We start from the raw sequence: 56,550 nt of genomic DNA, 5'->3' as shown, positions 1-56,550 counted from the left end.
CGGCAGGCGGACCACGCGCAGGAAGGCGGGCAGCAGCCACGGCCGGGGGCCGCCGATGACGATCTTGCGTGTCAGCGCGGAACGCGCCTTGCCGACCCGGTGGAACAACATCAGGTTCAGCGACGCCGGATCGAACGAGATCCGCGCGTCGACCGGGCCGCCGGGCTCCTCGACGGTGACCCGGCCGCGGTGCAGCACCAGCACGACCGGAGCCGTGTACGCCGACCGGAAGGCCACCGCGATACGCCGTTCCCGTGGCGGCTCGTCGGTGTCGAGCAGCCGCCCGATGTCCTGGCTCAGCACGCCCACCAGGAAGAGGTCGAAGAACAAGGCCGCGTCGGCAGGCGGGATGGTCCACGGCAGCTTGAGCGCCCGCGCGATGTCCCAGCCGTGGATGTGCAGTTCGTTGACCAGATGCGCGAGGACACCCGCCAGCGGCACCTTCGAGTCGCCGAGCCAGGGCAGCGGGGTCGCCGGGTCGGCGTCCTCGGTCACTCGCAGCACTTCCTCGATGTCAGCGAGCAACCCTGACACCAGTACGCCGAGGTCGCGTTCGGGAAAATCCTTCAGCACCATGGCGTTCAGCACGGAAACCGTGTCCACAGTGGTCTTCGCGACCTGCCCCTGTCCGCGGGCGTCCAGCAGGTGGGCCTCGTCCGGCCGCGCCAGCGACACGTACATCTTCGCGATCAACGCGACGTGGGCGACGGTGTCGGCCACGGTCCACTCCGCGGTGACCTTCGCGTCCGGATCCGGAACGCCGCTCACCATTTCGGCGAAACGCGCTCCCGTCACCCGATAGGCTCGCCGCACCGCTCGCCATCGATCCGCCGTGATCTCAGTGGTCACAGCCCGATTTTATCTTGGTACGACGGGAAATCCGTTCCTCTCCCGTGCGGACCGGCCGTCCGCCCGGCGCGAAGTGGCCGTACTCACTACGGAAATCGACGTGACACGCACCGACCGGCACAGGCAGACTGAACCCACATCAGTCTCGCCTTCGCTGTCACCGTTGACGGCGCCGAAGGCGGCCCAACGCGGACCGCGGCCTCCAGGAGCCCCACACAGATGACCGAAACCCTGCCCGAAACCTCCCACGACCAGGAAAGGGCACCGGCGCGCGCCGGGCTCCTGATCGGGGTGCTGGTCCTTTCCGCGTTCGTGATGATCCTGAACGAGACCATCCTCAGCGTCGCGCTGCGCGACCTGACCGTCGACCTCAAGGTCCCGACCACCACCGTGCAGTGGCTGACCAGCGGCTTCCTGCTCACCATGGCGGTCGTCATCCCGACCACCGGGTTCCTGCTCGAACGGTTCACCCCGCGTCAGGTCTTCCTCGCCTCGCTGACCCTGTTCAGCACCGGCACCCTGGTCAGCGCGCTCGCGCCGGGCTTCGCGCTCCTGCTGACCGGCCGGGTCATCCAGGCGTGCGGTACCGCGGTGATGCTGCCGCTGCTGATGACCACGGTGATGCGCCTGGTGCCGGTGGAGAAACGCGGCGCCACGATGGGCACGATCACCATCGTCATCGCGGTCGCCCCGGCCATCGGCCCGACCATCGGCGGCGCCGTGCTCTCCTCGCTCGGCTGGCGCTGGATGTTCTGGATCGTGCTGCCGCTCGCGCTCGCCGCCCTGGTGGTCGGCATGCTGCAGCTGCGGTTGGACAGCGACACCCGCAAGGTGCCGCTGGACGTGCTTTCGGTGATCCTTTCCGCCCTCGGTTTCGGCGGCGTGTTGTACGGCCTGTCGGTGTCCGGCGAGTCCGCGGGCGGGCATCAGCCGGTGCCGCCGTGGGCGCCGATCGCGGTCGGTGTCGTGGCACTCGCGGTGTTCACCTGGCGGCAGTTGCGCCTCCAGAAGGAAGATCGCGCGCTGCTGGACCTGCGCCCGTTCACCCACCGCAGTTTCGTCGTCTCGCTGGTACTGACGGCGCTGCTGTTCATGTGCCTGCTCGGCGCCGCGGCGATCCTGCTTCCGCTGTACCTGCAGACCGTCCTGCACACCAGCACCTTCGTCAGCGGGCTCGCGGTGCTCCCCGGCGGCCTGGTCCTCGGGCTGCTCGGCCGTCCGGTCGGCGCGCTGTACGACCGCTTCGGCCCCCGGCCCCTGGTGATCCCCGGCGCGGCCGCGATGGCCGCCTCGATGTGGCTGTTCGCCCTGCTCGGCCCGGGATCACCGCTGGTCGCGGTCATCGCCATCCACGTCGTCCTCATGGGCGGCCTCGGCCTCATGATGACGCCGCTGATGACCGAATCCCTCGGTTCGCTGCCCGAGCACCTCTATTCACACGGCAGCGCGATCCTCGCCACCCTTCAGCAGCTCGCCGGCGCGCTCGGCACCGCCCTGTTCATCGCGGTGGCCACGGCGAGCACGACCACCGCGGGGGCGGCCAGCCCCGACGCCGCGGGTATCCGCACCACGTTCATGGTCGCCGGTTGTGTCGGGCTGGCCGCGTTCGCCGGCTCCCTGTTCGTCAAGAAGAGCGCCGGCGCGGGCGCGGCGACCGCGCACCACTGACAGCGGGATCCGCTCACCTCGCGCCCGCCGTGGCCTCCACCGGAGGCTCGGCGGGCGCGCGTCGTCCGATCACCTTCCGGCCGTAGGCGATGGCAGGCTGTTCGACCCACCGGCGCAGGGCGCAGGCGAACAGCAGGGCGACCGCCGTGGTCGCCGCGGCCTTGGCGAGCCCGCTGGGCAGCAGCCAGCCGGTCACCCCGGCGGCTCCGGTCTGGGCGAGGTAGAGCGCGTACGAGCGGTCGCCGACGAAGGTCATCGGCCTGCTCGCGAGCAGGGCCCGGACCGGCCCCGGCGAAACGACGGCCACGAGCAGCAGCGCCGAACCCGCCGCGTAGACCGGGACCACGAACTGCCAGTACCCGCCGAGTGCCTTCGTCAGCGGTCCCACGGAGAACTGCAGCACCACGAATCCGCAGCCGAGCACGAGGGCGGCGACGGGACTGGTCAGTGGCCGCAGGAGGGCGAACCCCCGCGGATGATGGAGTGTCATCGCCAGCAGGCAGCCGATGACCAGCGAGCAGTAATGCACCGAGAGACTCGCCCAGGTGTGCGACGGCGCCAGCGGCAGCGCGAACAGCACCACGCCGAGGACGGCCGACGCGCCGAGCAGCAGTCGCAGCGCCGTCTTCCCGCTTCGCGCGAACGACGTGAGCACCAGCAGCGCGGGCCAGACCAGGTAGAACTTTTCCTCCACGCCCAGCGACCACGAGGTCGGATAGGGCGTGTTGTAGTCGACGAGTTCGTTGCCGAAGACGAGGTAGTACGGCATGGCGTCGGCGAGCCTGCTGCTCCCGTAGGTGCCGCCGATCGTCACCGCGAGCGTGGTCAGTGCCAGGAGCACGAAGTACACCGGCATGATCCGGAAGACGCGGCGGAGGTAGAAGTCCCGCAGCGAGATCCGCCCGGCGCGGTCCTCTTCGCGCAGGGACAGCGTGGTGATCAGGAATCCGGACAGCACGAAGAACAACTGGACGGCGATCCAGCCCTGCAGGCCGTCGACGACGGGGCCGCCGTAGTGGAAGAACACGACGGCCACGGCGGCGAGCGCGCGCACCCCGGTGAGACCGGGGAACCAGGACGAGGCCAGGTACTCGGCGTGGCCGAGCGGCCGCCACCAGGAGCGGCGTGAAGCGGGGAACATGGCCCGAAGGTTCGGGCCCGAACGCTGAACCGAAGCTTAAGGAAGCTGAAGACGTCTTCAGCTTCGCGTTTCCGCCGACGGCAGGCGGACGACGAGGCGGGCCCCGCCGTCGTGGTCGGCGACCTCGACGGTGCCGCCGTGGGCGTGGGCGATCTCGGCGACGATCGCCAGCCCGAGACCGGCACCGCCTTCGTCACGCGCACGCCCGTCGTCCAGCCGCACGAACCGGTCGAACACCCGCTCGCGGTCGGCGGCCGGGATACCGTGGCCGTCGTCGGTGACCGTCAGCAGGCAGCCGCCGTCCACTGTGGACACCGAGACTGTGACGCCGGTCCGGGTGTGGCGCTGCGCGTTGTCGACCAGGTTGCGGAGCAGGCGTTCCAAACGGACGCGATCGCCGGAAACCACCGGATCCCCCGTGATCTCGGCCCGCACCCCCTGCCGTCCGGAGCGACAGGACTCGACCACCTCCGACAGCCGCACCGGCGTGAGCCGTGCGGGTACGGCGTTGTCCAGCTTGCCGAGCAGCACGAGGTCGGCGACGAGATCCTGCAGCCGGGTGATGTCGAGGAGCGCGTTGCGGCAGGCTTCGCGCCAGTCCAGCCGGTCCGGATGCGCGAGCAGGACCTCCAGCTGCGTCCGCAGCGAGGCCAGCGGCGTGCGGAGTTCATGCGACGCGTCCGAGGTGAACCGGCTCTGCCGGGTGACCGCGGTGTCCAGGCGCGCGAGCATCGTGTTCATCGTTTCCGCGAGCTTCGCGATCTCGTCGGCGCTGCCGGGGGCCGGCACGCGGCGGGAGAGGTCGTGCGCGCCGATCTCCGCGACCTCGGCCCGGATCGCCTCCACCGGACGCAGCGCCCGGCGTACCGCGAGCCAGGCGATCACACCGATCAGGAGGGCGATCACCGGAACACCCACGAGCAAGGTCGTCCGCACCGCGTCGAGCGCCGCCTGACCGGATTCGTCGACCCTGGCGGCGGCGTAGATGTGGTATTTGCTGTCGCCGCTCGTATCCGCCGCGACGTGTACCCGGGTTTCGGTGATCTCGACGTTCCGGCCGAGGATCCACTGGCAGCCGACCGACTCCTCCATCGCCAGATCGACGTCGCCGGGCCGGAGCACCGTCACGGAATCGCCGAGCTGGAACCCGTCGGTCGGGGCGATCGAGCCGTGCCGCAGACCGGGGCAGGTGATCAGCCGTCTGCCCAGCTGGTCGGTCACCTCGTAGGCGGAGTCCCGCACGAGCAAGCGCAGGTCGGCGGGCTTGGCGCCGGTGTTGAGCACCTGGACGATCGCCGCCGCCCTGGCGCGCGCCACCTGCGCCGCGCCGTTCTCCAGCCGGTTCTGGGCATCGGCCACCAGCCAGGCCGACACCACACCGAGCGCGAGGAGCGAGGCCGCGAACGCCGTCAGCGCGACCCGGAAACGCGTCGAGCGCACCGCGTCAGGCACCGGAGGTCACCACGTGGTACCCGGCGCCGCGGACCGTGCGGATCGTCTCCACCCCGAACGGAAGGTCGATCTTGCGCCGCAGCGCGCTCATGTGGACCTCCACCAGATTCGCGGTCGCCGACGCCGCGAAGTCCCAGAGGTTTTCGAGCAGTTCGGCCTTGGTCACCACTTCACCCTGCCGTCGCAGCAGATACGCCAGCAGCGCGAATTCCTTGGTGGTCAAGGGGATCACCGCGGTACCGCGGCGGCAGACGCGGCTCGCCTGGTCGAGTTCGAGGTCGCCGAGCCGCAGCGTGCCGGGGCGGGTCGCTCCCCCGCGCCGGATCAGCGCCCGCAGCCGGGAGAGGAGGACGCCGTAGGAGAATGGCTTCGGCAGGAAGTCGTCGGCGCCGGTGTCGAGCGCCTCGATCTCGTCGTCCTCACCGTCTTTGGCGGTCAGCATGAGGATCGGGGTGGTGTCGCCGCGTTCCCGCAGCCTGCGGCAGACGCGGTAGCCGTTGAGACCCGGCAGCATGATGTCGAGGATGATCGCGGAGTACGGATGCTCGGCCGCGTACCAGAGCGCGTCACGGCCGTTGTGCGCGACGTCGACGGCATAGCCTTCGGCGCTCAGGCCGGCGCGCAGCGATTCGGCCAGCCGCCGCTCGTCCTCCACGAGCAAGATCCTCATCCGGTCACGATCCCATACGGTCCGGCGACCCGCGGTCACCGCGCCGGGAAGCGCGTACCGGCCGGACCCATCGGCGGTCAGGCCATCCGGGGGAAGCGCCGCCCCCGTCAGGACGAACCGTCCACCGGTCGGCTTAGTCCTTTCGTAGCCTTCTGGGAGCGATCCCACATTACGGACCGGCCGACCTTGTCATGTCCGGCTCGTCCGCTTACGGTCCTCGTGGGAGCGCTCCCATAAATCGGATTCCGGTCGCAAGGAGGCGACGCATGAGATTCCGCAGAAAGGGTGTTTCGGCACCCCTGGCCGTCACCGCGGTACTCGCGATGGTCGGGGTACCGGCGGTCTTGGGCTCAAGCGCCGAAGCGGCGCCCGGGTGCAAGGTCGACTACACGATCACCAACCAATGGGACACCGGTTTCGGGGCCACCGTGACCGTCACCAACCTGGGGGAACCGATCACCGGCGGCTGGACGCTGGAGTGGGACTTCCCCGGAAACCAGCGGGTACAGCAGGGCTGGAACGGGACCTTCGGCCAGCAGGGCACCCGCGTGACCGTCCGGGACGCGGGGTGGAACGGTTCGCTCGGCACCGGCGGCACCGCCTCCCCCGGCTTCAACGGAAGCTACTCCGGCACCAACGGGAAACCCGCGGTCTTCACCTTGAACGGCACCACCTGCACCGGCTCCACCACCCCGACGACGACCACCACCAGCCCGACGACGTCGTCCCCCACCACCACGACCTCCACCCCGAACCCGGGTGGCCCCAAGGTGGACAACCCCTACGTCGGCGCCGGGGTGTATGTGAACCCGGACTGGTCGGCGAAGGCCGCCGCGGAACCGGGGGGCGCCCGGATCGCGAACCAGCCCACCGCCGTCTGGCTCGACCGCATCGCCGCCATCACGGGCACGACCAGCGGCCGGGGGTTGCGCGCCCATCTCGACGAGGCGGTCCGGCAGAGCGCCGGGAAACCGTTGGTCATCCAGCTGGTGATCTACAACCTGCCCGGCCGTGACTGCTCGGCGCTCGCCTCGAACGGCGAACTCAAGGCGAACGAACTCGGGCGGTACCAGACGGAGTACATCGACCCGATCGCCGCGATCCTCGCCGATCCGAAGTACTCGACGTTGCGGATCGTGAACGTGATCGAGCTCGACTCGCTGCCGAACCTGGTCACCAACGTGACGCCCCGTCCGACGGCCACGCCGGAATGCGACGTCATGAAGGCCAACGGGAACTACGTCAAGGGCGTCGGCCACGCGCTGGCGAAGTTCGGCCCGATCCCCAACGTCTACAACTACATCGACATCGGGCACCACGGCTGGCTCGGCTGGGACGACAACCTCGGCCCGTCCGCCGCGCTGATGGCCGAGGCCGCACGCACCTCCGGCAGCACGACGGCCAACGTGCACGGTTTCATCGCCAACGCCGCGAACTACGGTGCGCTCAAGGAGCCGCACTTCACCGTGAACGACAGTGTCGGCGGGACTTCGGTGCGGACGTCGAAGTGGGTCGACTGGAACCGCTACGTCGACGAACTGTCCTACGCCCAGGGATTCCGGCAGGAAGCCGTCCGCGCCGGGTTCTCGGCGGACGTCGGCATGCTCATCGACACCTCCCGCAACGGCTGGGGCGGCGCCGCCCGGCCGACCGGCCCCGGGCCGTCCACCACGGTCGACGCCTACGTGAACGGCAGCCGGACGGATCGCCGCATCCACCTCGGCAACTGGTGCAACCAGGCGGGCGCGGGGCTCGGCGAACGCCCCAAGGCCGCGCCGGAACCCGGGATCGACGCCTACGTCTGGGTCAAGCCGCCGGGTGAGTCCGACGGTGCCAGCAAGGAGATCCCGAACACCGAAGGCAAGGGGTTCGACCGGATGTGCGACCCGACGTACACCGGTAACCCGCGGAACCAGTACAACATGTCCGGGGCGCTTCCCGACGCGCCGCTGTCCGGGCACTGGTTCTCCGCCCAGTTCCAGGAACTGATGAAGAACGCGTACCCGGCGCTCTAGGGGTGCGTCTCGTGAGTGGTAATGACGGTTCTAACCGTCATTACCACTCACGAGCGTTTCAGCGCGCCAGAGCCTGCCAACGCTGGTTCGCCCCGTTGGTCGGCTGGTAGAGCCCGATCCGGGCACCGTCCTCACGGGACTCGCCGGTCACGTCGAGGAGCTGTCCCGTCCCCACGTTGACGAAGGCCCAGGTCCCGTCACCCGTGCTCGACATCATCCAGCGCGACGCGGGACCGTCCGTACCCGCCGGGGCCAGCGTCACCGCGCCACCCGCCGTGCTGAGCACCTGTCCGGTCCCGGCGTTCGAGATCGTGAACTGGTCCCGGTTCCCGTACCGGCCGGTGCGATCGGCCAGCGTCCAGCGCTGGGCCGCGGCGGAGGCGTCCGTCGTCCGCTGGACCAGCGCACCGTTCTCGGCGCTGAGCGATTTCCCGCTCTGCACACCGGAGAAGCCGAACGCCTTGCCCGAGCCGAGCCCGGTACCGGACGCGACCGAACCGACACCGTCGACCACGAAACTGGTCACCGACCGGGCCGGCACGCGCAGGGTGGCCTTCTGGCCGTCGACCTTCACCGCCTTGCCCGTCCGGAGCGCACCGCCGACGTCGGTCACCACCGGCGTCACCTTCGCCCCGGGCCGGATCCGCCCGAAGCCGGACAGGTCAAGGGTGACGTCCCGCTCGGTGTCGCCCCCGTTCACATGGACCACCGTCGCGAGGTTCTCCCCGCGCAGCGCGGCGGTGCTGGACGGGTCGTTCACGCCGATCAAGCGGTCACCCGGCTTGATGTAGTGGGTGAAGTTCCGCATGGTGTGGTACTTCGTGTTCGTCCTGATCGGACAGTTCGCGAGCGTGGCGTCCGCCGCGCAGTCGAACGGGATCTGGATCTCGCCCCAGTTCATCCCCTCCGGCCGCTCGCCGCCCGGCTTCATCGCGTTGTAGTCCTCGATCGGCTGCCAGCCGATCCACGCGTTCGGTTCCAGCTCGCGCAGATCACCGGTGATCTGCCGGGCGAGGCCGAGGCCGGGATCCATACTCGTGAAGTCCTGGCCGTCCTTCCAGCTGCCGCCGACCTCGCTCATCCACAGCGGTTTCGCCGCGGCCTTGGCCAGATCGCGCGGGATCGGCCGGTTCCCGGTGCCGTAGGTGTGCACGTTGAGCCGCCCGGCGGCCGCGCGGGCTTCGGGCGACCAGCCGTTCCAGTCGGCGGCGAAGATGTCCGGATTGGTCTCGTCGGGCGCGGACACGATCGCCCGCGAACCGGTCGACGCCAGCGCCTTCGCCATCTCGGGGATCAACCGCGACTGGACCGACGGGCCGATGTGCGCGCCTTCCTGTTTGCCACCGGTCGGGTTCCCGTCGGCGCCGAGAGTGGTCTTCCAGTAGTTCGTGTTGGGTTCGTTCAGCGGGTTGACCGAAGCGAACTTGATGCCGTGCGCCTGTTCCAGGGTCTTGGCGACCTTCGCCAGGTACGCGGTGAAATCGCCGGCCTTCTCGGTCCGCAGCTGCTCGTCGGTGGGATTGAACCCGCCCGAGACATAGCCCGACACCGTGTGGAAGTACGGCGGCGAGTTGCTGAACGCCTCCCAGCGCGTGACCCGGTGCTTGATCCGATCGACCCACCAGCGCTGGTTCGGGTCCGCGGCCGGATCGAATTCCGCGGGATCCCCCGGGGTCCACCAGTCCTTGTCCGCGCGGGTCGTCCCGGCGGGTGCCTTCCACCAGCCGGGGACCGCGCCGCCGGGACGCAGATACGGCGGGACGTCCGGGGCGTTGCCGCCGCCGATGTTGAACCGGGCGATGGTGAGGTTCAGCCCGTCCTGACCGAACACCATGTCGGCCAGTTTCGTGCGGATGGGGTCGGGATAGCGCCCGGTCGCCTCGGCCATCCACGCGAGGCTGGCGCCCCAGCCTTCGAAGGACTGATGGCGATAGGTGGGGTCGGGCCGGACGGTGACCGCGTCGGCCGCCGAGGCGGTCGCGACGGTCAGCCCGGTCACGGTCAGCGGTACACAGAGGAGGGTGAACAGACGGCGGAACGTGGTTCTCGAGTTCATCGGTGAACTGCCCTTCGTTCGGATCCGTTTGCCGATCAGGCTTCGGTGTGTCCCAACAGCGGCCTCGGCACGAACCGCGCCTCGGTTTCGAGCATCGTGTCGAGTTCCAGCACGACGAGATCGTTGGTGCCCGCCTTGACCACCGGGCGCGGCACGTACAACGTCCTTTGTGGACCCCGGCGCCAGTAGCGGCCGAGCAGGAACCCGTTGATCCAGACCAGGCCCTTACCCCAGAGCGCGGTGTCGAGGAAGAGGTCGGCGGCCTCGTCGAGCTCGAACCCGCCGCGCACCACCACCGGCCCGGACAACGGCCCAGCCGGGCTCTCGTCCGTGGAGACCTCCGGCAGGAGATCCGGCAGCGCGGCGACGTCGATCGGGACGACCTCCCAGCCGGTCAGCGGTTCACCGTGCAGCCGCGCGCCGCCGATGATCCCCTTGGCCTCGCCGATCCGCTCCCCGTAGTTGACCCGCCCCTGGTCCTCCACCAGCACCAGGAGTTCACCGTTCGCCCGGGGCAACCGGATCGCGCGGTCGTGGTGCTCGCGGAGAAGGGTGCCGAGCCGGTCGCCGTCGAAGAACACCGTCGCCCGGTCGCGTACCTCGCAGAAGGTCAGCACGCCCGGCCGTTCGGCGGCGATGGTCGTCCGCAGGAACGCCAGACGCGGTGTCGGGGTGAGTTCGTCGAACGTCGGCAGGGTCTCGTGCGTCTGCGCGGTCCCCCAGCGCCGCGGCGAATCGAGCAGCCAGGCGGGGTCCCGCAGGGCCGCGACCGGCGTCGGGGCCGGACGGGCCTCGGGCGGCACGCTGTCGGGAACCTTGTGGTAGCGCGCGATCACCTCGCGGAACGCGTGGTACTTCGGCGTCGGGTCACCGGCCTCGTCGAGCGGCGCGTCGTAGTCGTAGGAGGTGATCAGCGCCTGGTAGACGCCCTTGTCGTTGGCGCCGTTGGTGAGGCCGAAGTTGGTGCCGCCGTGGAACATGTAGAGGTTGACCGACGCGCCGGCCGCGAGCAGCGCGTCGAGATCCGCCGCGGACTCGGCGACCGAGGTGGTGTGGTGGTGCGCGCCCCAGTGGTCGAACCAGCCGTTCCAGAACTCGCTGCACATCAGCGGACCCGTCGGCTGGTGCTCCCGCAGGGTCTTCATCCGCGCGGTGCTCTGCGAACCGAACGACGCCGTCCGGTGCAGCACCCCGTCGAGACCGCCGTTCGCCAGCATCTCGTCGGTGGGCTGGTCCACCGTGGTCAGCGGGACGGTGATCCCGGCCGCGCGGGTGTAGTGGGTCAGCGCGGCCAGATACCGCTTGTCGGAACCGAAGGCGCCGTACTCGTTCTCCACCTGCACGAGCAGCACCGGTCCGCCCCGGTCGATCTGGTGCGGCGCGACCACGCGGAACACGTCGTCCAGATAGCCGCGGACGGCGGCGAGGTACCGCGGTTCGAACTCGCGGACCCGGAGTTCGGGATCCCGCAGCAGCCAGGTCGGCAGGCCGCCGTTGTCCCATTCCGCGCAGATGTACGGCCCCGGCCGGACGATGGCGTACATCCCGGCCTCGGCGATCAGCCGGAGGAACCGGTCGAGGTCGAGGCCGCCGGAGACGTCGAACTCGCCCTGTTCCGGCGAGTGCGCGTTCCACGCGACGTAGGTCTCGATGGTGTTGAGCCCCATGCGGCGGGCCTTGTCGATGCGGTCGGCCCAGAGGTCGGGGTGCACGCGGAAGTAGTGCAGGGCCCCGGAAATGATCTGGAACGGTTTTCCGTCGAGCAGGAAGTCGTTCTCCCCGATGCTGAACTCAGGCATCCCGGACCACCACCGTGGCCAGCCGGAGCGCGGTCCAGGAAAGGGGCGGGAGGGTGGCGGTGATGATGGTTCCTTCCGGATCGTGCTCGGCCGTCACCCCGGGCAACGGGACGGGCCGGACTGGTTCTGCGGTGGCGGAGTTCGTGAGGTGGCGGTCGTGCCCGTCCGGGACCGAGACCGTCCAGGTCTCCTCGATCGCCAGCCGGGCACCGCGGACACGCAACCGCACTTCGGTCGCGGACACGGTGGAGCGGTTGGTGAGGAAGACGGCACCGTGGCCGTCCTCGTCGAAGGTCGCCGCGGCGTCGACGACGTCGACCCGGCCGTGGAGTCCTGTGTGGACGGTTTCGCCATCGACGGTGAGCCGCAGGCTGTTCCCCTTGGCGAGCGCCGAAACCAGGCTGAACGGATGGAACGTCGACTGCCGCCACGCCGGGCCGCCGGGTTCGGTCCGGATCGGCGCGATGACGTTCACCAGTTGCGCCTGGTTGGCCATCGTCACGCGGTCGACGTTGCGCAGCAGGGAGCCGAGCAGCGAGCCGACGACGACCGCGTCGGTGACGGTGTAGTCGTCCTCGATGATCCGGGGATGCTCCCGCCAGCCGCCGCCGATCAGGTCATGTTGCTCGACCTCGTTCCAGCGGCGCTGGTCCCAGACGTTCCACTCGTCGACGCTGATGCCGATCTTCTTGTCCAGGCCGGCTTTCCCGAGGACTTCGTCGATGATCCCGGCGGTGGTGCGGATGAAGCCGTCGAGTCCGCTGGCGCTGGCCAGGTAACTCGCGACGTCGCCGTCGTGTTCCTGGTAGTAGGCGTGCAGGGACAGGTGGTCGACGAGCGCCGCGGTGTGCCCCAGGACGGTGCGCTCCCAGTACCCGAACGTCGGCATGTCACTGCTCGAACTCCCCGCGACGACGAGTTCGACGTCCGGGTCGATCATCCGCATGAGCCGCGCGGTCTCGGCGGCGAGGCGGCCGTACTCGTCGGCGGTCTTGTGCCCGACCTGCCACGGCCCGTCCATCTCGTTGCCGAGGCACCACAACCGGAAGCCGAACGGACGGTCGGCGCCGTTCGCGCGCCGCCGTTCGCTCAGTTCCGTGCCGCCGGGGTGATTGCAGTACTCGAGGACGTCGGCGGCCTCCTGGATCCCGCGGGTGCCGAGGTTGACCGCGTACATCACCTCGACGTCCGCGGCTTCGGCCCACGCGGCGAATTCGTGCAGGCCGAAGCGATTCGGCTCGACACTGTGCCAGGCGGGATCCAGGCGGACGGGACGGTTCTCCACCGGCCCGACGCCGTCCTCCCAGCGGTACGCGGAGACGAAGTTGCCGCCGGGATAGCGGACGACGGACGGCCCGAGTTCACGGACCAGGGCGAGGACGTCACCGCGGAACCCGCGATCGTCCGCTGTGGAGTGTCCCGGCTCGAACAGTCCTGTGTAGACGGACCGGCCCATGTGCTCGGCGAACGAGCCGAACAGCCGCCGCGGTACCGGGCCGATCGTCTCGGAGACGTCGGCTTCGATCTTGATGCCCACGCCTCACCCCGCGCTGACGGTGAAGCCCTGCTGGTTGCCGTAGTCCACGAGCGCCTGCTGCCAGGCGTTCAGACCGGCGTCGAGCGAGGTGCCGTTGAGGTATGCCTTGCCGACGGTGTCACTGAAGATGCTGTTGGCGTAGGTCTGGTAAGGCAGGTAGGTCCAGCCCTTCGCGACACTCTTCGACGCGTCGTTGAGCACCTGGTTGATCTTCTGGCCGCCGAAGTAGGGGTCGGCCGCGTCGAGGAAGGCGGGCGAGTTCAGGTCGGCCGTGGTCGCCGGGAAGCCACCGCTGGCGATGAACGGCTTGACACCGTTGCCGTGGTTGAGCCAGCGGACGAACGCCGCGGCCAGCGCCGGGTTGCCGCTCTGCTTCAGCACCGACTGCGTGCTGCCGCCGTTTTCCGCGGTGACGGGCTGCTGTCCGTCGTAGGTCGGCATCGGGGCCACCGCCCACTTACCGGCGCCGCCGGGGACCGAGGACTTGAAGTTGCCCGGCATCCAGGCACCGGTGACCAGCGTGGCGATGGTGCCGTCGCCGAGCGCGCGGAACCAGTCGTCGGACCACTCCTTGATCGGCGCGAGCAGTTTGCCCTCGACCAGCCGGTTCCAGGTGGCGGTCCACTTCTTGGTACCCGCGTCGGCCAGGTTGATCTTGACGTTCCGGCCGTCGGCGGTGAACGGCTTGCCACCGGCCTGCCAGATCATGCTGGTGGCGAAGCCCGGGTCGCCGGTGTCGGAGGTGATGTACTTGCCCGGGTCGGCGGCGTGCAATTTCTCGGCCGCGGCGATGTACTCCTGCCAAGTCTTCGGCACGGCGATGCCGTGCTTGTTGAAGACCTCTTTGTTGTAGAACAGCGCCATGGGGCCGGAATCCTGCGGGAGGCCGTATAGGCCGTTATTCACCCGGACACTGGACCAGGTCGAGGGCGCGTAGTCCTTCTCGAAGGACCCGAAGCCGTACTGGTCGAGATTGACCAGCGAGTCGGTGAGCGCGAACTGCGGCAGCGCGTAGTACTCGATCTGGGCGACGTCGGGTCCCCCGGTGCCCGCCTTGATCGCGTTCTGCAGCTTGGTGTACTGCTCCTTGTTGGTACCCGCGTTGACGTAGTTGACCTTGACGTTCGGGTATTCCTTCTCGAACGCCGCGACCTGGTCCTTGGCCGACGGGGTCCAGCTCCAATAGGTGATCGTGCCGCCGGCCTTGAGCGCGGCGTCGACCGAATCCTGCGTCCCGGTGGCGGTGGCCGGGCCGCCCGCGCCGGACGAGCAACCCGCGGCGAGCGCCACGGCCAGTGTCACGGCCGCGACGGCCTTGACGCTTCTGCTGATGCGTGACATCGAGTGTCCTTTCGGGACGGTGTTCATTGCTTGACGCTGCCCGCGCTGAGGCCGGACTGCCAGTAGCGCTGCATGAGCAGGAAGGCGAGGACGAGCGGGATGATGGTGAGCAGGGAACCGGTCAGCACCAGGTGATAGACCGGCTGCGCACCGGCACCGGACGCCTGCGCGCTCCACTGGTTGAGCCCGACGGTGAGCGGATACCACTTCGGTTCGCTGAGCATGATCAACGGCAGGAAGTAGTTGTTCCAAGTGGACACCATGGTGAAGAGGGCGACCGTGACGATCCCGGGGACCAGCTGGCGCAGCGTGACGGTGAGGAAGATCCGCATCTCCCCCGCGCCGTCGATCCGCGCCGCCTCCAGCAGCTCGTCCGGGATCGCGTCGGCGGCGTACACCCAGATCAGGTACAGCCCGAACGGGCTGATCAGCGACGGGATGATGATCGCCAGCGGGGTGTTGGTGAGGCCGAGTTTGCTGAACATCAGGAAGGTCGGCACCGCGAGCGCCGTGGCGGGGACGGCGACCGCGCCGAGCACGACCGCGAACACCGCGCGGCGGCCGGGGAAACGGTACTTCGCCAGCCCGTATCCGGCGGCGGTGGCGAGGATGGTCGCTCCCCCGGCGCCGACGACGACGTAGAGCAGCGTGTTCCCCAGCCAGCGCAGGAAGATCCCGTTGTCGTAGGTGAAGGTCTCGCCGATGTTCTCGAACAGCGCGAACGGCCCGCCGAACGCCAGGCCCGACGTGGTGAACAGGGCGGGCTGCGTCTTGGTCGCGTTGATCACCAGCCACACCAGCGGAACCAGCGTGTAGATCAGGTACAACGTCATCACCGCGGTGAGGACGCGGGATTTCCGTGGCCGCGTCACCGAAAACGTGGCCATCACATTTCCTTCCGGGAGCCGCGCAGCTGCACGACGTAGGCGATGATCGCGGTGATCACGCCCATCACGATCGCGACGGTGGCGGAGTAGTTGTACTGCTGTCCGTTGAAGGAAAGGTTGTAGGCGTACATGTTCGGCGTGTAGAAGGTGCCGATCACGTTGGGCGCCAGAGTGCGCATGATGTTCGGCTCGTTGAACAGCTGGAAACTGCCGATGATCGAGAAGATCGTCGCGATGACGATCGCGCCGCGCAGCGCGGGCAGCTTCACGCTCAGGATGGTGCGGAACGCGCCGGCGCCGTCGATCGCCGCGGCCTCGAACTGCTCCTTGGGGATCACCTTGAGCGCGGAGTAGAAGATGAGCATGTTGTAGCCCACGAACTCCCAGGTGACGACGTTGCCGATGGACGCGAGCATCCAGTTGTCCGACAACGGTTTCACCACGTCGCGGCCGAGCAGGTGGTTCAGGTCGGCGGCCAGTCCGAAGTGGTCGCCGTAGATGAAGCCCCACATCAGCGCGGCGACCACGGCGGGCACGGCGTACGGCAGGAAGATCACGACCCGGAAGAAACCGGACGCGTGCAGCCGCGCGCTGTCGATCGCCAGCGCCGCGATCAGCGCGAGCACCAGCATGATCGGCACCTGCACGGCGAGGAACACCAGCACCCGCAGGAAGGAGTCCCAGAACTTCGGGTCGGCGAGCACCTGGGCGTAGTTGTCCCCGCCGACGAACGTCGTGCCACCGAAGAAGGCCTGGTCCCGGAAGAGGCTCAGGACGAAGGCGTAGACGATCGGCGCCAGGAAGGTCAGCGCGAAGACCAGCATGAACGGGGCGACGAAAAGCCAGCCGCGCCAATTGCGGCGGGTGCGGCGCACGGTGGCCGCGCGGCGAGGTGGCGCTTGTGCGGGCGCGACCGCTGTGGACGTCATCGTCCCCTCCGGATTCCCCGAGCGAAAGTGCGACTCGGCGAAATGTTTACGTCAACATCAGACCGGCGGAGGGTATCGTGTTGACGTAAACATGTCCAGAAGCACTCCGAGGAGACCACAGTGGCCGGACGCGGGCCGTCGATGGCCGACGTGGCAAGGGAAGCGGGGGTCTCCGGCCAGACCGTCTCCCGGGTCGCGAACGGCAGGTCGAACGTCGACGAGGCCACCCGCGAACGGGTGCTCGCGGCGATGCGCCAGGTGGGCTACCGGCCCAACAGCGCCGCCCGCGCCCTGCGCAACGGCCGGTTCCGCAGTATCGGCGTGATCATCGCGGCGCTGTCGACCTTCGGGAACAGCCGCACACTCGACGCCGTCGCGTCGGCGGCCGCCGTCGAGGGGTTCACGATCGTCCTCATGCCGGTGACCAGGCCGTCCCAAGGCGAGGTGTCCGGTGCCTTCAGCAGGCTGGACGAACAGGCCGTCGACGGTGTCATCATCCTGATCGAGCAGCATCAGCTGGACCAGAGCGAGATCGAGCTGCCCCACGGGCTGCCGGTCGTCGTCATCGACGCGGGCGGGCGCCGCGACCATCCGGTCGTCGATTTCGACCAGGCCTCCGGTGCCATCGCCGCGACCCGGCATCTGCTCGACCTCGGGCACGAGACCGTCTGGCATGTCGCCGGGCCGCCCGAGTCCTACGCGGCCGAGCGCCGCCGGAAGTCATGGCAGGCGACACTCGAAGATGCGGGGCGCGAGGTGCCGCCGCCGCTCACCGGCGACTGGTCCTCACGGTCCGGCTACGAACACGGTGTCCGGCTGGCGGGCGATCCCGCCGTCACCGCCGTCTTCGCCGCCAACGACCAGATGGCGCTCGGCCTGCTCCGGGCGTTCCACGAGAAGGGCCGCTCGGTCCCCGGCGACGTGAGCGTGGTCGGCTTCGACGACATGGACGAGGCCGCCCACTTCTGGCCGCCGCTGACCACCGTCCGGCAGTCGTTCGACGTGGTCGGGAAACGGGCCGTGGCCGCGCTGCTCGCCGAAATCGCCGACGAGGGCGCGGCGGGCGCGATCAGCGTGCCGACCGAACTGGTCGTCCGGTCCAGCACCGCGCCGCCCGGGTCCACAGTAGACGGCTGGTGAGCTGACCCGCCACGCTCACGTTCCCTGCGCCGCCCCGGTGATGTTCCGGACCATGCCGCCGAAGATGACGCCGTGGAACGGCGCGATCCCCTTCCAGTACGCGTGCCCGGCGAAACCGTGTGGTTCGAACACCGCCCGCTGGCGGTAGATCGTCCCACCGTCCTCATCGGACTCGACCCCGAGTTCGAGCCAGGCCCGTCCGGGCAGCTTCATCTCCGCGCGCAGCCGCAGCAGGCGTGGCCGGTCGAGGTATTCGACGCGCCACCAGTCCAGTGCCTCGCCGAGGTGCAGCCGTCGCGGATCCCGGCGGCCACGCCGTAACCCGGCGCCGCCGACGAGCCGGTCGGCCCAGCCGCGGACCGACCACGCCAGCGGGAACGAGTACCAGCCGTGCTCCCCGCCGATGGACTCGATGACGTCCCACAGCGCTTCCGGCGAGGCGTCCGTCCTCTGCTCGCGTTTGTCCTCGTAGACGGTCCCGCCCGCCCACTCCGGGTCGCTCGGCAGCGGATCCGAAGGCGCGGAGGCCGTCGACGCGTCCGACCACCGGGTCGGCACGTCGGCGTTGCGGATCCGGGTGAGCGCCAGTTCGACGGCGTGTTCGTAGTGCGTCAGGCCCGCTTCCGGGTCGGGGATGTGCTCGGCGATCGCGTGGTCGTGGCAGACCACCTCGTGCACCAGCGATTCGATCAGCGGGACGGCGATCGACTTCGGCACGGGCGTGACGAGATTGACCCACTGCGCCGAAAGCCATGGCGTCAGCACCGGCACCGGGACGACGGCTCGCCGCGGCAACCCGGCGACGACGGCGTAGCGGCGCATCATGTCCAAATAGGTCAGGACGTCGGGGCCGCCGATGTCGAAGGCACCTCGCACGTCGGACGGCAGCTCCGCCGCGTGCACGAGGTAGTGCAGCACGTCGCGGATGGCGATCGGCTGGATGCGGCTGTGCACCCACCGCGGGGTGACCATCGCCGGCAGCCGCTCGGTCAGGTACCGCAGCATCTCGAAGCTCGCCGAACCTGAGCCGATGATCACCGCCGCCTGCAGGACGATGGCGGGGACGCCGGACTCCAGCAGGACCCGGCCCACCTCGGCGCGGGAAGCGAGGTGCGGCGACAGCTTTTCGTCGTCGGGCACGATGCCGCCCAGGTACACCAGCCGCCGGACGCCCGCCGTCTTCGCGGCCTCGGCGACCGTCCGGGCCGCCTCCCGGTCGACGTCGACGAAGTCCTTGCGCGCCAGGGAATGCACCAGGTAGTAGACGACCTCGCCGTCGGTCAGCGCCCGCTCGATCGACGGCGGATCGGTGACGTCGCCGCGTTCGACCTCGACGCGGTCACGCCACGGCTCTTCGGCGACCTTCTCCGGCGACCGCGCCACCACGCGCACCTCGTGGCCCGCGTCGAGCAGTTGCGGCACCAGCCGTCCGCCGACGTATCCCGTCGCACCGAGCACCACACATCGCATGCCCCGAGTGTTCCCGGCGAAGCCGCGACGCGCAGCCCGAGTGGCCCGTCAGGGTGCCAGCCGTCCCCGGACCTCCACCGTCGCGGCGATGCTGCCGCGGAGGAAGCGGGCGACCGTCCGGCGTTCGTCCTCATCCAGGTCCCGCCACGCGGCGGAAAAACGCTCACCCAGCGGCAGGAAGAACTCGGCACCGATCCGGCGTGCCTGGTCGTGCATGCGCAGTTCGACCTTGCGCCGGTCGGTCGAGCTGCGGTCCCGGTAGAGGTGGCCCGCCCGTTCGAGGCGGTCGAGCACCGCCGTCGTCGCCGACGCGCTGAGGTGCAGGGCCTCCGCCAGCCTGCTCGGGCTCATCGGCGTGCCCATCCTGGCCGCGTCCATGATCACCGCGAGCGCGTTGAGGTCGGTCCGGTGCAGGCCGTGCGCCTCCCCGAACATCTCGGCGAACCGGTCGGATTCGACGGTCAGCTGCCGCAGCAGGAGGACGAGCAGCTCGTCCGTGACCCGTTCGGCGTCATCGGCCATGCCCGGAATCTCCCCTCAGCTCGCCCCGTCCGGGTGAACACTCTACTATTTCGATGGTCGAACTATTCACTCGTCGAAGTAGCGTTGCCACAGGAGCCATCCGCCCATGATCTCGGAAGTCGAACGCCCCACCCGCACGCGGTCACGTCTGCGCTGGCTGCTCCCCGCCCTCGTCGCGGTCACCTGGCTGATCTTCGGCGGGTTCAGCGGCCCGTACGCCGGCAAGCTGAGCCAGGTCACGGAGAACGACAGCAGCAGTTTCCTGCCGGCTTCGGCCGAAGCGACCGAGGTCGGCGAACTCCAGAAGCAGTTCTCCAGCGCCACCGTCATCCCGGCGATCGTCGTCGCCGAACGGCCGTCGGGCCTGACCGACGGCGACAAGAGGTTCCTCGCCGACCGGACTTCCCACGCCAGGCTCATCCCCGCACCGGGCAGCGCCGCCGCCGCACAGGTGGTCGTACCGCTGGACGCCACGAGCGACCCCGGCGACGGCGTCGAAGCCCTGCGCGACGCACTCGCCCGCGAGACGCCCGACGGGTTGAAGGTGCTGGTGACCGGCCCCGCCGCGCAGGTCGCCGACCTCAAGGAGGCGTTCGGCGGGATCGACGGGCTGCTGCTCCTGGTCGCGGGCGCGGTGGTCGCGCTCATCCTGATCATCGTCTACCGAAGCCCGCTGCTGCCGCTGCTCGTCCTGCTCTCGGCCGTGTTCGCCCTCGGGACGGCGAGTCTCGCGGTGTACCTGCTCGCGGACAACGACGTCCTGGCGTTGAACGGGCAGAGCCAGGGGATCCTCTTCATCCTCGTCTTCGGCGCCGCCACCGACTACGCGCTTCTGATGATCTCGCGGTATCGCGAAGAACTCCGGACGACCGAAGACACCCGCGGAGCCCTGCGCACCGCGTGGCGTTCGACGATCGAGCCGATCGCGGCCTCCGCCGGGACCGTGATCCTCGGCGTCCTCTGCCTGCTGTTCAGCGACCTGAACTCCAACAAGGGACTCGGTCCGGTCGCCGCCATCGGCATCGGCGCCGCCTTCCTCACCACCGTCACCTTCCTCCCCGCCGTCCTGGCCCTGTGCGGGCGCAACGCCTTCTGGCCCTTCCGTCCGGCGGTGACCACTTCCCGCGAAGAGACCGGCGGGCTTTGGGGCCGCGTCTCCGGCTGGGTCGCCCGCGCTCCCCGCACGATCTGGATCGTCACCACCGTCGTCCTCCTCACGGGCGGCGCCTTCCTGCCGCAGCTCAAGGCTTCCGGCACCGCGCAGTCGGACGTCTTCCTCACGCCGGTCGACTCCGTCGCGGGCCAGGAGGTCCTTTCCCGCTACTTCCCCGGCGGCTCCGGCTCCCCCACGGTGATCATCACGCCGGCGGCGCAAGCGCAGACGGTCGCCGGGTTGGCGCGCGTGCCCGGCGTCTCGGACGTACGGCAAGGCACCGAAGCTGGTGGGCTCGTGAAGATCGACGCCGTACTGGCCGATCCCCCGGACTCCGACGCCGCCGTCGCGACGGTCGAACGGATCCGCGCGGCCGTGCATCCGGTCGAGGGCACGAAGGTCGGCGGGCCGACGGCGACCCTCCTCGACACCAGGACGACGTCCGAGCACGACCGGATGGTGATCATCCCGATCGTCCTGGTGGTGATCTTCCTCGTGCTGGCCCTGCTGTTGCGCTCGCTGCTGGCGCCACTGCTGCTGATCGGCACGGTGGTGCTGTCCTTCGCCGCGACGATGGGTGTCTCGGCACTGGTGTTCAACCACGTCTTCGACTTCCCCGGCGCCGACCCGGTCGTCCCGCTGTTCGGCTTCGTCTTCCTTGTCGCGCTGGGGATCGACTACAACATCTTCCTGATGACGCGGGTCCGCGAAGAGGCGGGCAGGATCGGCACGCGGGAAGGGACACTGCGCGGTCTGCGCGTCACCGGCGGCGTGATCACGTCCGCAGGCGTCGTGCTCGCCGCGACCTTCGCCGCGCTGGCCGTCCTGCCCATCCTTTTCCTGGCGCAGCTGGCGTTCATCGTCGCGTTCGGCGTCCTGCTCGACACGCTTCTGGTGCGTTCGCTGCTGGTACCGGCTCTGGCGGTGGACGTCGGCCGGAAGATCTGGTGGCCGTCGAAGCTCGCCAAAGCCGAGGCGCGGCCATCACGGTGAGCGAGTGACGCTGCTGTTGGTCGGCGCCTCGATCGCCGGCCTCAGCACGGGAAGCGCGGCCACCAGCGCGAGGCCGCGCACCACCCCCGCGACGGGATAAGGAACGCGAATCCCGAACCGGTGCGCGAGCAGACCACCGGACAGGGCGCCGAGCGGCATCAGTCCCCAGCCGAGGAGCCGGTACACGCTGTTGACGCGGCCGAGCAGGGCAGACGGCACCATGCGTTGCCGTACGCCCGCGGTGACGACGTTCCAGACCGTCGTCACGAAACCGCTGACCGCCAAGAATCCGCCGAGCACGACCGCGTTCGGGCTGAATCCCATGCCGATGAAGACGAGGGCGTTCACGGCGAGCGAGACGAGGAGCGCCCGGAGGTCGCCGAGCCGGGCGACCAGCCGCGTGATCACCAGTCCGCCCGCGATGCCGCCGAGTGCCGCCCCGGCGAGGAGTACGCCGAACACGCCCGCGCCGAGATGCAGCGCGTCGGTCACGAACAGCACGAGGGTCGCGTTCCCGAGCTGGCCACAGAAGGTGTTGATCCCGAGCAGCAAGGCGAGAGCACGCAACAGGCGATGTTTCCGAAGCCAGCGGAGTCCATCGAGGACCTTCACCCGTTCCGAGGGCGCGTGTCGCCGCTTGGGCAGCCTGGCCAGAAGCATCGCAGCGACGACGAACGACACGGCGTCGACGGCGAACGGCAGCGTCCAGGCGAGAGTGGACAAAAGGCTCCCCAGCGGCGGCCCCAGGAACTGCCTGCCGACGATCATCGCCACCTGCTGACTGCCGTTCGCCTGGTGCAGCCTGTTCTTCGCGACCAGATCCGGAAGCACCGTTTGCGCCGCGTTGTCGTAGAAGACGTCGCACGATCCCAGCGCGAACGCGAGTACGACGAGCACGGGCACGCTGACGGTTCCGGTCGCGACGAGCGCGGTGAGCACGCCGACGATCAGGGCCTGGAGCGTCTGTGTCCGCCACATGAGGGTGGGCCGGTCGACCCTGTCGACCACGGAGCCGGCGGTGAGCGAGAGCAGAAGCCACGGCAGGTACGTCGCGGCGGAAACCAGGGCGATGTCCCTCGCGTCGCGGCTCACCGTCACGGCCAGCAACGGCAGCGCCGCGGTGAAGACGCCGTTCCCGAGGCTGTCGATCCCGGTGGCCCACCACAGTCGCCGGTAGGTGCGGGGCAGAGTGCGCATGATCGGATCGTGGCGACGTCCGGCGTTCCGGGGACACCATTTAGCACTGGGCTACATACTCGGGCGATGCCGATGACCATCGAACTCGGTGTCGCCGAACTGGCCGCGACCCGGTTCGCGATCTCGCCGCTGTCCGAGACCGTGGCCTGTCTGCAGCAGCTCGCCGGGATCGACCGGAACGCCGTCAACCTGCCCTGGCTTCGGTGGGCGCGCGAGGAACTCGATCGCGAGCCACTCGACCTGCCGCGGACGTGGCCGTTGCTCGTGACCGGCAGACTCGGCTGGCCGGAGTTCCTCGTCCCGGCCCCGCGGGACTCGGGGGATTCCCTCGAGAACGACCTCGGCGCGCTGCGGCGAACTCCCGAAGACCGGGTGAGAGCCAGTCTCGACCGGGTCTTCGGCGCGAGACTGCCCCGCGCCGCCGCGGCACTCGCCGACAACCCTCGCTCCGGTCTGCGGGAGGTCGCCGACGAACTGCGCGAAGCCCACGACCGCCTCGTCGCACCGCATTGGCCGCGGATCCGGGCGGTGCTGGACGCCGACGTCGGGTACCACGCCCGGGCGCTGACCGCGGGCGGTGCGGAGCGGTTGTTCGCGGACCTCCATCCGGATCTGCGCTGGCACGACGATCGCGTGCTCCTGGCAGGCGAGCGGTGGCGCGATCAGCATCGCGTCGTCGCGCGGGGACCGGGCGGTCTCGTGCTGATGCCGGTCGTCCTCGGCTCGCCGTACGTCCTGGTCAAGGAGAACACCTCGACCCAGACCACGATCCGTTATCCGGCGCGGGGCACCGGCACCCTGTGGAGCGCCGGAACCCGCTCACCCGGATCCACCACGGTCCGGCTGCTGGGCCGAACGCGGGCCGATCTCCTTTCGGCGCTGTCCTCCCCCGCGACCACGACCGATCTGGCGCGGGCCCTCGGCGTGACTCCGAGCGCCGTTTCCCAGCACCTCAAGGTTCTGCGGGACAGCGGCCTCGTCGCTCGGGAACGCTCCGGCCGCAGCGTCCTCTACCTGACGACCCCGCTCGGCGAGCGCCTGCTCTGACGCTCGGAGTGCAGACAGTCTCGTGAGTGGTAATGACGGTTAGAACCGTCATTACCACTCACGAGGCGGAGTGCGGCGCTAGTCCCGCGGAGGATGCCGCAGTGAGCGGGTGGTGCTCGTGCCGAGTACGCGCGACGCCATCCACGCGAGCGCGTCGGCCGTGCGTGCCGGGGTGTCGGACGGCTGCATGATGTGGCTCAGCACGGTCCGGACGACGACGTCGATCGCCACGTCCAGCTGCGAGGCGTCCAGCGGCGGGTCGTAGGCGCGGACGCGCCCGCGCAACATGACCGTCGCTTCGCTCAGCAAGCTGCCCGCCCGGACCGTCAGCAGCGGCAGCAGCTCGGTGTCGGCGCCGTGCGTTGCCGAGACGATGGCGCGCAGCAGGAGATTGTCGTCGGCGAGTTCGAGGACACCGCGTACGGCGTCGTGGATCGCCTCGACGAGGTCGTCGGGGTGCCGTTCGAAGGCGTCCCGGACGACCGAGAGGAACCGGGCGAGTTCATGCGAGATCATCGCTTCGGCCAGCTGGGTCTTGGAACCCAGCTCGTTGTAGACGGTCTGACGGCTGACGCCGACGATCTCCGCCAGCTTGCTCATCGTCACCGAGGACCAGCCGGAACGCACGGTCAGTTCGATCGCCGACGCGACTATCGGCTGACGGTACGGGCCACCCGTGACCGCGACTGACGGTGCCTCGCTCATGATCGTCATTCTAGGCCGCCGTCCCGGCCGCGAACGCCAGCGCCTCGGGCCACGGCGCCCGTCCGGCGATGTGGCGGCGGTACTTCATGATCTCGCGCGGCCGGTCGACGGTCAGCGCGCCGACGATCCGGTCCCCGCGCCGGTACAAGGCGGTGAACCCGCCGGAAGCCGGGACCGCGGTCACCACCTCGTCCGCCCGCGGCGTGCCGACGAACTGGATCCGGTGGTCGTACCAGTCCGACCAGAAGTACGGCACCGGTGTCAGCGCCCGAGCCGACTCCGGGGCGAGCGCGTGACGAGCGGCCGCGGCACCCTGCTCCGCGGCGTTCGTCCAGTGCTCGAGCCGCATCGACTCGCCATCGAACAACGGGTTCTCGACATGCGCGACGTCGCCGGCGGCGTACACGCCGGGGACCCCGGTCGCGAGCGTCGCGTCGCACACCACGCCGCCGTCGCGCTCGTGCAGCGGCACCCCGCTCCCGGCCAGCCAGCCGGTCGCCGGGACGACGCCGATACCGGCGACCACCAGCTCCGCGGGCAGCACCTCACCGGTCGAGAGCCGGACGCCGGTCACCGCGCCACCGGCTGACTCCAGGCCGGTGACCTCCGTGGACAACCGCAGGTCCGTCCCCGCCTCCCGGTGCAGCGAGGCACACACCGCACCGGCCTCGGCCCCGACGGATCGGGCGAGCGGCACGTCGAGTGCTTCCACGATCGTCGCGGGCAGCCCGCGTTTTCTCGCCGCGGCGGCGACTTCCGAGCCGATGAAACCCGCCCCGATGACGACCGTGCGCGCCCCGCGATCGAGCGCGGCCCGGATCGCGAGGGCGTCTTCGGCCGTCCTCAGCGGGTGGACCCCGGCGATCCCCTCGCTTCCCGGCAGTCGCCGCGCGGTGGCCCCGGTCGCGATCACCAGCGCGTCATAGGGCACGGTCCGGCCCGCCACCGACACCTCGCGAGCGGTGGTGTCGAGCCCGTCCGCGGGCGCGCCGAGCAGCACGTCGACACCCAGCTCGTCGCGCAGCGCGGACACGCTGTGGAACGGCTCGACCTGTCCGGGTCCTTCCGCGCCGAGGAACGATTTCGACAGCGGAAGGCGGTCGTAGGGCGGGTGCTCCTCCGCGCCGATCAGCACGATCCGCCCGCGGTACCCGTCGCGACGCGCGGCCTCCACCGCGCGCAGGCCCGCCAGCGACGCTCCCACCACGACCAGGGCCATGATCAGTCCCGCAGTTTCAGCGCGAGGACCGGGCAGGCGTCGACGGCGGCCGACAGGTCCTGCCGGTGCTCCTCGCCGGGCCGTTCGTCGAGCACCACGACGGTGCCGTCGTCACCCACTTCGAAGAAGTCGGGTGCCATCGCCTCGCACATGCCCAGGCCGTCGCATTTCGCGCGGTCCGCCTCGATCTTCATCATGCTCCGACCCTTCCCGGTGCCACGAAATCGACCTTGTCCCGCACCCCGCAGTCCGGACAGCACCACGAATCCGGGATCGCCGACCACGGCGTTCCGGCGGGGAAGCCCTCACGCGGGTCGCCGCGCTCCTCGTCGTAGACGTAGCCACAGCCCGGGCACATACCGCCCTCGGTCGCGTCCCCGTGCGTGTCGGCGACCACCCGGGACGGCGCGGTGACGCGCGTTCCGTGGCGGGCCAGGATCTTGGCGCGTTTCGACGGCTGGATGTTGGCCCGGGAGATGTCGCCGTCGAAATGCGCGAGTACCCGCGGATCCATCACGCGGCGCCAGACCGGCGGGAACAGGGCCAGCACGATCATCCCGGCGTATCCCGTCGGCAGTACCGGTGATTCCGCGAAGTCGCGCAGCGTCTGGTAGCGGCGGGTCGGGTTGGCGTGGTGGTCGCTGTGCCGCTGCAGGTGGTACAGCAGGACGTTGGTGGCGATGTTGTTGGAATTCCAGCTGTGGCTGGGATCCACCCGTTCGTAGCGGCGGCGGTTCGGCGGGCCGACCTTCTGCCGTCGCATGCCGTAGTGCTCCATGTAGTTCACGACCTCCAGCAACGAGAAGCCGATCACGGCCTGGATCACCAGATACGGCAGGATTCCCGGGCCCAGCCACACGGTCATCGCCGCCCACAGCACCGCCGACATCAGCCAGGCGTTGAGCACGTCGTTACCGATCCGGAACGGATGCCGGTCGCGGCGCGCGTACCGCTTGCGTTCCAGGCCCCACGCGGATTTCAGCGAGCCGAACACCGTACGCGGCCAGAACCGGTAGAAGCTCTCCCCTACCCTGCTGCTGGCCGGATCCTCCGGGGTCGCCACCCGGACGTGGTGGCCGCGGTTGTGCTCGATGTAGAAGTGACCGTAGAAGCTCTGCGCCAGCGCGATCTTCGACAGCCAGCGTTCGTGGCTCTCCTTCTTGTGCCCCAGCTCGTGCGCGGTGTTGATGCCGATACCGCCGATACAGCCGATCGAGATCGCCAGGCCGACCTTGTCCACAACGGACAGATCACCGCGGGCGATCAGCCAGAACGCGACCACGAAGCCCGCGTATTGGATGGGCAGGAACGCGAAGGTGATCCACCGGTAGTAGCGGTCCCGCTCCAGCCGTTCGATGACGTCGTCCGGCGGGTTGTCACGGTCCAGTCCGGCGATGAGGTCGATCAGCGGGACGACGACGAGGATCACGATCGGCCCGATCCAGAACCACACGCCCCAGCCGGTGGCCGCGTGCAGCCCGATGGCGAGGAACGCGAGCGAAGGCACCACCAGCCCGATCAGCCACAGGTATCGCTTGCGGTCCGTCCATCGTTCGGTCGAGCCCGCCGGGACCGTGCCCGTCATCTCGCTCATCGCACCCTCCTCCGTTGGCTGGGTTTACAAAACTGTAGGTGATGTACACCTGGTTTGACAAGTCATCATCTTTTGTAAACCTGCCGTTGCTTCCCTTCGTGAGAAATTGGCGTTATCTTCTCTTCGTTAGGAAAGTTACTTAACTTGTGCACCACGCCGCGGTTCACCTTCGTCCGCCCCGGAGGAGCGCGAATGCCCCGATCACCCCGCATGATCCGACCCGCCGCCACGGCCGCCCTGTCCGTCGCCCTGCTGGTCCTGCCCGCCACCACCGCCACCACCGCGACCGCCGCCGAGGCGGCGAACAGCCCATGGCCGGGCTCGTCCGCGGTCACGAACGCCGACGGCTCGAACGTCCTCGGCGGCAACCTGAGTGGCCTGTCCTTCGAGAGCCCCAGCGTCCTGTGGGCGGTGAAGAACGGGCCCGGCACGCTGTACCGCCTCGTGCGCAACGGCACGAAATGGCAGCCCGACACCGCGAACGGCTGGTCGTCCGGCAAATCCCTGCGCTACCGCGACGGCAAGGGCGACCCCGACGCCGAAGCCGTCGTGGCCACCCCGGACGGCGTGGTCGTGGCCACCGAACGCGACGGCGACAACGACAACACGAGCGCACTCAAGGTGCTCCGGTACGACGTGTCCGGTACCGCGAAGAGCCTCACCGCCAAAGCGGAATGGAACCTGACCGCGGACCTGCCGAAGGTTTCGGCGAACGACGGCCTCGAAGCCGTCTCCTGGGTTCCGGACAGCGTCCTCACCGCGAAGGGGTTCGTGGACGGGCGGACGAACGCGCCGTACGACCCGGCCGCCTATCCCGGCCACGGCAGCGGCCTCTACTTCGTCGGGCTCGAGAGCAACGGGATGATCTACGCCTACGCACTCGACCAGGCAGGCGGCAAGTACACCCGTGTCGCCGGCTTCGCGAGCGGGCTCGACTCGATCATGGAACTGGAGTTCGAGGCTTCGACCGGCAAGCTGTGGGCGGTCTGCGACGACAACTGCGGCGGCGATTCGACGACGCTCGCCGTCTCCGCGACCGGCAAGTTCGCCGTGACCGGCACGTACGACCGGCCGAGCGGGATGCCGGACTACAACAACGAAGGCTTCGCCATCGCGCCCGCGTCGACCTGTTCCTCCGGGAGCAAGCAGGTGATCTGGGCCGACGACGGGAACGAAGGAGGCCACGCGCTCCGCGCCGGCACCCTGCCCTGCTGACCGGCAACGCGTCTCGCGAGTGCGTCGTGAGTGGTAATGACGGTTAGAACCGTCATTACCACTCACGACCACCTGATTGCATCGAATTCGGCATTTGTCCGCCCCGATCGGTGCACTAGTTTGTCGGCATGAAACTCACTCCGCTCGCCATTCTTCCGATAGTGGCTTTACCCCTGCTCCTGCCGTCCGCCGCTTCGGCGGGTGACGGCTGGGAATCCATCGGCACCGGGATGACCTCGGGCGCCAGCGGGGTGGCCGTGCTGAGCCAGGGCGATGACCGCGTCGACGCACTCGTCCTGCGGGACAACAAGAAACCCGGGGAGAACCGGGCGGTGCGAGTCCGGCTCGACGGCGGCCATGTGTCCAAGGTGGACCCTGTCGCCTGGCCGGGCGAACTTCCGGTCGACCTGGAAGCGGCCGAAGCCGTGCCGGGTAAAGCGGGCGAATTCATCGCCTTGGCCAGCGATGGCAAGGGCTTTCACGTCAAGCTGAACGACCGGCGACTGAAAGTACTCGGCACGTTTCTCCTGCCGAAAGGCGAACCGGGCGACAATTACGAGAGTTTCGCACTGAAGAAGGTGAATGACCGCTTGTTCGCGGTCTGGGCGGACCGGGGCCAGGACGCTCGCCCGGCGACGCTGTACTCCGCGGCGTTCTCGGTGCCGAAGCTGTCCTTCGAGAAGCCGAAGTCGATCCCGTTCCGCGTCTCGTATCCCACCACCGACGTCCGGCACGCCTCGGACGTCGAGATCACCGCGGACGGCCGTGTCCTGATCTCGTCCGCCTCCGACCCCGGCGACGACGGCCCGTTCGACTCCGCCGTCTACGCGGCAGGCGTGCTGCGCCCGGACGGTTCGATCGCGCTCTCCCCCGCCCCGGCCGAGATCGGGAACTTCCCGGGGCACAAGATCGAGGCGATGACCTGTCTGTCGCGTTCGTGCGATCGCCTGCTCTACGGAACCGACGACGAAGCCGCGGGCGGTAGGCTCCGGATCATGGAGGAACAGTGATCACCGAAGACCTGCGCGAGCGGCGCCTCAAGATCATCGAAGAGCATATGGACACCGAGGTGACCCAGGAGTTCGACCGCACACTGGGCACCTTCAACGGTCACCCGCGCTACGAGATCATGGCGACCGGGCAGATCTTCGACGGTGACGAAGAGGTCATGGGCTACTACCGCATGACCCGCACGGCCTTCCCGGACCAGCGGCACGAGAACGTCCGCTACCACTTCGCCGACGAAACGGTGATCGTCGAGTTCGATCTGCTCGGCACCAACCTCGGCGAGTTCTACGGCCGACCGCCCACCGGCAAGGCGTTCCGCGTGCCGATCATCGCGGTGTTCTTCTTCGACGACGACAGGATCACCAACGAGCGGGTCTATTTCGACGCCGCCGGCCTGATCACCCAGGCCGGACATGCCGAACTGCTGACGATGCTCGCGGCGGGCGAGGCCTGAACCGGCGGTCACGTCTCGCGCCCGCCGGAGGACGCGAGACGTGATCAGCGGGTCACTTGGCTTCGGCCAGCGGCGGAGCGGTACAGCAAGCGCCGGTGAAGCACCCGAAGACGTCCACCCGCGCCTTGTCGGTCCAGTTGTCGAAGCGGTCGATCACGAGTTCGATCTCGCTGCCCGCCTTCGTGGTGTCGATCCCGAGGCCGGTGAAGAGCAGGGTGATGGTGTCGGTGGTTTCGTTCGTCATGCGACTCGCTCCCAGGCGTTCGGTGTTTCGTCGGCAGCGAAATCGTCCGTCACCAGGGCCTTCGCATCCAGTGCTATCCATCATTCCGGCTTCGTGCTTTTCGACTACGCCGAACGCGTGACACCGTCCGCCAGTCCGGGCTCGCCCGCGGTCAGCCTTCGAGGCGCGAAAGGCCGAACGCGGTGAGAAAGCCCGCGACGGTGATCAGCCCGGTCCACAGGTGCGCGTCGTCGAAGGCCTCGGGGATCATCGTGTCGGCGATCATGGCGAGGATCGCCCCGCCCGCGAGTGCGGTGATCACGGCCATGACGGTGCCGGACGCGCCGCCCAGCAGCCCGTAGCCGAGCAGCGCGGCGACCCCGCTGATCACGGCGATACCACTCCAGAGCGCGAAAACATAGCGCGGACTCCGGCCTGCCCGCTTCATCCCGGCGGCACTGGAGAGTCCTTCCGGGACATTGCTGATGAAGACGGCCGCCACGGTCACGACGCTGACGCTCCCGCCACCGAGCAGGCTGGTGCCGATCACCATCGATTCGGGGACGCCGTCCAGCAGCGCGCCGAGTGCGATGGCCGTACCGGAACCGGCCTGCTCCGTCTCGGACGGCTGCTGGCCGCCCGAGCGTTTGCGATGACGCGCGCCCCTCTTGGCGAGCACGATATTGGCGAGGGTGTAGATCAGCGACCCGCCCAAGGCGCCGAGGGCGGTCGGCAGGAAGCCGCCCCGTTCGTGCGCGTCGGCGATCAGTTCGAAGGACACCGCGGAGATCAGGACCCCGCTGCCGAAGGCCATCACGCTGGCCACGGCCCTACCCGGAATCCGGACCAGGAACCCGAGCAGCGCGCCGAACAGCAACGCCGACCCGGCCAGCAGTCCCCATCCGCCCGCTTCGAGCACCGCGCCCATCGAACTCCCTCCGCATGAAAAACGTCCGGGCCCGCCGCGAAGAGCGACGGGCCCGGACGTCGGAGATCAAGCTCAGACCAGGTCGTACCGGTCGAGGTTCATCACCTTGTCCCACGCCGCCACGAAGTCGCGGACGAACTTCTCCTTGGCATCATCGCTGGCGTAGACCTCCGCCACCGCGCGAAGCTCGGAGTTCGAGCCGAACACGAGGTCCGCCCGGGTACCGGTCCACTTGACCTCGCCGGTCGCGGTGTCGCGGCCCTCGAAGGTCTCCGCGTCACCGGACGCGGCGGTCCACTGGACGCCCATGTCGAGCAGGTTCACGAAGAAGTCGTTGGTCAGCGACCCCGGCTTCGCGGTGAACACGCCGTGGGTGGACTGCTGGGCGTTGGCGCCGAGGACACGCAGGCCACCGACGAGGACGGCCAGCTCGGGCGCGCTCAGGTTCAGCAAGTTCGCGCGGTCGATGAGCAGGTACTCCGTCGGGAGACGGTGGCCCTTGCCGCGGTAGTTGCGGAACCCGTCGATGGTCGGCTCCAGCGGGGCGAACGACTCGACGTCGGTCTGCTCCTGCGTCGCGTCGGTGCGGCCCGGGGTGAACGGCACCTTGATCTCGTGACCGCCGTCCTTGGCGGCCTGCTCGACGGCGGCGACGCCACCCAGCACGATCAGGTCGGCCAGCGAGACCTTCTTGCCACCGGTCTGGGCGCTGTTGAACGACTCCTGGACACCTTCCAGGGTCCGCAGCACCTGGGCCAGCGTCTGCGGGTCGTTGACCTCCCAGTCGCGCTGCGGCTCGAGACGGATGCGGGCCCCGTTCGCGCCACCGCGCTTGTCGCTGGCGCGGAACGTCGAAGCCGACGCCCACGCGGTCGAGACCAGCTGCGAGACCGAAAGGCCCGACGCGAGCAGCTTCTCCTTGAGGGAGGCGATGTCCGCGTCGTCGATCAGCTCGTGGTCGACGGCGGGCACCGGGTCCTGCCAGATCAGCGTCTCCTGCGGGACCAGCGGGCCGAGGTAGCGCTGGATCGGGCCCATGTCACGGTGGGTCAGCTTGAACCAGGCGCGGGCGAAGGCGTCCGCGAACTGGTCCGGGTTGTCCAGGAAACGACGCGAGATCTGCTCGTAGACCGGGTCGAAGCGCAGCGCCAGGTCGGTGGTGAGCATCGTCGGCGGGCGCTTGAGCTCACCGGTCTCGGGGTCGGGCACGGTGTTCGCGCCCGCGCCGTCCTTCGGCTGCCACTGGTGGGCACCGGCGGGACTCTTGGTCAGCTCCCACTCGTAGCCGAAGAGGTTCTGGAAGAAGCCGTGGCTCCACTGGGTCGGCGTGGAGGTCCAGGTGGTTTCGAGACCACTGGTGATGGTGTCCCGGCCCTTGCCGCTGCCGAAGGAGTTCTTCCAGCCGAGGCCCTGCTCCTCGATCGAGGCGCCCTCGGGCTCCGCGCCGACGTACTCGTCGGGGTTCGCCGCGCCGTGCGCCTTGCCGAAGGTGTGGCCGCCGGCGATCAGCGCGACGGTCTCCTCGTCGTTCATCGCCATCCGACGGAAGGTCTCGCGGATGTCGCGGGCCGCGGCCAGCGGGTCCGGGTTGCCGTTCGGGCCTTCCGGGTTGACGTAGATGAGACCCATCTGCACGGCGGCCAGCGGGCCTTCGAGCTCGCGGTCACCGGTGTAGCGCTCGTCGCCGAGCCAGGTGCGCTCCGGGCCCCAGTACACGTCCTCGTCCGGCTCCCACACGTCCGCGCGGCCACCGGCGAAGCCGAAGGTCTTGAAGCCCATGGTCTCCAGGGCGCGGTTGCCCGTGAAGATCATCAGGTCGGCCCACGAGATCTTGCGGCCGTACTTCTTCTTGACCGGCCACAGCAGGCGGCGGGCCTTGTCCAGGTTGCCGTTGTCCGGCCAGCTGTTGAGCGGGGCGAACCGCTGCATGCCGGCACCCGCGCCACCGCGGCCGTCCTCGATGCGGTACGTGCCCGCGCTGTGCCACGCCATCCGGATCATCAGGCCGCCGTAGTGGCCGAAGTCCGCGGGCCACCAGTCCTGCGAGGTGGTGAGGACGGCGTCGACGTCCTTGGCGAGTTCGTCGAGGTCGACGGTCTTGAACTCGGCGGCGTAGTCGAACCCGGCGTCCATCGGGTCGGAGGCGGCGGAATGCTTCCGGAGGATCTTCAGGTTGAGCTGGTTGGGCCACCAGTCACGGTTGCCCGCGCCTTCGGTGGGGTGGTTACGGCGGCCCGACGAGACGGGGCAGCCGCCCGCGCTCTCTTCGTTCATCTCGCCGACGACGGCGTCCGGGCTGTCAGACAAGGGAATCCTTCCGGAGTATTCGAGCTTTGCAGGGCTCAGGAACGGGCTTTCGTCGCGCAGTCGGGACACAGGCCCCAGTAGATGACCTCGGCCTCTTCGATCACGAAGCCGTGGTCGTCCGACGCGCTCAAACAGGGGGCGGGACCGACGGCGCAGTCGACGTCGGCGATGACACCACATGATCGGCACACAACGTGGTGGTGGTTGTCCCCGACCCGGGACTCATAACGTGCCACGGACCCGGCCGGCTGGATGCGCCGGACGAGGCCCGCGGTGGTCAGTGCCCGCAACACATCGTAAATCGCCTGGTGAGAGACCTCACCGAGCTCCGCGCGCACGGCACCGATGATCGAGTCGGTGTCGGCGTGCGGATGGTCGCGTACCGCTGTCAGCACGGCCACCCTGGGACGCGTCACGCGCAGGGCGGCCCCGCGCAGCATCCGCTCGAAGTCCGGGGTCGTGGGCACCGCCGCAGTCTGGCCGATTTTCTGGAATGAATCAAGTTCGCGGATCCCGGGCGTGTCCCGCCCACCTCACGCGGGCTTCACCGGGCGTCCTGCGGGACACCCGGACCTTCAAGGGCGGTTGCCGCTACTGACGTCATCTTTGTGGCTTTCGTTACAAAAACTATTCGGAGATTTTACCCCCAGGACATCCCGCTTGCCGAAAAGCACATTCTCTCGACCCATTTGCATTTTTCCCGAAAAGACCTGAGCACCCGCCCGAGCGCCGGCCAAGGTCGCGACAGGCGTGGCCGAAGGGGACTTTCCCCTCATCTCACGCGGCGAAGGGCGCTTTCGCCGCATGCGATGCGGGGAAAGCACCCTTCAGCCCCGAGCCATACCCGCACCTCTGAAGTGCGAACACGACACGAAACTTCCTCTCATGGCAAGAAGTTCACTCGACCGATCGCGACCGCGCGAGGTGCGCTTTCCGTCGTCGAAGAGCACTTTGGTTACGCATCAACCCATCCGAGGCGCATCGAATACCCTGTACGGGTGAGCGGATATCACCAGAGCGTCGCCAATCTGCCTCTCGACCGTGCACAAGACGTTGCCACGCACCGATTCCTTCCGTGGTAGCGTCTGCGCCCTGCTCATTCGATCCAACTCCGGCGCCGGCTCACCAGCAAGGAATCGACATGCCCGAACCAGGCGTCAGCACGGTCATCGCGGTGGACGGACCGGCGGCGGCGGGCAAGACGTCCACCTGCCTGGCACTGGCGGAAATCTTCGGCCTGCACTACCTCGAAAGCGGCCGGACTTATCGCATTATCGCCTTCGAAGCGCTGCGACGCGAAATTCCTGTCGACAATGCGCGCGAGGTCACCGGCCTCTGTGATGACCTGATCAGGGAAAGCCGCTCCGCCGGCCTGCTGACCTCCGAGCGCTACGCCCCGGACAAACTGCGGGCGGCCCCGGTCAACGTGGCCGTTTCGGCCGTGGCCAGGATCGCGGACGTCCGGCAGCGCGTCACCAGCCTCATCAGGCTTTGGGCCGGAAACCAGGCACAGTGCGTCATCGAAGGACGGGACATCGGCACCACGATCTTCCCCACCGCACCTGTGAAGTTCTATCTGACCGCGACACCCGAAGTCCGGGCGATGCGGCGAGTACACCAAGAGCGGGCCGGCTCTTATGAGAACGTGCTCGAAGACGTGATCCGCCGGGACGAAGCCGACATGTCCCGCGCGGCGTCGCCGTTGGTCGCCGCCGAGGACGCCATCAGGATCGACACCTCCGGTCTCACTCTCGATCAGGTGGTGGGCCGAATGTCTTCGGCGTGTCTCAACCGAGGCTTAGAGATCAACCGATAGTGCGAGTACGCTTTTGCTTTGTCTGCGACGAAGCTAAGTTGACCACCGGGTATGACTTCAAGTGGTCGATCAATGACAAGGAGTATTTAGTGATGGAACCGGCGATGGCGAAAGAACACGAAGCCGAGCCGGCTACCGGCAAATGCCTCTTTTGTCAGATTCATGATCCCGACGTCAATGAGCTGGTGATCAATGGCGACGAAATCTACGTCCGCTGGGACAACTACCCGCTAGCCAAAGGTCATGTCGAGGTCGTCCCGAAAAGACATGTCGAGTCCTACTTCGACCTCACCAAGTCCGAACATGCCGAGGTCTACGACCTGATCAAACAAGCAAGGCAACGGATCGAAGAACAGTTCCAGCCCGCCGGTTACACCATCGGGGTGAACGAAGGACGGGCCGCGGGCCGGACCATCGACCACTTGCACATCCATCTGATCCCGCGCTACGAAGGCGATGTGGCGGACCCCCGGGGCGGCATCCGCCAGATCCTGCCGGGGATCGACCCCGACGAATGGGCCTGATCAGGTCTTCACCGCCTCCACGACGAACCAGTCACCTCTGCCGCTCGGCAGCACCTCGGCCGCCCCGAATCCGACGGCGTGCAGTTCTTCGAGTACGGATTCGGGCCTGCGCAACGAAAACCATCGCGCGGACGGCATCCGGACATCCCGCACCCATCCTTCGCCCTCCCCCGCCTTGAGGCTGATCGCGGCGACCCCGCCCGGCGCGAGCACCCGGTGGATTTCGGAGAAGGCGGCGGGATGCGCCCGGCGCGGCAGATGCAGCACGCTCGCACAAGCCCACACGCCATCGAAAACCCCGGCCGCGAGCGGCAGGGCGAGCAGGTCGCACTGCACCGAACCGAAGACGCCGCAACGGTCCCGGGTGATCCGCAGCATCTCCTCGCTGACGTCACCCGCGAGCACGGCCGCGCCCAGCCCGATCAGATACTCGGAGTCGCGTCCCGCACCACAACCGAGGTCCAGGACCACACCACCGGGAAGGGCCTCGAAAAACCGGGCCAGCTCCTGATCGAGGCCGGGGAACAAGTCGAGCGTCCCGGTGGTGCGGATATATATCGCGGCGTGCTCGTCATAGGTCCGGCGGGTCTTCGATACGAGTGCGCGCAGGTTTTCGCCGTTCAGGTGCATTCGAAATCCTCACGGCCCACGGCCATCCCCAGGTTGGTCATCTCCTCGAGCAGCTGCCGCCGGTTGAGCACTTCGTAACCACTGCCGGCGTCGACGCTCACGCAGCCGACGAACTTGTTGCGCCCGCTTCTGATCGGGGTGACGAAGAGCGCGGTTCGATGCTTGAGCGCCTGGAACTGCTCCCAGGACAGGTTCATCACCGATTCCTTACCGTGCCGTGCCACGTGGTCGTCGTATTTCGCCGGGTCGGTGAGGGCCGCGACCAGCGGCGCGACGTCGATCGCCACCTCACGATCGTGGAGCCAGCACAGTCCCACCGCGCCGACACCGCGGACCGGCGCGAAGGTCCGGGTCGCCGGAAAGGATGACATCCGATAGGAGGAGAGACGCTTGAGCACACCGTGGACCGGATGCCGCAGAGTCCGCTTTCGCCGCCACAGATGGAGGGCCAGATCGCCGGTCTCCAACGGGGGCTCGATTTCCGCACTGATCTCCAGCAGCCTGCCGAAGGTGGACAGCACGCGGCGGCGCATGATGACGTTCCGGTCCACGAACGAACGCCGCCGCCAGCTTTCGAACGGAGTGAACGCGCCGAACACACCGGCCACCACGAGAAAGATCAACAGCAGATAGGAGCGGCCACTCAGGAGTGCATCCCAGAAAGCCTTCGATGGAATGTTGTAGGCCTTGCCCGCCAAGAACAACGTCGCCGAAAGCAGGATCACCTTGTCGGCGGACTTGGCCGTCATCCGGCTCATGCCTTCCCGTCGCCGCCGCCCTGGTGCCGCCACGCCTTTCCGGGCAACGCCGCACGGCTGCCGTCCTCGCCCACCAGTACCACTTCCGGTTCCTCGACGACCACGCCGATCCGGTGGAAATCCACCGATTCCGCGAGTTCGTCCACCCGGCAGGGCGGCACGGTGAAGACGAGTTCGAAATCGACCGAATCGCCCAGGACCAGGGCCAGTGGCTCCACGCCGACGTGCGCGGCCACGGCCGCCACGGACTCGGGGACAGGGACCGCCCGCTCGTCGACGGCGATCCCGACACCGCTGAGGTCGGCGATGCTCAGCAAGGTGGCCTTCAGTCCGTCCGAAGTGTCCTGACAGCTCGTGACCAATCCGCTGGCCGCGAGCGCGAGTCCTTCGCCGATCCGCGCCACCGGTCGTTTCCAGTTGGCGAGCAGAGACGGAAGGAGCCCTTCGATCGCCGGGTCCGGAATCCCCGCCCGCAGATAGGCCATCGCGGCGCCGGCGAGTCCCGTCGGCGCGGTGAGGCAGACGACGTCACCCGGTTTCGCCCCGGACCGCAGCAACGCACCGCCCGCGGGGCACACACCCAGCGCCGAGGCCGCGAGGATCAGCCGTTCCGCGCCGCCGATGTCACCGCCCACGTTGGGACAGCCGAAGGCGGCGCACGCGTCGCGGATGCCCTTCATGACGAATCCGAACAGGACGTCGTCCATCTCGGCCGGATACCTGACGACCGAGAGCAGGCCGATCGGTTTCGCCCCCATGGCCGCGATATCACTCAGATTGGCCGCGACCAGGTAGTACCCGAGGTCGTATTCGTCGAGGTGGCCCATCTCGTACAACCTGAACTTGGGGCCGCGGACGTAATCGGTGCCCACCACGAGGTCGTGGTTCCCGGTCAGCCGGAAGACCGCGCAGTCGTCCTGGTCGTCGGCTCCCGTGATCAGCTCCACCCGGCTGCCGTCCGGGGCCGCGACCGGGGTGAACGCACCGGCCTGCCGGGCGAACAGCGGCACGATCGTCTCGGCGAGGCGGGTCGGCTCGTCGGAGAAGTTCTCACCGGACACGGGCCGCCTCCGCATCGGCGGCCATGACGGTCCCGTCGAGTTTCCCCGGCCAGTAGTCCACCATTCGCATGGTCTCGCGCAGCGCCGCCTTCCGCATCACCACCGCGTAATCCCATTCCGGTTCTTCGATCGCCAGCACGGCTCCGACGATCGAACGCAGATACTGCCTTTTCTGTTCCCCGGTCGGCCGATAGACTCGATATTTCTCCCGGTACACACGCAGGAAATAGGCCGAAGAAGGCCACGGCGGGAGTGTGAGTTCGCCGAGGTCGCTCAAATCAAGGTAAGTGAGGGAATCCCCGACAAGGAGGGCGTCCACGGCGTCGCCGTCGACGGGGAGGAAATGCAGATGCGCGTGCGTGATGCACGCGTGGCTTCCCTGCCCCGCGCTCGACCCGTGCTCCAGGATCAGCGGTTCACCGAAGGTTTCCCGGTACAGCGGCAGGAAACCGTCCAGAAGATCGCGAACCTCGGCCGCATGGAGGGAAAGCACCTGCGCGAACGACAGGTAGTGGTTCGACGGCAACAGCAGAAGATGCCCGAGGACGAGCGGCGACATGTCGGCCAGTAAGGTCAAATTTTCCGTCGAATATATTAGTCGCGATGGTGGGTCGCCTTCGTAGAAACGGGTGAAGGACGTGTCACCCGAGCCCGAAAGCTCTTCGCAGAAATCCGCGCCCGCGCACTGCACGGTTTCGATCATGTCTCCCCCTGCCGCTCGTCCTGGCCATCGTCGATCAGGGCACCTGGATTTTTGCGCACCGATATGGCGGACTTGAACGGTCAATGCGGAGATTAGCTCGAACGTCGCAACGCGCTCATCGCTTCGTGATAACGGAACTTTGGACAAATTCGGGACACATCATGGGCGAAAACACCGGCCGCCGGAAGAGTGGATCGACGGCCGGGTGCGCACCCGGGGAAATCGCCGATGAAATCGCGCGCGGACGGCGATCCATCGACGAAATCCGGGCCTAGTACCCTTCCCGTGCCAGGAGTTCGCGCACGCGCTCCTGCAGGGCCTCGCGCGGGTACGCGTTCACCTGGGCGCCGGCCATCCGCACCGGGTCGCCGAAGAAGAAGTACTCGTACAGCGACTCCCGCCCGGCGAAGCTCGAGACCGACGCGTCGAACGCCAGCTTGAACAGCCGCGCGCGGTCCTTGGCCGGCAGGGTGGCCGACTGGAGGTAGACGTCGATGTCGGGACGCCCTTCCGCGTCGAAGTCCGCCTCCCCCGGCAGGGCCATCAGGCCGGACGCGGAGAACTTGCGGATGATCTCGGTCAGCCGCGGCGAAACCTTGGTGGGATACCAGTTCCGGGCGGCGTTGAGGACCTCCCACTTCGGCAGGAACACGCCGTCCTCGCTCACCGCGCCGTCGGCCTCGGCGGCGCGCAGCACGGCCTTCTCGATCTCGACGTAGGAGATCAGCTCCGAAAGGTCCTGCTGGATGTGCTGGAAGCCGCCGATGCCGATCGCGGCGGCTATCTCGCTGGCGAGCCCGAGGTAGAACTCGGTCTTGGCCAGCGTGCGGGTGACGACCTGGTGGGTCATGAGGGCGCCCGCCCCGGTCTCGGAGTACCAGGCGTTGCACAGTTCCGGATGCCCGAGCAGGAAGACGCGCTCGTTCGGGACGAAGACGTCGTCGAACACCACGACCGCGTCCATCTCCTCGAAGCGCGAGGCGAGCGGCTCGTCGAAGTGCGAACGGCCGTGGTGAAGTCCGGCGCGGCAGAAGTACTTCAGCCCCGGCGCGTCGTTCGGGACGGCGAAGGCGTAGGAGTACGGGGCGTCCTCGGGGGTGCCGCGCAGGACGGTCGACGGGAACACCAGGAGTTCGTCGGCGATCGGCGCGATCGTGGCGAGCATCCGGGCCCCGCGGACGACGATGCCGTCCGCCCGCTCCTCCACCACCTTGGCCGAAAGGTTGCCGCCACCCTGCCGGCTCCCCGAAACCGAACGGTTGACCTGCGGCGGGATCAGGGTGTGCGTCGCCAGGAGATCGTTCTCACGCGCCATCTCGTAGTACTTCTCGATACGTTCGCCGAAGACGGGATCCGCCTGCGAGAAGAACTTCTTCGCGGTCGAAAGCGCGGTGAGCGACGAGTTCATGTAGTCGCCGGTGCGACCGAGGAATCCGTTGGAGTATCGCGCCCAGACGGAGAAGGCGGCGCGACGGCGCTTGAGGTCCTCCTCGGTGCGCGGCACGAGGAACGACGTCCCGACGCGCTCCCCCGTGGTCGGCGACTCGTAGGTCAGGACGTCGCGGTGCGCCGGATCGTGCTGGAGGTCGAACAGTTTCGCGTAGGTCAGGGCGTTGTTGCGGAACGCCGCGTGCTCGGCGACCTTCGAGGTCACCTTCTCGCCGTCGACGTACAGCTCCGGCGTCATCGCGTTGAGCTTGTCGAGGTACTGCTGTCCTGTGCGGGCTCCCATGTCGTGCTCCTTCTCGGGTGGACGTCGTGGTCAGAACAGGGATTCGTGGCCTTGCGCGGATTCGTGGATCGTCGAGAACTGCCCGTCGACGAAGCCCAGCGCGTCGCCGGAGCGGTAGTCGAACTCCCGCACCTCGCCGAGGAACAGGGTGTGGTCGCCACCGTCGTAAGCGGCCCACGGCGTGCAGTCGAACCAGCTGAGGACACCGCCGAGCCTTGGCGCGTGCCCGCCTTCGACCCAGACCGGACCGCCTTCCGGAGTCGGCCGTCCGGCGAAGTTCATCGCCAGCGCCCGCTGTTCGGCGCCGAGGACGTTGACCGCGAACGGGCATCCTTCGAGCAGGTCATGGCTCTTCACCGTGCGCTGGATGGAAACGAGTACGAGCGGCGGATCCAGAGAGACCGCGGTGAAGGAGTTCACCGTCAGCCCGTGCCGCTTCACCGTCCCGTCGGCCATGGTGGCGTCGAAGGTCACCACCGCGACGCCCGTGGCGAACCGGCCGAGACAGCCGCGGAAGAACTGCGCGGGAGGCCGGTAGAGGTTCGAACCCGGCGGAAAACTGAACTCGCGAGACATCATCGTCGGTTCCTGTTCTATAATCGAACAGACAGTTCAACTATCGAAATGGATCGTATACGATGGTTTCGGACTCCCGCAAGACCGCGAGTGCGTCCCAGACACTCAGCCGCGGCATCCGCGTCCTCGAAGTCCTTGCCGACGCCCAAGAAGCGCTCAGTGTCGACGAGATCGCCGAACGGCTCGGCGTGCACCGGTCGATCGCGTACCGGCTCATCCGCACACTCGAAGACCACGGCCTGGTGACCCGGGAACCCGCCGGGAAATACGAACTCGGCGCACGACTGGCCGCGCTCGCGGCGGGGATCAAACACGATCTGCAGGCCGCCGCGCTGCCCGAGCTGACCGCGGTCGCGAACGAACTCGGCATGACCTGTTTCGTGGCGGTGCTGGACCGTGAAGAGTGCGTGACCCTGGTCAGCGTGGAACCCCGGCACGCCGTCGCGTCCGTCGCTCAGCGCCCGGGATCCAGGCATCCCTTCACCGCGGGCGCCCCTGGCCGCGCGATCCTTTCCCAGCTGCCGTCGGAGGACTGGCCGGTGGACGTGCGTGAAGTGGCCGCCCGCGGCTACGCGGACAGCCATGGCGAGGTGATCGAGAACCTCAGCGCCGTCGCCGTGCCCCTCCCCCTGCGTGGGCACAACCCCGCCGCGCTCGCGGTGGTCTATCTGTCCAGCCCGCACACCCCCGCCGAACTCGCGGAGCGGCTCAAGGCGGCGGCGAAGGCCGTCCGTGACGCTCTCGGCGGATGAGCGTCACGGACGGCCGGCTTGGTGAGGGTCCGGCAGGGGCTGAAGGGGCCTTTCCTCTCATCGCATGCGGCGAAGGGCGCTTTCCCCGCATCGCATGCGGGGAAAGCGTCCTTCAGCCCCCGAACCGAAGCGGGCTCACCGCCTGCTCGGTTTAGTGGTCCGGGCCGCGCGGGAAGGACCCCTTCCCGCGGCTCAGCCGAGGAAACTCGACCTTCACACCTTGCCCAGTACATGAAGGCCCCCATACTTGCGCCTAGGTACAAGAAGGGGGCCTTCATGTACTACAGGGGCGAGCAACCGCAGCGGCGTGGTGAGGTGCGTCTCGTGAGTGGTAATGACGGTTAGAACCGTCATTACCACTCACGAGACGCACCTTTGCCTTGCCCTTCAGCGCTTCCCGAACCGAAGCGGGCTCACCGCCTGCTCGGTTTCGTGGTCCGGCCCGAGCGGGATCCCCGACCGGTCACGCAACAGCAAGGTGGCGACGAGGCCGATGATCGTCATCCCGGCGAGGTAGGCGGCGACGGACCACGAGGTGCCGGTCGCCCCGACCAGCGCGGTGGCGATCGTCGGCGCGAACGCGCCACCGAGGATCGCGCCGAGCGCGTAGGAGATCGAAACGCCGGAGAACCGGATCGAGGCGGGGAACAGCTCCGCGTAGAACGCCGCCTGCTGGCCGTAGGTGAACCCGAGCCCCACGCTGAGAATGACCAAACCCAAGGCCAGCAGCACGATGTTTCCGCTGTCCACCAAGGGGAAGAGCACCGCGACGCCGGCGAGTTGCGCGAACCAGCCCAGCACGTAGGTGCGCCGCCTGCCGATCCGGTCGGACACCGCGCCCGCCGCCCAGGTCGAGACCAGCCAGGTCGCCGCCGACGCGGTCACCGCCCACAGCACCGGACCGCGGTCGAGCCCGATCGGGCCCTTCGGGTTGGTCGCGTAGTTCTGGATGTAGCCGCCGGTGGTCATGTAGCCGACGGCGTTGTTGCCCGCGAACACCAGCGCGGCCACCAGGACGAGTGCCGCGTGCTCACGGAACAGCCGCACGATCGGGGTCCGGGTCCGCTCGCGGCGTTCGGCGATCTCCCGGAAGACCGGGCTCTCCTCGACGCGGCGCCGGACGTAGTGCCCGACCAGGATCAGCCCGACACTGAGCAAGAACGGGATCCGCCAGCCCCAGTCGAGGAAGGCCTGGCCGGGGACGAGCAGGCTGGTCAGCGCCAGCACCCCGGAGGCGAGCAGCAGGCCGAGCGGGACGCCGATCTGCGGCGAGGCACCGAAGAGCCCCCGCCGGTTCGACGGCGCGTGCTCGACGGCCATCAGCACGGCGCCGCCCCATTCACCGCCCGCCGAGACACCCTGCAGGACCCGCAGCAGGATCAGCAGGACCGGCGCGAGGACGCCGATCCGGTCGAAGGTCGGGAGCACGCCGATCAGCGTGGTCGCCGCACCCATCAGGATCAGGGTGAGCACCAGGACCACGCGACGGCCGTACTTGTCGCCGAAATGCCCGGCGAGGAAGGCGCCGAGCGGGCGGAACAGGAAGCTCACGCCCACGGTCGCGAAGGAGACGAGGGTGCTGTTCGCCCCGAGGCCGGAGAAGAACAGCTTGCCGAAGACGAGACCGGCGGCGGACGCGTAGACGAAGAAGTCGTACCACTCGACCGTGGTGCCGACGACGGTCGCGAACGCGACCCGGCGCCGTTCCGCGGACGGTGGAGCGGTCCGGCCGGAGGTGCGCTGATCCTGCGCTGGGTTCGACACGTGGACTCCTTTGTCGTCGGCCGCCTTGCCACTGTGGCACGGAATCATATACGTTATTAGATACGAAGCAAGGGTCGAGGATTCAGGGGAACATGGGCACATACGAGGCATCGGCGCCATCGGGACGCGGATCCGGTCCACTGGGGACCCGGCCGGGCAAGATCATCGCCGTCCATCTCAGCTACGCGTCACGGGCCGAGCAGCGCGGGCGGCGTCCGGCGAACCCGTCGTACTTCTTCAAGCCGTCGAGCTCGCTCGGCACGTCCGGCGGCACCGTCGAACGCCCTGCCGGCACCGAACTGCTGGCCTTCGAGGGCGAGATCGCCCTGGTCATCGGCACCGCGGCCCGGTGGGTCAAACCGGAGCGGGCGTGGGACCACGTCGCCGCGGTCACCGCCGCGAACGACTTCGGCCTCTACGACCTGCGCGCCGCGGACAAGGGCTCCAACGTCCGGTCCAAGGGCGGCGACGGCTACACCCCGCTCGGCCCGGGCCTCATCGACGCTCGCGACATCGACCCCGCCGCCCTGCGCGTCCGCACCTGGGTGAACGGCGACCTGGCGCAGGAGGACACCACGGCCGGACTGCTGTTCCCCCTGCGGCAGTTCGTTTCCGACCTCTCCCAGCACTTCACGCTCGAACCCGGCGACGTCATCCTCACCGGCACCCCCGCCGGATCCTCCGTGGTCTCCCCCGGCGACGTCGTCGTGGTCGAAGTGGACGTTCCCGGCACCTCGGTCAGCAGCGGACGACTCCACACCACCGTCACCCAGGGGATCCGGTCCTTTTCGGACATCGGCGGCCTCCCCGAGGCCGACGACAAGCAGCGCGCCGAAGCCTGGGGCACCCCCGTCGTCCCCGAGCAGGAGGAAGAGCCTGCTCCCGCGCTCGGCGAAGAACTCCGGGCCAAGCTGCTGCGCGCGCCCGTCGCGGGCCTGTCCGCCCAGCTGCGCAAGCGCGGGCTGAACAACGTCGCGATCGACGGCGTGCGCCCCAACATCCCCGGCTCGAAGATCGTCGGCACGGCACGGACCTTGCGTTTCGTCCCGAACCGCGAAGACCTCTTCAAATCCCACGGCGGCGGCTACAACGCGCAGAAGCGCCTGTTCGACTCGGTCGGCAGCGGCGAGGTGATCGTCATCGAGGCCCGGGGCGACGCGGGTTCCGGCACGCTCGGCGACATCCTGGCGCTGCGGGCACGGTATCTCGGCGCGGCCGGAGTGGTCACCGACGGCGGCGTCCGCGACTTCGGCGCCGTGGCCGCGACCGGCCTCCCGGTGTTCTCCCACGGCCCGCATCCCGCCGTCCTCGGCCGGAAGCACGTTCCGTGGGACACCGACGTCGCCGTCTCCTGCGGCGGGGCGACCGTCCTGCCCGGCGACATCATCGTCGGCGACGACGACGGCGTGATCGTCATCCCGCCGGCGCTGGCCGAAGAGGTCGTCGACGCGACGCTCGTCCAGGAGGACGAAGACGCCTGGATCGCGGAGCAGGTCGGACAGGGACGCCCGATCGAGGGGCTCTTCCCGCTGAACCCGTTGTGGCGGGAAAGGTATGAGGCATGGCAGAAGAAACAGTGAAGACGGCCAGCAAGTCCGAACTCGCCTACGAGTGGCTGCGTGAGCGGATCGCCCGGCACGAGTACGGACCCGGCTACCGGCTCGTCCTCGCCGAGATCGCCGGCGCGCTCGACATGAGCGTCGTCCCGGTGCGCGAGGCGATCCGCCGTCTGGAGGCCGAACGGCTGGTGACCTTCGAGCGCAACGTCGGCGCGCGGGTGGCCATGGTGGACCAGAACGAATACGTCCACGCCATGCAGACCCTGGGCGTGGTCGAAGGGGTCGCCACCGCGCTGTCCGCGCCGGGACTGACCGAAGAGGACATCGCGAAGGCGCGCAGGGTGAACGAACGGATGATCACCCTGCTGGACCACTTCGACGCGCACGAGTTCACCGCGCTGAACCAGCAGTTCCACTCGCTGTTGTTCGCCTGCTGCCCCAATCCGCAGATCCTCGACCTGGTGCACCAGGGCTGGACCCGGCTGTCCGGACTGCGCGACTCCACCTTCGCGTTCGTCCCCGACCGCGCGCACCACTCGGTCGAAGAACACGAACAGATCCTCCGGCTGATCTCCGAGAAGGCCGACCCGCTCGACATCGAATTCGCCGCGCGCAATCACCGCTGGGCCACCATGCAGGCCTTTTTGGACGCTCGAGAGCGCGCGAACCGCTGACTGAGGAGGACTTTTGACCAGCACTACTCCCCGGCCGATCCCGGACGGTGTCCCCGAGCGGATCCGGCACTACATCGGCGGCGAACTCGTCGATTCGGCCGACGGCGCCGTCTTCGACGTACTCGACCCGGTGACCAACGAGGTCTATGTGCGGGCCGCCGCCGGGAAGAAGGCCGACGTCGACCGCGCCGTCGCCGCCGCGCGGAAGGCGTTCACCGAGGGACCGTGGCCGAAGCTGCTGCCGCGCGAACGGTCGCGGGTGCTGAACCGGATCGCCGACCTCGTCGAGTCGCGCGACGAACGGCTGGCGGCGCTGGAGAGTTTCGACTCGGGCCTGCCGATCTCGCAGGCGCTGGGCCAGGCACGCCGGGCCGCGGAGAACTTCCGGTTCTTCGCCGATCTGATCGTCGCGCAGGCCGATGACGCCTACAAGGTGCCCGGCCGCCAGGTCAACTACGTCAACCGCAAGCCGATCGGTGTCGCCGGGCTGATCACGCCCTGGAACACGCCGTTCATGCTGGAGTCGTGGAAGCTCGCCCCGGCGCTGGCGACCGGCAACACCGTGGTGCTCAAACCCGCCGAGTTCACGCCGCTTTCGGCGTCGCTGTGGGCGGAGATCTTCGAGGAGGCGGGACTCCCGCCGGGCGTGTTCAACCTCGTCAACGGATTCGGCGAGGACGCCGGCGACGCGCTCGTGAAGCATCCCGACGTCCCGCTGATCTCGTTCACCGGGGAGAGCAGGACCGGGAGCTTGATCTTCGGGAACGCCGCGCCGTTCCTCAAAGGACTGTCGATGGAACTGGGCGGCAAGTCGCCCGCCATCGTCTTCGCGGACGCCGATCTGGAGACCGCGATCGACGCGACCATCTTCGGCGTGTTCTCCCTCAACGGCGAACGCTGCACCGCGGGCAGCCGGATCCTGGTCGAACGCGCGATCTACGACGAGTTCGTCGAGCGGTACGCCGCGCAGGCGGAACGCGTCGTCGTCGGTGACCCGGCGGACCCCGCGACCGAGGTCGGCGCGCTGGTGCACCCCGAGCACTACGAAAAGGTCATGAAGTACATCGAGATCGGCAAGACCGAGGGCAGGCTGGTCGCCGGCGGCGGCCGCCCGGACGGCTTCCCGACCGGGAACTACGTGGCGCCGACGGTGTTCGCCGACGTCAAACCGGACGCCCGGATCTTCCAGGAGGAGATCTTCGGTCCGGTCGTCGCGATCACGCCGTTCGAAGGCGAGGACGAGGCGCTCGAACTCGCGAACAACACGAAATACGGTCTGGCCGCCTATGTCTGGACCAACGACCTCAAGCGGGCGCACAACTTCGCGCAGTCCGTCGAAGCCGGGATGGTCTGGCTCAACTCGAACAACGTCCGGGATCTGCGCACGCCGTTCGGCGGGGTCAAGGCGTCCGGACTGGGGCACGAGGGCGGGTACCGCTCGATCGATTTCTACACCGACCAGCAGGCGGTGCACATCAACCTCGGCGAGGTGCACAACCCCGCCTTCGGCAAGGGCTGACCCGTCCTCCGTCCACAAAGGATTCCGCAATGAAGCCGATCCCCACCCCGTCCTCACCGCCGCCGGACGTCCTGCGCTGCGCGTACATGGAACTCGTCGTCACCGATCTCGCCCGCTCGCGCGCGTTCTACGCCGACATCCTCGGCCTGACGGTGACCGAAGAGGACGAAAATACGATCAGCCTCCGCACGATCGACGAGTTCATCCACCACAACCTCGTGCTGCGCCAGGGCCCGGTCGCCGCGGTCGCCGCCTTCTCCTATCGGGTGCGGTCCCCGGAGGATCTCGACAAGGCCGTCGCGTTCTACACGGAACTGGGCTGCCGGGTCGAGCGCCGCGAGAACGGGTTCACCAGCGGCATCGGCGATTCGGTGCGCGTCCAGGACCCGCTCGGTTTCCCGCTCGAGTTCTTCCACGACGTCCAGCACGTCGAACGGCTCAGCTGGCGCTACGACCTGCACGTACCGGGCGCGCTGGTCCGGCTCGACCACTTCAACCAGGTCACTCCGGATGTCCCGCGCGCGGTCAAGCACATGGAGGACCTCAACTTCCGTGTCACCGAAGACATCCAGGACGACCAGGGCGTCACCTACGCGGCGTGGATGCGCCGCAAGCCGACCGTGCACGACACCGCGATGACCGGCGGCGACGGCCCGCGGATGCACCACGTCGCGTTCGCCACGCACGAGAAGCACAACATCCTGTCCATCTGCGACAAACTCGGTTCGCTGCGGATGTCGGACCACATCGAACGCGGTCCCGGCAGGCATGGCGTCTCGAACGCCTTCTACCTCTACCTTCGCGATCCCGACGGGCACCGCGTCGAGATCTACACGCAGGACTACTACACCGGTGACCCGGACAACCCCGTCGTCACCTGGGACGTGCACGACAACCAGCGCCGGGACTGGTGGGGCACGCCGGTGGTCCCGTCCTGGTACACCGAGGCGTCCCTCGTGCTCGACCTCGACGGCAAACCGCAGCCGGTGGCCGCGAGGACCGAGGACAGCGAACTGGAGGTCACCATCGGCGCCGACGGCTTCTCCTACACCCGCAAGGGCGACGACGAAGGGGAACTGCCGTCCTGGAAACAGGGCGAGTACAAACTCGGCAACCAGCTCTGAGGCGGGGACATGCTCGACCAGGAAACGATCACCGCGATCGCCGACGAACTGGCGGCCGCGGAGGAGGCCCGGGAAACCGTGCCGTTGCTGACGGCGCGCTATCCGGACATGACCGTCGAAGACTCCTACGCCGTGCAGAACGAATGGCGGCGCCGCGGCATCGCGGCGGGGCGCCGTCCGGTCGGCCGCAAGATCGGGCTGACCTCGAAGGTCATGCAGGCCGCCACCGGGATCACGGAACCCGACTACGGCGCGATCTTCGCGGACATGGTGTTCGAGAACGGTTCCGTCATCGAACACGGCCGGTTCTCGAACGTGCGCATCGAGGTCGAGCTGGCCTTCGTGCTCCGTGATTCGCTCGCCGGACCTGACGTCACGGTGTTCGACGTGCTGCGCGCGACCGAATACGTCGTGCCCGCGCTGGAGATCCTGTCCTCGCGGGTCGAGATGGCGGGTCGGACCATTGTGGACACGATCAGTGACAACGCGGCCATGGGCGGGATGGTCCACGGTGGCAACCCGGTCGCGGTGGACGCCGTCGACCTCCGGTGGGTGTCGGCGCTGCTGTACCGCAACGAGACCATCGAGGAATCCGGTGTCGCGGCCGCGGTGCTGAACCATCCCGCGAACGGCGTGGCCTGGCTGGCGAACAAACTCGCGCAGCACGGTGACAAGCTCGATCCGGGCGACATCGTGCTGGCCGGCTCGTTCACCCGGCCGATGTGGGTCCACCCCGGTGACACGGTGACCGCCGACTACCGGGACCTGGGGGCGATCACATGCCGCTTCGTCTAGCGCCGACCTTCCGCGCGCGGCTGGCCGAGTCCGCCCGTCCGCTGATCGGCATGTGGGTCACGTCGGGCAGTCCGGTCGTCGCGGAGATCTGCGCGGGCTCCGGGCTCGACTGGCTGCTCGTCGACACCGAGCACTCCCCCGCCGGCCTGGAGACGGTGGAGTCGTTGCTGCGGACGATCGCCGCCTATCCGAGCACGCCGATGGTGCGCGCCCCGTCCGGCGACCCCGTCGCCCTGAAACAGCTGCTCGATCTCGGCGCGCAGAACCTGCTCGTCCCCATGGTCGACAGCGCGGAGCAGGCCGAGGCCGTCGTGCGCGCCGTCCGCTACCCGCCGCGGGGCGTACGCGGCGTCGGCAGTGCCCTCTCCCGGTCGGCGCGCTGGAACCGGGTCGAGGACTATCTCACCAAGGCGGACGAGTTCACCTCGCTGTTCGTGCAGATCGAGTCCACGGCCGGGGTGGCGGACGCGGCGAAGATCGCGGCTGTCGACGGCGTCGACGGCGTCTTCGTCGGGCCGTCCGATCTGGCCGCCTCGATGGGCCTGCTCGGACAGCAGACACATCCCGACGTCACCTCCGCCGTCCTCGGCACCTTCGAGGCCGTGCGGGCACAAGGAAAGCCGGTGGGCGTCAACGCCTTCGACCCCGCACAGGCCCAGCGCTACCTCGACGCCGGCGCCTCGTTCGTCCTCGTCGGCGCCGACGTCACACTGCTCGCCCAGGGTTCGGAGGCACTCGCCCGGCGCCATCCCCGGAACCCTTGACCGGGCGGTGGGTCGCCACGCCATCGGATCGCGGCGACCCACCGCGTTTCACCCTGCTGTGCAGGATGCCGTCCCCAACCGGAATTCCGACGGCGCCGGGGCTGCCGCCCCGTTGGCCTGGAATCCGATAGTCACATTCGCTCCGGCGGCCAGCGCCGGTGCCCATGCCGGAGCCGTCGCCGTCACCGTGCTGCCCTGCTGGGCCACCGTCGCGTTCCAGCCGCTGATCACCTGCACACCGGACGGCACGGTCCAGGCCGCCGTCCAGTTCGCGATCGCGTCCGTTCCCGTGTTGGTCAGCCGCATCGTGGCGGTGAAGCCGCCGTTCCAGGTGTTCTCGACCCGGTACGCCGCCGTGCACCCAGGTCGCGGCTCCTGCGTCCCACCGCCCGACGGCGGGATCAGGTACGGGCTCAGGTACCCGTGCTTGACCGTGTTCACCGTGGTCCAGTCGTCGTTGAGGATGCCGCCGGTGTCCCCGGAGTTGGGATTCCAGGACCAGTAGGTGAAGTCCATTCCGGACGGTCCGGATCCCGAGTACCGCATCAGTTCCCTGAGCCAGACGCCGTCACGCGGATCCCGCAGCGTGCTGCCGAACTCGCCGAGCAGCACCGGCGCGATGTTCTCCTTCTCCAAGTAGCCGAACCAGTGATCCCACAGCGCGGGCAGGTTAGCCGGGAAGGCCGGGTCGTCGAACCACGGCTGCGCGAACACCGAAGTGGCGTACTCGTGCGCCGAGTAGACCAGCTTGCCCGGTTTGCTCAGCCGGACGGGGAACTGCCGGGCACCGGAGAGGTTCCCGCCCCACCAGCCGCATTGCGGCGAACCGGTGCCGGCGACGCAGTCGACACCTTCGACGATGATCAGCCAATCCGGGTTGACCGAGAGGATCGCGTTACCCGCCCTCTCCGCCGCCAGACGCCAGTCCACGGCCTGATCACCGCAGCCCCAGCAGGCGCCGCCGCCACCGGACACCGCGTGTGGTTCGTTGTGCAGGTCCGCACCGACCACGGTGGTGTTTCCCTTGTACCGGGCGGCGAGGGTTTTCCAGTCATCGATCCAGCGTGCTTCGGGATAGGCGGCGGTGTACCAGAGCGGTGACTGCCCGGCGCCGTCCGGGCGATGCCGGTCCAGGATCACCCGCATCCCGCGTGTCCCGGCCTCGGCGATCACCTTGTCGATGATCTGGATCCCGGAAAGTCCTGCCAGATCGGGGTTCTTCGTCAGATCGATGCTCGTGGGCGCCGAACCCGCGTCGAGCATCTGGTTGGAGTAAGGGATCCGGATGGTGTTGTAACCGAGGCCCGCCATCTGCGCGACCATGTCGCGGTAGTTACGGCTCCACAGGCCGTGGAAGGTGAAGTTCGCCGTCTCGGAACCGAACCAGTTGATGCCGGTCATCCGCACCGGATCGCCCTTGGCATCGACCAGTTGCGCGCCGCGAGCGCTCCAATAGCCGGATCCCGTTCCCGCCGCGGATGCGGTCGGGCTCACCACCGTGAAGGAGGCGAGCCCGACCAACGCGGCGATCAAGCACTTCAGTGTGCGTGAACGCCATGCTTTCACCGATGTCCTCCTGGTCAGCCGAAGAGTTGGACGTGCAGGGAGAACGCTGTCGCCACTTCGGCCTGCGCCCAGAACCTGTGGAAGGTGAAGGTCGGTGCCGCCCCACCGTCCAGATGGGCCTGGACCTTCGGCCATTGCGGATCGTTCTTGAAGAACGAACGGATCGAAAGGAACGTGCTGTTCGCTCCGATGGTGTCCCCGTTCGGCATCTTCCCGGTCCAGCCCGGCGGCACGTAAGTCCCTTCACCGGTGGTGGAGTTGTAGGCGTCGTCGAACCGGCCGTAGTCGCCGCGAGTCTCCGGCGTAGCGACCCCGAGCGTGTCGGTGTGCGCCAGCATCCCGTTCAACAGCGCCTCACCCGTGCTCTTGGCGGCGGCGTTGCCGGACTTGGCCGCGTAGTTCAGCAGAACCTTCGCGTACGCGGCCGCGACCCCGACGTCCTGGTTGTGGTTGAGCACCTTGACGTGCAGGCCCGTGTTGCCGGCGGGATTCGCCGGGTTCCACGTTTCCGGCGCACCCGTCCATTCCAGATCGGCCGGGATCTTGAAGTCCGCGCCGGTCGTGGTGTTGGCGATCGCCCACGGGACCCACTTGTCCAGGATCTTCTTCGCCCTGGCGTCGCCGGTCAGCTGGTACAGCGATGCGACCCGTTCCAGGTTCCACACCTGGAAGCCGAACCAGCGGTTGCTCGGCGGGTCACGCCAGACCGGGTGAGCGTCGTAGAACATGCCGTAGAAGGTCGGCGTGCCCGCGGGCGGCGCGCCGTACTGGCCTTCCCAGCTGTTGGTGACGCCACCGGCGATCCCGCCTTCACTGGCCTGCAGCCACTGCAGCACCTCGAGTTGCCGGTCCAGGCTCTTCGCCCAGTCCGCGGCACCCGTCGCCGAACGCGGTTTGAGCGCCGGGTCGTTGGCCAGCGCGTACGCCGCGAGCGGGTTCTGGTAACCCTGGTGGCTCGCGCCGTCGCCGATACGCCAGGCCCAGCCCGCCGAGGTGTCGGTCGCGCCGCCCCAGGCGTAGTACCAGGACATCAGGTAATGCGCGCTGTCCTTGCCCGTCCCGGCCGGGCAACTCGGGCTCGCGCAGCCGCCGATCTTCTTGAAATACTTGTCGAACATGGCGTACCGCAGGTAGTCGCCCATCTTCGACGCCTTCTTCACGACCGCGTCGACCTGCGTGCCCTTGCCCTGCGCCGTCGCCCACTTCTGGGCGAGGTAGGCGACCTGGACGGCCCGCGCGTCGGCGTCCGGCGCGTTGGTGTACTTCCATTGCTTGGCGTACGACGAGTCCTTGGTGAACAGGTCCAAGAACCCGTTCGGCCCACCGTGCTTGAAGGTGTCGCACGACGGCTGCGGGATCGTCTCCCACACGGATTCCGAGGAACCGCGCTGGTAGGTGTTGATGTACGCCGGCGCGGTGCTGCTGCCGTCGCCGCACCGGCCGAAGCCGTAGGTGTTGTCGACGTCGAGCAGCCAGTGCATCCCGTAGATGTCGTCGGTACCGTAGGCCGTCTTCAGTTCCGAGGCGATCGGATCGGAACCGACCGAGACGCCGGAGTCGAGCTGGGACGGATAACGGTCCATCCGGGGATGTTCGGGTGCGTACGTCGCCGGCTTGCCCGCGTTGTACTTGTCATTGGTGGGCTGGTCGGCGTGCGGCGGGATGATGTACTTCTCCAGCGACGCCCACGCTGCGTTGAACGGTGCCCAGTCACCCTGGATCTGGCCGTACGCGGCTTCGAGCCACAGGTAGTAGCTGAACGCCTCGGACGTCGTCTCGTGACCGTGGTCCGGTGCTTCGACCAGCAGCGTCTCCACCGAGTGGTAGGGAACGAGCAGGTCGCCGAACCGCCGGAAGTAGCCGCTCGCCGGATCCTTGATCTTGTTGTACTGCGTCAGGAACGCGGTCTTGAACGCAGGCGTCGCCGGGTCGAGTTCGTTCACCGTCACGGTGGCCGCGTCATAACCGGCCGCGGTGGCGGAGAAGGTCGCCGAGGCGAGCGCTCCCCCGTTGGCGGCGGAGGTGATCGTGACCTTCTGGGCGACGTTCCAGTTCGCGGTCGTGAAGGTCAGCTGCGTCGGCGCGACCGTGAGATCCGCGCTGCCCGAAGCCCGGGCGATCGCGACCGGGACCGTCGCCGACGGTGCGCTCGCCAGCGTCACATCCACAGTGGCCGACGTCCCTTGCCGGACCGAAACCGTCGCCGGAGTCGCGACGATCGTCGGCGCCGCGAGCACCCGGACCGCGATCGGCGAGGACACGGTGGACGCGCCCTTGTCGTCATAAGCCCTGGCGGCGACGGAATACTGCCCCGCCGCGGCCGGGGTCCAGCCGAGCTGGAACGGGGCCGAGGTGTCGGTGCCGAGCAGTTCGGTACCGGCGTAGAACTCGACCTTGCCGACCGTGCCATCGGGATCGTTCGCTTCCGCGGCGAGCGGGATGACCGTCGACAAGGGATGGCTGGAGTTGTTCGCCGGACTCGTCAACGCGACCGACGGCGCCCGGTTCGCGCCGGTGCACGCCGTCCCGTTGACGGCGAAGTCCACCGGAGCCCGGTTCGCGGCCCCCTTGCTGCCGTTGAACCCGAACTGGGCCGAACCGCCCACCGGGATCGTCCTGTTCCAGTCCACATTGCGGACCGAAACCGCGGCCCCGGTCTGGGTGAGGACACCGTTCCACAGCTGGCTGATCCGCTGGCCGTCGGCGAACGTCCAGGTCAGATCCCAGCCGTTGATCGGCTCGGTGCCCGGGTTGCGGATGGTCACGGTGGCACCGAAACCCGTGTCCCATTCGTTGGTCACGCCGTACTCGGCCGTGCACGAAACCGCCGCCGCCGCGGGTTGCGCCGCGGTCATCAGCGCGACTGAGAGCAACACCGTCAGCAGTAAGGCGGGTAAGGCTCTTCTGGATCTCATGAATCCTCTCCTCTGGCCGGACGGGCGACTGGGAGCGCTCCCATGCAGGGTAGCCGGGCGATTACGTTCTGGGAAGACACACTCCGCCGAACGGAGTCTTCTGTCCTTTGTGGATGATCAGGATGGTTGGGGTGGGGCGGTTCGGGTGGGCGATCAGTCGACTAAACGCGGGGGTCGTGAGGGGCGGGCTGGTGGTGACCCTTTGGTCAGGTAGGACTGGGTGGGCGGTGGAGGATTCGGGTGAGGAGCGTTTCTCCGCGGTTGGCTCCTGCCAGCCGGTGGTTCTCGGTCACGATCGTCAATGCGACGTATTTGATCCTCGTCGTGAAACTTACAAATGAAGGACATCCAGGGACGTGGCGCCTGCTTGAGGACGGGTCGCCGGGGCCGCCGTCTGCCCGGTGGCGGATGTGGGGGCGCCAGTTCTTCGGCCACCCGGGAAGTCGTGCCCCTGATCGCGAATGTTGAGGGCTTTCGTTGGCCTGGTTGGCGCGCCAGGCGTTGAAGGCGCCCTATCTGCGGGCATGCCGAGGGGCCCGTCGCCAGTGTGGCTGGCGGGCTCCTCGGGTGGTGCGGGGTCAGGCGGCGGCGCGGTGGAGGGTGTTGCGCCGGGTTCTTCGTAGCGGGTCCAGATACTGGGGCGGGATGAACTCGGGGAGCCCGTCGGCGGCCATGCGGACTTCCCAGTCGCCGTGGTGGATCAGGCGGTGGTGGAACCCGCAGAGCAGGGTGAGATTCCGCAGGTCAGTGGGTCCGCCGTCTGCCCAGTGCTGGATGTGGTGTGGTGGGCGTGACAGTTCTTCGGCCGCCGATGACAGCCCGGGAACGCGCAACCCCGGTCCCGGATGTTCAACGCCCGGCGCTGGCCGGGGGTGACGAACCGTCGCATCCGCCCGACATCCAGCGGTTCACCGGCCGCGTTGAGAACGACGGGGAGCATGAGGCAGTCGCAGGCGGCCATCCGGGCCTCGCGGGCGGTCATCGTCCCGACGAAGTCCACACACGCGGTGCCGAGACCCGACTTCAGCTCCTCCAGGCCGATGGTGACGTGGACGAGGGTGCGGTAGCCGGAGGTGCCGGGCTGGTCGGGGCAGGCGATCGCGAGGTCGAGCAGGTCGACCCAGGCGTCGCCGAGGCGTTCGGGTCTGGTCCGCAGGTCGGCTTGGCCGAATTCGTCGACCGGGCGTGGTGACGCATACGCCTCCAACGCCGCCGCCGTCCGCGCACCGGCCTCGTCGTCGAGGAGCCCGTTGAGTTTCCAGAACCCGTCTTTGCGGCGTTCCAGAGTGAGTTCCCGGCGGGGCTGTTTGGGTTCGGGTTCTTTCGGCTCGGCGNNCGGCTCGGCGCCGTCGGGGTCGAGCCAGCCGAGTAGGTTCTGTTCGGCTCTGGCCAGTTGCTGTGGCCCGGCGTGCCGGGCCAGCTCGGCCAGGGTCTTCTCCGCGTGCTCCCGGTCCTCTGCTGACGTGTCGAGCGGCAGGCTCGCCAGAAAGTTCAGGATCTGCTGGATTCGTTCGTCCCCGACCGCTCCTTCGGCGGCCGCAGCAGCGGTGGCGGGTGCCGAGGCCGGAAGCTCGGTCCCATCCAAAGCCCGGGTCGGGTTCAGCGCGATCGCGCGATTCACCACCGGCCGCGCTTCGCCGAAGGACAGTCCGGCCACATCGGCGAACCATCTGATGGTCGACCCGTAGCCGTACAAGTCTTTCGCCCCGCGAGACTCGATCTCCGCCAGATACCGCCCCAGCCCGGCAGTGGCGACCCGGATCACCTGCAGGAACTGCTGCACGCCATGAGCAAGCTCC

The 56,550-nt window shown here is 68.4% G+C and carries 47 protein-coding genes and 1 pseudogene; 17 read left to right on the top strand and 31 right to left on the bottom strand.

The window, feature by feature from the left end; genetic code table 11:
• Positions 1-849, bottom strand: an 849-nt coding sequence (locus L324_RS36655) for a maleylpyruvate isomerase N-terminal domain-containing protein (RefSeq protein ID WP_268871971.1), incomplete at its 3' end; no start/stop codon positions are given.
• Between the two features lie 219 nt (positions 850-1,068).
• Between L324_RS36655 and L324_RS36650 the strand changes: the two genes are divergently transcribed.
• A complete protein-coding gene (locus tag L324_RS36650; protein ID WP_037319869.1) occupies positions 1,069-2,517 on the top strand; it encodes a DHA2 family efflux MFS transporter permease subunit in 1,449 nt (482 codons plus the stop codon).
• Positions 2,518-2,530: 13 nt separating this feature from the next.
• Here L324_RS36650 and L324_RS36645 read toward each other — a convergent pair whose 3' ends face one another.
• Genes L324_RS36645 through L324_RS36635 form a run of 3 tightly spaced genes read right to left on the bottom strand, consistent with a single transcriptional unit; the run spans position 2,531 to position 5,780 of the window.
• Positions 2,531-3,658 (bottom strand): acyltransferase family protein, encoded by a 1,128-nt coding sequence (locus L324_RS36645; RefSeq protein WP_037319867.1) that lies wholly within the window; start codon positions 3,656-3,658, stop codon positions 2,531-2,533.
• Positions 3,659-3,715: 57 nt separating this feature from the next.
• Positions 3,716-5,110, bottom strand: coding sequence for a sensor histidine kinase (locus L324_RS36640; protein WP_037319865.1), 1,395 nt, complete (start codon positions 5,108-5,110; stop codon positions 3,716-3,718).
• A complete protein-coding gene (locus tag L324_RS36635) occupies positions 5,103-5,780 on the bottom strand; it encodes a response regulator transcription factor (protein WP_037319863.1) in 678 nt (225 codons plus the stop codon). Before L324_RS36635 ends, L324_RS36640 begins: the two co-directional genes overlap by 8 nt.
• A gap of 266 nt (positions 5,781-6,046) precedes the next feature.
• On the opposite strand from L324_RS36635, the gene L324_RS36630 reads away from it, so the two are divergent.
• Positions 6,047-7,795 carry a glycoside hydrolase family 6 protein gene (locus L324_RS36630; protein WP_037319861.1) on the top strand — a complete coding sequence of 583 codons (1,749 nt, stop codon included), beginning with the start codon at positions 6,047-6,049 and terminating at the stop codon, positions 7,793-7,795.
• Positions 7,796-7,853: 58 nt separating this feature from the next.
• Here L324_RS36630 and L324_RS36625 read toward each other — a convergent pair whose 3' ends face one another.
• Genes L324_RS36625 through L324_RS36600 form a run of 6 tightly spaced genes read right to left on the bottom strand, consistent with a single transcriptional unit; the run spans position 7,854 to position 16,344 of the window.
• A complete protein-coding gene (locus tag L324_RS36625) occupies positions 7,854-9,851 on the bottom strand; it encodes an RICIN domain-containing protein (protein WP_037319858.1) in 1,998 nt (665 codons plus the stop codon).
• A gap of 35 nt (positions 9,852-9,886) precedes the next feature.
• A complete protein-coding gene (locus tag L324_RS36620; RefSeq protein WP_037319856.1) occupies positions 9,887-11,650 on the bottom strand; it encodes a glycoside hydrolase family 35 protein in 1,764 nt (587 codons plus the stop codon).
• A complete protein-coding gene (arfA, locus tag L324_RS36615) occupies positions 11,643-13,187 on the bottom strand; it encodes an arabinosylfuranosidase ArfA (RefSeq protein ID WP_037319854.1) in 1,545 nt (514 codons plus the stop codon). The genes L324_RS36620 and arfA overlap by 8 nt, the downstream gene beginning before the upstream one ends.
• A 3-nt stretch (positions 13,188-13,190) precedes the next feature.
• The gene (locus L324_RS36610) at positions 13,191-14,528 is read right to left on the bottom strand and encodes an ABC transporter substrate-binding protein (protein WP_051174307.1); all 1,338 of its coding nucleotides are present in this window, start codon (positions 14,526-14,528) and stop codon (positions 13,191-13,193) included.
• Between the two features lie 23 nt (positions 14,529-14,551).
• Positions 14,552-15,415, bottom strand: coding sequence for a carbohydrate ABC transporter permease (locus tag L324_RS36605; RefSeq protein ID WP_037319852.1), 864 nt, complete (start codon positions 15,413-15,415; stop codon positions 14,552-14,554).
• Positions 15,415-16,344: a carbohydrate ABC transporter permease gene (locus tag L324_RS36600; RefSeq protein WP_081736584.1), complete on the bottom strand. Its 930-nt coding sequence runs from the start codon at positions 16,342-16,344 to the stop codon at positions 15,415-15,417. Before L324_RS36600 ends, L324_RS36605 begins: the two co-directional genes overlap by 1 nt.
• 141 nt (positions 16,345-16,485) lie before the next feature.
• On the opposite strand from L324_RS36600, the gene L324_RS36595 reads away from it, so the two are divergent.
• On the top strand, positions 16,486-17,484 hold the full coding sequence (locus L324_RS36595; RefSeq protein ID WP_081736585.1) for a LacI family DNA-binding transcriptional regulator: 999 nt from the start codon (positions 16,486-16,488) through the stop codon (positions 17,482-17,484).
• A gap of 15 nt (positions 17,485-17,499) precedes the next feature.
• Here the strand turns inward: L324_RS36595 and L324_RS36590 are convergent, their stop codons facing one another.
• Positions 17,500-18,954 carry an SDR family oxidoreductase gene (locus L324_RS36590; protein ID WP_037319848.1) on the bottom strand — a complete coding sequence of 485 codons (1,455 nt, stop codon included), beginning with the start codon at positions 18,952-18,954 and terminating at the stop codon, positions 17,500-17,502.
• A gap of 48 nt (positions 18,955-19,002) precedes the next feature.
• Positions 19,003-19,476 carry a MarR family winged helix-turn-helix transcriptional regulator gene (locus L324_RS36585; protein ID WP_037319846.1) on the bottom strand — a complete coding sequence of 158 codons (474 nt, stop codon included), beginning with the start codon at positions 19,474-19,476 and terminating at the stop codon, positions 19,003-19,005.
• A gap of 106 nt (positions 19,477-19,582) precedes the next feature.
• Here L324_RS36585 and L324_RS36580 point away from each other — a divergent pair, with 106 nt between their 5' ends.
• Positions 19,583-21,622, top strand: a complete 2,040-nt coding sequence (locus tag L324_RS36580; protein WP_051174306.1) for an MMPL family transporter — start codon at positions 19,583-19,585, stop codon at positions 21,620-21,622.
• Here the strand turns inward: L324_RS36580 and L324_RS36575 are convergent.
• Complete coding sequence (locus L324_RS36575; RefSeq protein ID WP_037319844.1) at positions 21,614-22,819, bottom strand: MFS transporter; 1,206 nt, start codon at positions 22,817-22,819, stop codon at positions 21,614-21,616. The genes L324_RS36580 and L324_RS36575 overlap by 9 nt on opposite strands.
• Before the next feature lie 66 nt (positions 22,820-22,885).
• Between L324_RS36575 and L324_RS36570 the strand changes: the two genes are divergently transcribed.
• Positions 22,886-23,866 (top strand): ArsR/SmtB family transcription factor, encoded by a 981-nt coding sequence (locus L324_RS36570; RefSeq protein WP_235783751.1) that lies wholly within the window; start codon positions 22,886-22,888, stop codon positions 23,864-23,866.
• A 78-nt stretch (positions 23,867-23,944) separates the two neighbouring features.
• On the opposite strand, the gene L324_RS36565 is transcribed toward L324_RS36570, so the two are convergent.
• Genes L324_RS36565 through L324_RS36550 form a run of 4 tightly spaced genes read right to left on the bottom strand, consistent with a single transcriptional unit; the run spans position 23,945 to position 27,384 of the window.
• On the bottom strand, positions 23,945-24,580 hold the full coding sequence (locus L324_RS36565) for a TetR/AcrR family transcriptional regulator (protein WP_037319841.1): 636 nt from the start codon (positions 24,578-24,580) through the stop codon (positions 23,945-23,947).
• A gap of 1 nt (position 24,581) precedes the next feature.
• Positions 24,582-25,790: an NAD(P)/FAD-dependent oxidoreductase gene (locus L324_RS36560; RefSeq protein ID WP_037319840.1), complete on the bottom strand. Its 1,209-nt coding sequence runs from the start codon at positions 25,788-25,790 to the stop codon at positions 24,582-24,584.
• A gap of 2 nt (positions 25,791-25,792) precedes the next feature.
• Positions 25,793-25,987 (bottom strand): ferredoxin, encoded by a 195-nt coding sequence (locus tag L324_RS36555; RefSeq protein ID WP_007029462.1) that lies wholly within the window; start codon positions 25,985-25,987, stop codon positions 25,793-25,795.
• Positions 25,984-27,384 carry a fatty acid desaturase gene (locus tag L324_RS36550; protein WP_037319838.1) on the bottom strand — a complete coding sequence of 467 codons (1,401 nt, stop codon included), beginning with the start codon at positions 27,382-27,384 and terminating at the stop codon, positions 25,984-25,986. Before L324_RS36550 ends, L324_RS36555 begins: the two co-directional genes overlap by 4 nt.
• A 192-nt stretch (positions 27,385-27,576) precedes the next feature.
• On the opposite strand from L324_RS36550, the gene L324_RS36545 reads away from it, so the two are divergent.
• From L324_RS36545 to L324_RS36535, 3 genes are all read left to right on the top strand, one after another.
• The gene (locus tag L324_RS36545) at positions 27,577-28,599 is read left to right on the top strand and encodes an SdiA-regulated/phytase-like domain-containing protein (protein WP_051174303.1); all 1,023 of its coding nucleotides are present in this window, start codon (positions 27,577-27,579) and stop codon (positions 28,597-28,599) included.
• Between the two features lie 161 nt (positions 28,600-28,760).
• Positions 28,761-29,609, top strand: a complete 849-nt coding sequence (locus tag L324_RS36540) for a hypothetical protein (RefSeq protein ID WP_235783750.1) — start codon at positions 28,761-28,763, stop codon at positions 29,607-29,609.
• Entirely contained in the window at positions 29,606-30,061 is a 456-nt protein-coding gene (locus L324_RS36535) for an ester cyclase (protein WP_037319832.1), read from the top strand. The genes L324_RS36540 and L324_RS36535 overlap by 4 nt, the downstream gene beginning before the upstream one ends.
• 52 nt (positions 30,062-30,113) lie before the next feature.
• Here L324_RS36535 and L324_RS36530 read toward each other — a convergent pair whose 3' ends face one another.
• The 4 genes from L324_RS36530 to L324_RS36515 form a co-directional block, all read right to left on the bottom strand.
• Positions 30,114-30,305: a hypothetical protein gene (locus L324_RS36530; RefSeq protein WP_037319830.1), complete on the bottom strand. Its 192-nt coding sequence runs from the start codon at positions 30,303-30,305 to the stop codon at positions 30,114-30,116.
• A 151-nt stretch (positions 30,306-30,456) separates the two neighbouring features.
• Entirely contained in the window at positions 30,457-31,212 is a 756-nt protein-coding gene (locus tag L324_RS36525; protein WP_037319828.1) for a ZIP family metal transporter, read from the bottom strand.
• Positions 31,213-31,284: 72 nt separating this feature from the next.
• Positions 31,285-33,519 carry a catalase/peroxidase HPI gene (katG, locus tag L324_RS36520; RefSeq protein WP_037319826.1) on the bottom strand — a complete coding sequence of 745 codons (2,235 nt, stop codon included), beginning with the start codon at positions 33,517-33,519 and terminating at the stop codon, positions 31,285-31,287.
• Between the two features lie 35 nt (positions 33,520-33,554).
• Positions 33,555-33,986 (bottom strand): Fur family transcriptional regulator, encoded by a 432-nt coding sequence (locus L324_RS36515; RefSeq protein WP_037319824.1) that lies wholly within the window; start codon positions 33,984-33,986, stop codon positions 33,555-33,557.
• Positions 33,987-34,693: 707 nt separating this feature from the next.
• Between L324_RS36515 and cmk the strand changes: the two genes are divergently transcribed.
• Together cmk and L324_RS36505 are read left to right on the top strand one after the other, a co-directional pair.
• Positions 34,694-35,335: a (d)CMP kinase gene (gene cmk / locus L324_RS36510; RefSeq protein WP_161780906.1), complete on the top strand. Its 642-nt coding sequence runs from the start codon at positions 34,694-34,696 to the stop codon at positions 35,333-35,335.
• Between the two features lie 38 nt (positions 35,336-35,373).
• A complete protein-coding gene (locus L324_RS36505) occupies positions 35,374-35,859 on the top strand; it encodes an HIT family protein (RefSeq protein ID WP_235783749.1) in 486 nt (161 codons plus the stop codon).
• Here L324_RS36505 and L324_RS41110 read toward each other — a convergent pair whose 3' ends face one another.
• From L324_RS41110 to L324_RS36475, 6 genes are all read right to left on the bottom strand, one after another.
• Positions 35,860-36,489 (bottom strand): class I SAM-dependent methyltransferase, encoded by a 630-nt coding sequence (locus L324_RS41110; RefSeq protein ID WP_051174301.1) that lies wholly within the window; start codon positions 36,487-36,489, stop codon positions 35,860-35,862.
• Positions 36,480-37,238 carry a hypothetical protein gene (locus L324_RS36495; protein ID WP_037319819.1) on the bottom strand — a complete coding sequence of 253 codons (759 nt, stop codon included), beginning with the start codon at positions 37,236-37,238 and terminating at the stop codon, positions 36,480-36,482. Before L324_RS36495 ends, L324_RS41110 begins: the two co-directional genes overlap by 10 nt.
• 5 nt (positions 37,239-37,243) lie before the next feature.
• Positions 37,244-38,308: a thiamine-phosphate kinase gene (thiL, locus tag L324_RS36490; RefSeq protein WP_152547110.1), complete on the bottom strand. Its 1,065-nt coding sequence runs from the start codon at positions 38,306-38,308 to the stop codon at positions 37,244-37,246.
• Positions 38,298-39,095: a hypothetical protein gene (locus L324_RS36485; protein ID WP_152547109.1), complete on the bottom strand. Its 798-nt coding sequence runs from the start codon at positions 39,093-39,095 to the stop codon at positions 38,298-38,300. The genes thiL and L324_RS36485 overlap by 11 nt, the downstream gene beginning before the upstream one ends.
• Before the next feature lie 187 nt (positions 39,096-39,282).
• Positions 39,283-40,743 carry a 4-hydroxyphenylacetate 3-monooxygenase, oxygenase component gene (gene hpaB, locus L324_RS36480; RefSeq protein WP_037319814.1) on the bottom strand — a complete coding sequence of 487 codons (1,461 nt, stop codon included), beginning with the start codon at positions 40,741-40,743 and terminating at the stop codon, positions 39,283-39,285.
• Positions 40,744-40,773: 30 nt separating this feature from the next.
• On the bottom strand, positions 40,774-41,322 hold the full coding sequence (locus L324_RS36475; protein WP_037319812.1) for a flavin reductase family protein: 549 nt from the start codon (positions 41,320-41,322) through the stop codon (positions 40,774-40,776).
• A 59-nt stretch (positions 41,323-41,381) separates the two neighbouring features.
• Between L324_RS36475 and L324_RS36470 the strand changes: the two genes are divergently transcribed.
• The gene (locus tag L324_RS36470; RefSeq protein ID WP_037319810.1) at positions 41,382-42,071 is read left to right on the top strand and encodes an IclR family transcriptional regulator; all 690 of its coding nucleotides are present in this window, start codon (positions 41,382-41,384) and stop codon (positions 42,069-42,071) included.
• Between the two features lie 387 nt (positions 42,072-42,458).
• On the opposite strand, the gene L324_RS36465 is transcribed toward L324_RS36470, so the two are convergent.
• Complete coding sequence (locus L324_RS36465) at positions 42,459-43,835, bottom strand: MFS transporter (RefSeq protein ID WP_037319808.1); 1,377 nt, start codon at positions 43,833-43,835, stop codon at positions 42,459-42,461.
• 92 nt (positions 43,836-43,927) lie between these two features.
• Here L324_RS36465 and L324_RS36460 point away from each other — a divergent pair, with 92 nt between their 5' ends.
• Genes L324_RS36460 through L324_RS36435 form a run of 6 tightly spaced genes read left to right on the top strand, consistent with a single transcriptional unit; the run spans position 43,928 to position 50,270 of the window.
• Positions 43,928-45,415: a fumarylacetoacetate hydrolase family protein gene (locus L324_RS36460; protein WP_037319806.1), complete on the top strand. Its 1,488-nt coding sequence runs from the start codon at positions 43,928-43,930 to the stop codon at positions 45,413-45,415.
• Positions 45,397-46,068: a GntR family transcriptional regulator gene (locus tag L324_RS36455; RefSeq protein ID WP_037319804.1), complete on the top strand. Its 672-nt coding sequence runs from the start codon at positions 45,397-45,399 to the stop codon at positions 46,066-46,068. The genes L324_RS36460 and L324_RS36455 overlap by 19 nt, the downstream gene beginning before the upstream one ends.
• Before the next feature lie 13 nt (positions 46,069-46,081).
• The gene (hpaE, locus tag L324_RS36450) at positions 46,082-47,587 is read left to right on the top strand and encodes a 5-carboxymethyl-2-hydroxymuconate semialdehyde dehydrogenase (protein ID WP_037319801.1); all 1,506 of its coding nucleotides are present in this window, start codon (positions 46,082-46,084) and stop codon (positions 47,585-47,587) included.
• A 29-nt stretch (positions 47,588-47,616) separates the two neighbouring features.
• Positions 47,617-48,711: a 3,4-dihydroxyphenylacetate 2,3-dioxygenase gene (gene hpaD / locus L324_RS36445; protein WP_037319799.1), complete on the top strand. Its 1,095-nt coding sequence runs from the start codon at positions 47,617-47,619 to the stop codon at positions 48,709-48,711.
• Positions 48,712-48,720: 9 nt separating this feature from the next.
• A complete protein-coding gene (hpaH, locus tag L324_RS36440; protein ID WP_037319797.1) occupies positions 48,721-49,506 on the top strand; it encodes a 2-oxo-hept-4-ene-1,7-dioate hydratase in 786 nt (261 codons plus the stop codon).
• A complete protein-coding gene (locus L324_RS36435) occupies positions 49,491-50,270 on the top strand; it encodes an HpcH/HpaI aldolase family protein (RefSeq protein WP_037319795.1) in 780 nt (259 codons plus the stop codon). Before hpaH ends, L324_RS36435 begins: the two co-directional genes overlap by 16 nt.
• A 48-nt stretch (positions 50,271-50,318) precedes the next feature.
• Here L324_RS36435 and L324_RS36430 read toward each other — a convergent pair whose 3' ends face one another.
• The 3 genes and pseudogenes from L324_RS36430 to L324_RS36420 all read right to left on the bottom strand — a co-directional run.
• Complete coding sequence (locus L324_RS36430; protein ID WP_173426442.1) at positions 50,319-51,803, bottom strand: cellulase family glycosylhydrolase; 1,485 nt, start codon at positions 51,801-51,803, stop codon at positions 50,319-50,321.
• A 47-nt stretch (positions 51,804-51,850) separates the two neighbouring features.
• On the bottom strand, positions 51,851-54,751 hold the full coding sequence (locus L324_RS36425) for a glycoside hydrolase family 48 protein (RefSeq protein WP_037319790.1): 2,901 nt from the start codon (positions 54,749-54,751) through the stop codon (positions 51,851-51,853).
• 578 nt (positions 54,752-55,329) lie between these two features.
• A pseudogene (locus L324_RS36420) lies at positions 55,330-56,550 on the bottom strand (HNH endonuclease signature motif containing protein); the annotation flags it as partial.

The sequence above is a fragment of the Amycolatopsis orientalis DSM 40040 = KCTC 9412 genome (genome assembly GCF_000478275.1).
GTDB lineage: Bacteria > Actinomycetota > Actinomycetes > Mycobacteriales > Pseudonocardiaceae > Amycolatopsis > Amycolatopsis orientalis.
This window is presented reverse-complemented; position numbering and strand designations above follow the sequence as displayed.

Bases quoted from the DNA above. Each gene is read 5' to 3' on its own strand.
- L324_RS36550 (WP_037319838.1), bottom strand. From the start codon at position 27,384: ATGAGCGAGATGACGGGCACGGTCCCGGCGGGCTCGACCGAACGATGG.
- L324_RS36460 (WP_037319806.1), top strand. From the start codon at position 43,928: ATGGGCACATACGAGGCATCGGCGCCATCGGGACGCGGATCCGGTCCA.
- L324_RS36645 (WP_037319867.1), bottom strand. From the start codon at position 3,658: ATGTTCCCCGCTTCACGCCGCTCCTGGTGGCGGCCGCTCGGCCACGCC.
- L324_RS36545 (WP_051174303.1), top strand. From the start codon at position 27,577: ATGCCCCGATCACCCCGCATGATCCGACCCGCCGCCACGGCCGCCCTG.
- L324_RS36590 (WP_037319848.1), bottom strand. From the start codon at position 18,954: ATGCGATGTGTGGTGCTCGGTGCGACGGGATACGTCGGCGGACGGCTG.
- hpaD (WP_037319799.1), top strand. From the start codon at position 47,617: ATGAAGCCGATCCCCACCCCGTCCTCACCGCCGCCGGACGTCCTGCGC.
- L324_RS36630 (WP_037319861.1), top strand. From the start codon at position 6,047: ATGAGATTCCGCAGAAAGGGTGTTTCGGCACCCCTGGCCGTCACCGCG.
- L324_RS36425 (WP_037319790.1), bottom strand. From the start codon at position 54,751: ATGAGATCCAGAAGAGCCTTACCCGCCTTACTGCTGACGGTGTTGCTC.
- L324_RS36470 (WP_037319810.1), top strand. From the start codon at position 41,382: ATGGTTTCGGACTCCCGCAAGACCGCGAGTGCGTCCCAGACACTCAGC.
- L324_RS36555 (WP_007029462.1), bottom strand. From the start codon at position 25,987: ATGATGAAGATCGAGGCGGACCGCGCGAAATGCGACGGCCTGGGCATG.
- L324_RS36525 (WP_037319828.1), bottom strand. From the start codon at position 31,212: ATGGGCGCGGTGCTCGAAGCGGGCGGATGGGGACTGCTGGCCGGGTCG.
- L324_RS36455 (WP_037319804.1), top strand. From the start codon at position 45,397: ATGGCAGAAGAAACAGTGAAGACGGCCAGCAAGTCCGAACTCGCCTAC.
- L324_RS36605 (WP_037319852.1), bottom strand. From the start codon at position 15,415: ATGGCCACGTTTTCGGTGACGCGGCCACGGAAATCCCGCGTCCTCACC.
- L324_RS36435 (WP_037319795.1), top strand. From the start codon at position 49,491: ATGCCGCTTCGTCTAGCGCCGACCTTCCGCGCGCGGCTGGCCGAGTCC.
- L324_RS41110 (WP_051174301.1), bottom strand. From the start codon at position 36,489: ATGCACCTGAACGGCGAAAACCTGCGCGCACTCGTATCGAAGACCCGC.
- L324_RS36565 (WP_037319841.1), bottom strand. From the start codon at position 24,580: ATGACGATCATGAGCGAGGCACCGTCAGTCGCGGTCACGGGTGGCCCG.
- L324_RS36650 (WP_037319869.1), top strand. From the start codon at position 1,069: ATGACCGAAACCCTGCCCGAAACCTCCCACGACCAGGAAAGGGCACCG.
- L324_RS36560 (WP_037319840.1), bottom strand. From the start codon at position 25,790: ATGGCCCTGGTCGTGGTGGGAGCGTCGCTGGCGGGCCTGCGCGCGGTG.
- L324_RS36570 (WP_235783751.1), top strand. From the start codon at position 22,886: ATGCCGATGACCATCGAACTCGGTGTCGCCGAACTGGCCGCGACCCGG.
- L324_RS36600 (WP_081736584.1), bottom strand. From the start codon at position 16,344: ATGACGTCCACAGCGGTCGCGCCCGCACAAGCGCCACCTCGCCGCGCG.
- L324_RS36610 (WP_051174307.1), bottom strand. From the start codon at position 14,528: ATGTCACGCATCAGCAGAAGCGTCAAGGCCGTCGCGGCCGTGACACTG.
- L324_RS36635 (WP_037319863.1), bottom strand. From the start codon at position 5,780: ATGAGGATCTTGCTCGTGGAGGACGAGCGGCGGCTGGCCGAATCGCTG.
- L324_RS36575 (WP_037319844.1), bottom strand. From the start codon at position 22,819: ATGCGCACTCTGCCCCGCACCTACCGGCGACTGTGGTGGGCCACCGGG.
- L324_RS36530 (WP_037319830.1), bottom strand. From the start codon at position 30,305: ATGACGAACGAAACCACCGACACCATCACCCTGCTCTTCACCGGCCTC.
- L324_RS36595 (WP_081736585.1), top strand. From the start codon at position 16,486: ATGGCCGACGTGGCAAGGGAAGCGGGGGTCTCCGGCCAGACCGTCTCC.
- L324_RS36620 (WP_037319856.1), bottom strand. From the start codon at position 11,650: ATGCCTGAGTTCAGCATCGGGGAGAACGACTTCCTGCTCGACGGAAAA.
- hpaB (WP_037319814.1), bottom strand. From the start codon at position 40,743: ATGGGAGCCCGCACAGGACAGCAGTACCTCGACAAGCTCAACGCGATG.
- L324_RS36495 (WP_037319819.1), bottom strand. From the start codon at position 37,238: ATGACGGCCAAGTCCGCCGACAAGGTGATCCTGCTTTCGGCGACGTTG.
- L324_RS36580 (WP_051174306.1), top strand. From the start codon at position 19,583: ATGATCTCGGAAGTCGAACGCCCCACCCGCACGCGGTCACGTCTGCGC.
- L324_RS36585 (WP_037319846.1), bottom strand. From the start codon at position 19,476: ATGGCCGATGACGCCGAACGGGTCACGGACGAGCTGCTCGTCCTCCTG.
- hpaH (WP_037319797.1), top strand. From the start codon at position 48,721: ATGCTCGACCAGGAAACGATCACCGCGATCGCCGACGAACTGGCGGCC.
- L324_RS36475 (WP_037319812.1), bottom strand. From the start codon at position 41,322: ATGATGTCTCGCGAGTTCAGTTTTCCGCCGGGTTCGAACCTCTACCGG.
- L324_RS36625 (WP_037319858.1), bottom strand. From the start codon at position 9,851: ATGAACTCGAGAACCACGTTCCGCCGTCTGTTCACCCTCCTCTGTGTA.